This is a genomic window from Geodermatophilus sp. SYSU D00965 (genome assembly GCF_054050075.1).
On record NZ_JBJGYQ010000011.1, the window covers coordinates 1 to 57059 of the forward strand.

Sequence of the window (57059 nt, forward strand, 5' to 3'; positions counted from 1 at the left end):
CCCCACGGGGGGCCCCCGAGCCGCCCCCCGCCCGGCCCGGGGCGGGGGGGGGTCTGGAACTGCGGGGGGGGGGGGGCCGGGGCGGCCCCCCCTCGCCGGCGAGGCGCCGGTCCCAGGTGGCCAGCACGTGCGGGGCCGTTGGGGGCGAGACGAGGCTGCCGACGACGTAGCCGACCAGGCCGGCGGCGAGCCCGAGGTAGACGGGCTCGTTGGCGTAGATGTCCCCGACGACGACCATGGTGGCGAGCGTGGCGACGGTCCCCGCCGCCATCGAGACCAGCGCGCCGACGTTGGTCCCGCGCCGCCAGACCAGCCCGCCGAGGATCGCGACGAGCAGGCCGCCGACCAGGATGTCGTAGGCGATGGTCAGCGCGGCGACGACGTCCTGCAGCGCGCAGGCGATCACGATCATCAGGACGCCGAAGCCGGCCACGTAGAGCCGGTTGCTGCGGACGTGGTCGTGCTCGCTGCCCGCCTCGGGGTCACGGCCCCGCAGCCGCGCGACGATGTCCTGGCTGAACACGGTCGCCGTGGCGATCAGCGCGCCGCTGGAGGTCGACATCACCGCTGCCAGGGCGGCGGCGAGCACGAGCCCGGCCAGCAGCGGGTGCATGGTGGCCTCGACCACGGCGGCGAACGCGTCGTCCCGGGCGTCGAGCGTGGGCAGCACGACGCGGGCGGCCATGCCGATGACCGCGCCCGCCACCCCGTAGAGCAGGCAGTAGACGCCGGACGCCGCGCCGGCCCACTTCGCGACACCCGGGCTGCGGGCGGTGAACACCCGCTGCCAGATGTCCTGCCCGATCAGCAGACCGAACGTGTAGACCACGAAGTAGGTGACGATCGTCCCGCCGCCGATGCTGGTGAGCGAGAGCGCGTCCACGGGCAGGCGCTCGGCCAGGCCGTCGACGCCGCCCGCCCGCCACAGCGTGACCGGCAGCAGGATGAAGAAGATGCCGATGGTCTTGATCACGAACTGGACGAAGTCGGTCAGGGTGATCGACCACATGCCGCCCAGCGTCGAGTAGATGACGACGACGCTGCCGCCGAGGATGATCGCCGGGACCTTCGACAGGTCGAGCAGGGCGCCGAAGATCGTCGCGTAGGCGATGGTCGAGGTGACCGACAGCATCAGGGTGTAGCCGAACATCACCAGCCCGGACAGCACGCTGGAGCCGGGCCCGTAGCGGAGTTCCAGCATCTGGCTCACGGTGTAGACGCCCAGCCGCTGGATCCGGCCGGCGAACAGCAGCGACAGCGCGAGGATGCCGGTGCCGATCGCCACGACCAGCCACATGCCGGACAGCCCGTACTCGTAGCCCAGGCCGACGCCGCCGATGGTGGAGGCGCCCCCGAGCACGATGGCGGCCATCGTCCCGGAGTAGAGCAGGGGGCCCAGTCGCCGTCCGGCCACCAGGAAGTCCGACTGGGTGGTGGCGCGGCGCTTGCCCCAGAAGCCGAAGCCGATCATGGCGACCAGGTAGACGCAGACGACGGCGGTGTCCCAGTGGCTGTCCATGTCACTCCTCCTCGAGTGTGCGGGTCACGGGCGGGCGTCCAGGTGGACGAGGGTCGGGCGGTCGGCCGACAGGGCGTCGGCGACGAGGGCGGGAAGTGCCGCGGGGTCGGCGGTGCGCACCCCGTGCGCGCCCATCGCGGTGGCGATCGCAGCGAGGTCGGGCGTGGTCAGGTCGACCGCTGTCGGCGGGATCCCGCGGGCGACCTCCTGGTCACGGATCTCGCGGTAGCCGCCGTTGTCGACCACGACCACCGGCACCGGCAGCCGCAGCTCGGCGAGGGTGACCAGCTCCTGCACAGCGAACATCAGGGCGCCGTCCCCGAGCAGCGCGGCCACCGGGCGGCCGGGTCGGGCGAGCGCGGCGCCGATGGTGGCCGGCAAGCCGTAGCCGAGGGTGGCGAAGCCGGGCGTGTAGCAGAACCGGCGCGGCGCGGGCACGTCGAAGAAGTGCACCGAGCCCCGGTAGGTGACCTGGGAGCTGTCCCCGGCCAGGACGGCGTCGGCGGGCAGCGCCGCCCGGACCGCGGCGTTGACCTCCTCGTGGGTCCCGCCGTCGGACCGGGCCTCCGCGCGGCAGGCCGCGCGCAGCTCCGCGGCGCGGCGGGCGCCGTCCGCGGTCCCATCGGGGAGCAGCGCGCGGAGCGCCCGCAGGGCGGGAGCCGCGTCGGCGTGCAGTCCCACGGTGGCGGGGCAGTTCTTGTGCAGCTGGCCGGCGTCGACGTCGACGCGCACCACGACGGGGGCGGCGATCCGCCCCTCCCACAGGTCGGAGTCGCCGAGCTCGCTGCCGACGACCAGCAGCGCGTCGCACGCCGCGGCCTCGCGCTGCAGCGCCCGCAGCCGGACCGAGGCACCGACCGACAGCCGGTGGTGCTCGTCGAGGACGCCCTTGCCGTTCACGGTCGTGGCGACCGGCGCGCCGAGCGCCTCGGCCAGGCCGGTCACCTCCGCGGCGGCGTCGACGGCGCCGCCGCCGGCGACGACCAGCGGCCGCCGGGCGGCGGCGAGCAGCCCGGCGGCTCGGCGGACGGCGTCGGGGTCCGGGGCGGGTGCGGGGACGGGGTCGGCGGTGCGCGGCGTGCCGGCCCAGTCCTGCTCGAGGACGTCGACCGGGATCTCGACGTGGACCGGGCGGGGGCGTCCGCCGGTGAACGACGCGAAGGCCTCGGTGACCGCCTCGGCGGCCTCGTCGGCACTGCGGACCCGGCGACTCCACCGCACCAGCCGGTCCATCGCGCCGCTGGAGTCCTTGCACTCGTGGAGGAGGCCGAGGTCGGCGCCCTCGGTCCCGGTCGGCACGCCGGGGGAGACGACGAGCACCGGCTGGGACTCGGCGTAGGCGGTGGCCGCGGCGGTCATCGCGTTGGTCAGCCCCGGGCCGCTGGTGGTGACCACGACGCCCGGCCGGCCGGAGACCCGCGCGTAGGCCTCGGCGGCGTAGCCGGCGCCCTGCTCGTGGCGGGGGGTGACCGGGCGGATCCCGGCGGCGGCGAGGTGCCGGTAGAGCTCGAGGTTGTGCGTGCCCGGGATGCCGAACACGGTGTCGACGCCGTGCGCGGCGAGCGTCTCGACGACGGCCGCCCCGCCGTTGCGGTGCGTGCTCACCGGTTGGCGGCGAGCACGGCGAGCAGCTCGTAACCCACGTGCGCCGCGGCGATGCCGGTGATCTCCGCGTGGTCGTAGGCGGGGGCGACCTCCACGATGTCGGCTCCGACGACGTTGGCGCCGACCAGGCCGCGCAGGGTGTGCAGCAGCTCGCGGCTGGTCAGCCCGCCCGCCTCGGGCGTGCCCGTGCCGGGCGCGTGCGCGGGGTCGAGGACGTCGATGTCGATCGAGACGTAGACCGGGACGTCGCCGAGCCGCGCCCGCACCCGCTCCACGACGGTGGCCACGCCGTCGGTCTGGTAGTCGTCGGACCCGATGACCTGGAAGCCGAGGACGCCGTCCTCGGCGAGGTCCTTGACCGAGTACAGCGGCCCGCGGATGCCGACGTGCAGGCAGTGCTCCGGGTCGAGCAGGCCCTCCTCGGCGGCCCGCCGGAACGGGGTCCCGTGGGTGTAGGGCGCGCCGAAGTAGGTGTCCCACGTGTCGAGGTGCGCGTCGAAGTGCAGGACGGCCACCCGCCCGTGCCGCCGGTGCAGCGAGCGCAGCAGCGGTAGCGCGATGGTGTGGTCGCCGCCGATGGACAGCAGCGTGGCGGCTCGGTCGAGCAGCTCGTCGGCGCCGCGCTCGATACCGCGGATGGCCTCGTCGAGGTCGAAGGGGTTGACCGCGAGGTCCCCGGCGTCGGCGACCTGCTGGGCGGCGAACGGCGAGACGTCCAGCGCCGGGTGGTAGGGGCGCAACAGCTTCGACGACGCGCGGACGTGCGCGGGCCCGAACCGCGCACCAGGGCGGTAGGAGACCCCCGAGTCGAAGGGCATCCCCACCACCGCGACGTCGACGGCGTCGACCTCGTCGAGGCGGGGCAGCCGGGCGAAGGTGGCGGGGCCGGCGTAGCGCGGCACGACGGTGGCGTCGACCGGGCCGACGGGTTCGGGACGGGTCACGGCTGCGGCTCCTGGGACGGCGTTGTGCGGGGTGTGACGAGCGTCGCGTTCCGGGGCCGTCCGCCAGAATGGACGAAGTGGCGAATCGCGGTCCTCCTACTTCGCCACGACGTCCAGGAGGGAGCGCCGGGTGCTGACCGTCGGCGAGCTCGCGTCGGCCCCGTCCCTGCGGCTGGAGGTCGTCGCCGGCCACGGGTCGCTCGACCGCGCGATCGAGGCGGCGGCCGTGTCCGAGCTGGCCGAGCCGGGCCCGTGGCTGCAGGGCGGGGAGTTGCTGCTGACGATCGGGCTGCTGCTGGACGAGTCGGACGCCGGGTGCGCGTCGTACGTCGCCGGGTTGGACGCGGCCGGTGTCCGGGCGCTCGGCCTCGGGCTGGGGGCGCAGCTGCGCTACCAGGCCGCGCCGGCCTGCCTGGTGGCCGCGGCCGAGGCGGTCGGGATGCCGCTGCTGTGCGTGCCGGACGGGGTGCCGTTCGTCGCGGTGACCAAGGCGGTGTTCGCCCACCGGGCCCGGGAGGAGCGCCGGCAGCTGGAGTGGGCGCTGCACACCCAGCGGGCCCTGACGGCGGCCGCCGTGCAGCCGGGCGGCCTGGTCGGGATCCTCGCCGCCCACGCCGAGGCCACGGGGCGGACCGGACTGGTGGTCGACCTGCTCGGGCGGCCGGTCGCGGAGTCCGGCGCGGGGGCGGCCCGGCTGGCGGACGAGCTGCGCGGCCTCGTCGACTCGGTGCGCGACCAGGGGTTGCTCGCCGCGGCCGCCGACTCGACGGCCGCGCGGCGCCGCGAGGTGCTGCCGCTGGGCTCGCGCCGGCTGCGGGCGTGGCTGCTGCTCGACGGGCCGGCCGACGTCCCGCACTCGCACCAGGTGACCGGCGACCTCGCCTCGCTGCTGACCCTGGAGCTGGAGCGCCGGCACGGCCTGGGCGCGGCGCAGCGCCGGGGACGGGCCCAGGTGCTCGCCCGGCTGTCCCGGGCGGCGGTCGACGACCTCGTCGCGGCACGCTGGCTGGTCTCGATCGGGCTGCCCGACGCCGACCTGCGCGCCGCGGTGGTCGAGGCGCCGGGCGACGGCGAGGACGTGGCCGCGGACCTCTCCGCGTCGCTCCCCGACGCGCTGGTCCGGGTCGTCGGCGACGTCGTCGAGCTGGCCGTGCCGCGCACCGTCGACCTGCCCGCGGCGCTCGCGACCCTGGCGGCAGGGCGGCCCGCCGGGATCGGGATCGGGACCCGGCCGGGGGCGCTCGTCGTCTCCCTGCGGCAAGCGTGGTCGGCGCTGCCGGAGAGCCGGGTCAGCGGGCGGCACACCCGGGCCGGTGAGCTGGCCAGCAGCCGGATGCTGCTGTCCGGGGTGCCCGCGCAGCGGCTGGCCGCGCACGCCGACGCCGTGCTCGGCCACCTCGACGCCTCCGACGGTGCGGGCGAGCTGATCCGGGCCCTGACCGCGTTCCTCGAGCACAACGGGCACTGGGCGGCCGCGGCCACCGCGCTGGGGGTGCACCGGCACACGGTGCGGGCCCGCATCGAGGCGGTGGAACGGCTCACCGGGCGGCGAATGGGGTCGGCGCAGGACCGCCAGGAGCTGTGGCTGGCGCTGCGGGCGCGGGACCTGGCGCGGATGACGGCGGAGGACTGACCGCCGGCGCGGTGCCGGGTCGGCGCTCCGCGGCCGCGGGAGTGGACAGACCGGCTCTGGCTCGCGGTGGGCGGCGTCCCGCAGATTCGCCCCGGAGCCCCGCCCCCGTCCCGAGGAGCACGCATGACCACCACCCCGTACTGGGTCGCCGGCCGGCCCGCCACCGGCGACGACGTCCTGGAGGTCACCTCGCCGCACGACGGCGCCGTGGCCGGCCGGACCACCCTCGCCGGCCCGGCCGACGTCGAGGCCGCGGTCGCCGGGGCGGACGGCGCCCGGGCGGCGTGCGCGGCGACCCCCGCGCACGTCCGCGCCGCCGCCCTCGACCACGTCTCCCGGCGGCTGGCCGAGCGCCGCGAGGAGGTCGCCGCGCTGATCACCGCGGAGTCGGGCAAGCCGCGCAAGTGGGCGCGGCTGGAGGTCGACCGCGCGGTGTCGACGTTCCGCTGGGGTGCCGAGGAGGCCCGCCGGTGGTCGGGCACGCTGCAGCGGCTGGACACCGACCCGGCCGCGACCGGCCGGATGGCCCTGGTGCGGCGGGTGCCGCGCGGCCCGGTGCTCGGCATCGCGCCGTTCAACTTCCCGCTCAACCTGGTCGCCCACAAGGTGGCCCCGGCGATCGCCGTCGGCGCGCCCATCGTGCTCAAGCCGGCCCCGGCGACCCCGCTGACCGCGCTGCTGCTCGGCGAGCTGCTGGCCGAGACCGACCTGCCGGCCGGGTCGTGGTCGGTGCTGCCGGTGACCAACGACGTCGCCGCCCAGCTGGTCCGCGACCCGCGGCTGCCGGTCGTCTCGTTCACCGGCTCGGTGCCGGTCGGCTGGTCGATCCGCGAGTCCGCGCCGCGCAAGCACGTGACCCTCGAGCTCGGCGGCAACGCCGCGGTCGTGGTCGGCCCGGACCAGGGCGACGAGGAGTCCCTGGCGTGGGCGGCCTCCCGGATCGCGACCTTCGCCATGTACCAGGCCGGGCAGTCCTGCATCTCGGTGCAGCGGGTGTTCGCCCACCGCGACGTGGCCGCCGCGCTCACCGAGCGCGTGGTGGAGGCCGTGCAGAAGCTGGTCACCGGCGACCCCACGGACGACGCGACCGACGTCGGCCCGCTCATCGACGAGCCGGCCGCCCGCCGGGTCGAGAGCTGGGTCGGCGAGGCGGCCGCAGCCGGCGCGACCGTGCTCACCGGGGGCACCCGGGAGGGCGCGGCGTACGCGCCCACGGTGCTCACCGGGGTGCCCGCCACGGCCAAGGTGTCCTGCGAGGAGGTGTTCGGCCCGGTCGTCGTCCTCGACGCCGTCGACTCGCTGGACGAGGCGTTCGCCCGGGTCAACGACAGCCGGTTCGGGCTGCAGGCCGGGGTGTTCACCCGGGACCTGCAGGTCGCCTTCCGCGCCGCGCAGGAGCTCGAGGTCGGGGGAGTGGTGGTCGGCGACGTGCCCAGCTTCCGCGCCGACCAGATGCCCTACGGCGGGGTGAAGGACTCCGGCACCGGCCGCGAGGGCGTGCACGCGGCGATGGAGGACCTCACCGAGGAGCGCGTGCTCGTCCTCACCGGCATCGCGGTGTAGGACGCCACCTCGTCGTTGATCATGGGGTCGTTGCCGGCCCGCGCGGCGCGTCCGCGCGTGTCGCCGGCAACGACCCCGTGATCGACGCGGAGGGGTGGGGCGGCCGGGGTGGGGGGCCGGGACGAGGACACCTGACGCGACGAGGCCCCGGTCCGCGCTGAACCGGGGCCTCGCCGTCGCCCGGGGCAGGGATGGCTCTCCTGCCCCTCGGGCGTCAGGACTCGATGTTGGCCATCACGTGCTTGATGCGGGTGTAGTCCTCGAACCCGTACATCGACAGGTCCTTGCCGTAGCCGGAGTGCTTGAAGCCCCCGTGCGGCATCTCGGCGACCAGCGGGATGTGGGTGTTGATCCACACGCAGCCGAAGTCGAGCGCCTTGCTCATCCGCATGGCCCGGCCGAAGTCCTTCGTCCAGACGCTGGAGGCCAGGCCGTACTCGACGCCGTTGGCCCAGGCCAGCGCCTGGTCCTCGTCGCTGAACCGCTGGACGGTGATGACGGGGCCGAAGATCTCGTTCTGCACCATCTCGTCGTCCTGCCGCAGCCCGGCGACGACGGTCGGCTCGACGAAGAAGCCGCGGTCGCCCTGCCGCCGCCCGCCCGCCGTGACCTCGGCGTGGTCGGGCGCGCGGTCGAGGAACCCGGTGACGTGGGCCAGCTGGTTGGCGTTGTTGACCGGCGGCACCATCGCGTCGGAGTCGCCCGCGCCGTTGTCGAACGTCGTCCGCGTGTTCTTCGCCTGCTCGGTCAGCGCAGCGACGAAGTCGTCGTGGATGCCCGGCCCGGCCAGCACGCGGGTGGCGGCGGTGCAGTCCTGCCCGGCGTTGAAGTAGCCGGCGACCGCGATCGCCTCGGCGGCGGCCTCGAGGTCGGCGTCGTCGAAGACCACCACGGGCGCCTTGCCGCCGAGCTCGAGGTGCACCCGCTTGACGTCGCGCGCCGCGGTCTCGGCGACCTGCATGCCCGCCCGCACCGACCCGGTGATCGAGACCATCTGCGGAGTGCGGTGCTCGACCAGCGCCCGGCCGGTGTCGCGGTCCCCGCAGATCACGTTGAGCACGCCCGCGGGGAGGAACTCCGCGGCCAGCTCGGCCAGGCGCAGCGTGGTCGCCGGCGTCGTGTCGCTCGGCTTCAGGACGACGGCGTTGCCCGCCGCGATCGCCGGGGCGAACTTCCAGACCGCCATCATCATCGGGTAGTTCCACGGCGTGACCTGGCCGATGACCCCGACCGGCTCGCGGCGGACCCAGGACGTGTGGCCGGCCATGTACTCGGCGGCCGCCTTGCCCTCGAGGTTGCGCGCCGCGCCGGCGAAGAACCGGATCTGGTCGACCATCGGCGGGATCTCCTCGCTCGCGGTCAACCCGAGCGGCTTGCCGGTGTTGCGGCTCTCCAGCGCCACCAGCTCGTCGGCGTGCTCCTCGATCGCGTCGGCGATGCGGAACAGCGCCAGGGAACGCTCCGAGGGCGTGGCGTCCCGCCAGCCCGGGAAGGCGTTCGCCGCGGCGGTGTAGGCGCGGTCGACGTCCTCCGCACCGGCGACCGGCGCGGTGGCGAACACCTCGCCGGTCGCGGGGTCCACCAGGTCCATCCGGCGGCCGTCCGTGGCGTCGACGTGCTCCCCGCCGACGAAGTTGCGCAGCTCGAGCTTCTCGCTCACGGCAGGTCCCTCTCGTTCGTTCCCCGTGCTGATCCCGTCGTCATCCTGCTGCCGGACCGCCGATCGGTCCAGCCGCCGGGGCATCCGGCTGCGGATTCCCCATCTCGGCCTCGACCTCCGCCAGCAGCTCGGACCCGGTGACCACCTTCTCCGCGAAGTGGCGGTGCATCCACGCGAGGTGGTCGTGCCGGCTGCGCATGATCCGCAGCGTGTCCCAGTTGGGGAACACCTGCTGGAGCACGTGCTCCTGCATGAGGCGGGGGTCGACCTCGTAGACGTGCTCGAAGGTCGTCTGCGCCACCTCGCTCACCCGCAGCGGCGCCGGCGGGGTGTGCTGCTCGGCGAACCGGTAGGGCGCGGTCGCCGACGGGCCCGCGGGCTGGTCATCGGTTCTCATCGGTGGTGTCCCTCCCGTAGGCGCGGTCGAGCAGGTACTTGCCCGGGTTCATCACGTTGTTCGGGTCCAGCGCGCGCTTGACCTCGAGCATCACGTCGAAGCCGCGGCCGAGCTCCTGCGGCAGCAGGTCGACCTCGCCCTCGCGGCACGAGCCGTGGCAGGCGCTCATCGACCCGCCGTGGGCGAGGGCGACCGCGGCGATGTCCCGCTTGGCCTGCACCCACGCGGCCCACGCGGCGTCGTCCAGGCGCTGCTCCCAGATGCCGACGTCGATCTCGGTCAGGTAGTCGACGCCGGTGGCGGCCGACGTGTAGGCGAACATCCCCCAGTCGTCGAAGACGTCGGTCTTCCGGCGCAGGTCGGCGAGGATCTCGTGCCACGCCTTGCTCACCGCGGGGACGGCGGAGAAGTTCACCGCGGCGTCCTCGCAGTGCCAGGACATCGGGATGACCTGGCCGTCCTTGGTGCGCCCGTGCAGGGGAGTGGCGTACCGGTCGTGCCGGGCCGCCCAGTCGCCCTCGGAGATCTCGTCACCCAGGTAGCGGGCGCCGTGCTCCTTGGCGATCCGGAACAGCCGCTTGCCGCCGGCCCGCACCTCGTCCTCGTAGCCGTACATCACCGCGCACACCAGGGCGCGGACGTCGGTGGGCTGGGGGATGTAGGCCTCGTCGTCCCGGCGCAGGTAGGCGACCTTGTGCTCGTCGAAGAGCACCGCGCCGGCGAAGGTGGCCACCCCGGCGCGGGCGAGCGCGCCGGTGCACGCGTGCGCGTCGTCGTAGTTGTCGAACGCCCAGAACGGCGAGAGCTCCGCCTCCGGCTTGGGGAAGAGCTTCAGCGTGGCCTTGGTGGCGATGCCGAGGGTGCCCTGGTGCCCCATGAACAGGTGCTTGAGCTGGTAGCCGCTCGAGCTCTTGCTGATCTTCTGCCCGATGCCGTCGCCCACGTGCAGCACCTCGCCGGTCGGCAGCACGTGGTCGAAGCTGAGGACCAGGTCGCGGGTGTGCCCGTAGCGCGACCCGATCAGTGACCAGCCGCTGGTGCCGATCCGCCCGCCGACCAGCGAGCACGGGTAGGACGCCGGGTCGTCCGGGTAGAACAGCCCGTGCTGGGCCAGCCGCTCGTTGAGCTTGAGCATGCTGATGCCGGTGCCCACGGTGACGGTGCGGTTGACCAGGTCCAGCTCGTGGATCTGGTTCATCCGCTTGACGTCGACGACGATGCCGCGCCGCATCGGGACGGCGCCGTCGGTCAGCCCGGTCCCGCCGTCGCGGGGGACGACCGGGATGTGCAGCTCGTTGGCGATCTTCACGACGGCCGCCACCTGCTCGGTGGAGGTGGGCAGCACCACGACGTCGGGCACCCGCTCGGACCACCGGTGCACCGGGAACGGCGCCGGGACGCGGGCGCGGTTGTAGCGGTCGGTCTTCGCCAGCAGGATCTGGTCGTCGGCCAGGATCGGCCGCAGCGCCGCCACCAGGGTGTTGAGCTCGGTCTCGCCCAGGGGCTCCCGGGTGAAGGGAGCCGGTTCGGTGATCGTCATGGTCAGTGCCCCCCGCACCCGCAGCCGCCGGAACCGTTGCCGCACCCGCCGCCGCAGCCCCCGCCGCCGCAGCCGCCGCGACTGCTGCCGTGGGCGCGGCGCGCCCGCCCGGGAACGCCGGTGCGCTCCTGGGCCAGCCGCCGGTCGCCGACGTCCCCACGGGAGCCGCCGACGGTGATGCCGAGCGACTGGGCGAACAGCTCGTGCAGGTCGACGACGTCGATGTCCTCCGCGTCGCCGGCCTCGGACAGCGGCCGCTCCGACCACGGGCAGGCGCTGACCAGGGTGTCGACGTCGAGCTCCGCGGCGCGCTCCAGGCGGGCGGCGCTGATCTTGGCGGTGAGCTCGGGCTTCTCGATCGGCAGGCCGCCGCCGCCACCGGAGCAGTAGGACCACTGGGTGACCCGGTCGACGTCCTCGAAGCGCAGCCCGGGGATGGCGCGCAGCAGCTCCCGCGGCTCGGCCCAGATGCCCTTGCGCTTGTTGAGCCGGCACGGGTCGTGGTACGTGATCGCCCGGTCCACCGGCACGGTCGGGGTCAGCCGGCCCTCGCGCAGCAGCTGGGCCAGCACCTCGATGACGAGCACGACCTCGATGTCGAACTCCTCGCCGAAGTACTTCGGGTAGTCCTCGGTGAAGCTGATGTAGTCGTGCGGGTCGAGCACCAGCACCCGCTTGGTGCCGGTCGACCGCCAGTTGTCGAGGTTGTGGCGGGCGAAGCGCTGCGCCTGCTCGGCGTAGCCCATCTCCGCGGCCGGCCCGCCGCAGCACCACTGCTCGCCCATGAGGCCGAACTCGTAGCCGGCCATCTGCAGCATCTGGGCGACCGCCCGCGGCACCGACGTCCGGTAGAACGCGGCCTCGCAGTCGACGAACAGGATCGTCTCGCCGCCGATCGGGATGTCGAGGCCCTCGGCCCAGTCGCGCACCTTCTCCTGGCTGACCGGCGTCTCGCCGAGCACCGGCTCGTGCGTGCGCAGGTCGGTGCGCTCGTTCCAGATCTGCCAGCTCGGCTGGTGCACGCCGCTCTCCACGGCGAGGGACCGCACCGCCTTGACGACGTCGACCGTGCGCGTGCGGAACCGGTAGAAGTCGCCGGTGAACAGCGTGTTCGGACACCGCAGCTCGCAGGCACCGCACTGCGTGCAGTTGACGTAGTCGGCGGCGATGTCGGCGATGTCGAGCTCGCCGCGCTCCATGGCCACGACGTTGGCGTGGAAGGCCGTGGGGGTCCACGACTCGTTGCGCTCGACCTGGGTGACCGGGCAGACCTCGCGGCAGAACTTGTGCCCCGAGGAGAAGCAGTTGTACGAGGTGTTGCGCCACTGCTCGACGAACGCGGCCGTCTTCGGGTCGGTGTGCGGCGGGGGGACGGGGCCGGCGAGCGTCTCCGGGAAGTCCGCCAGCTCCGGTGAGTTGGACGGGGCACCGGGGGTGAACGGCTCGGAGAGGGCGTCGACCCGGGGTGTCCCCTCGGACGCCCGGTCGGGCTGGACCTGTGTCACTGCGTGCTCCTCGTCACAGGGGCGGGTGGGGCGTGCGTCACGCTAACGAGGAAAACCTATGGAATCAACGGTTAAGCCGGTGGTTCCGAGGTGTAACACTTCTGGTCACCCGGTGACAGGAGGCGAGCGTGCAACTGCTCAGCGGTGACGCCCGGCGCGCCGTCTTCGCACCCCTGGACGACGGCGCCCTGCGCAGCGAGGCCGTCGTCCGGCGGGTGGGCAGCGCCATCGCGCTGGGCCTCCTCGCCGACGGCGAGCAGCTGCCCACGGAGGCCGACCTCGCCACGATGCTCAACGTCTCCACGGTGACGCTGCGCGAGGCGCTGGCCGAGCTGCGCAAGCTCGGGCTGGTCGACACCCGCCGGGGCCGGGGCGGTGGCAGCTTCGTGCGGTCGCGGGAGGACGTCCTCTCCGAGCTCGCCGACGCCCGCCTGGCCGAGCTGGGCACCACGGACCTGCGCGAGCTCGGCGACGTGCACAGCGCGGTCGCGGCGGCGGCGGCACGCCTGGCGGCCTCCCGGGCGTCGCGGACGGAGATCGCCCGGCTGCGGGACATCGTCGACCGGCTGGCCTCGGCCGGGTCGGTCACCGGCCAGCGCCGCACCGACGGCCGGTACTACATCGAGCTGGCGGCCTGCGCGCAGTCGGTGCGGCTGACGATGCAGGAGATGGACCTGCACCTGGAGCTCGGCCAGCTGCCCTGGCCACCGGCGCACGCGCCCGGGCTGCTCGACGTGATCGTCGCCGGCCACCGGGCGGTCATCGACGCGGTCGAGGACCGGGACGCCGCCCGGGCCCGGGCCCTCACCGAGGCCCACATCGAGACGCGGACGCTCTGGGCGATCGAGCTGCGGCTGCAGCGCCTCGGTGACCTGGGCGCACCGCAGCGGGAGGTGTCGTGACCCCTGGCATTGACGAGGCCGCGCGGGTCGCCGCAGCGGTGTCCGACCTCGTGGAGCAGGTGTTCGTGACCGTCGCCCGGGTGCGCGGCGCGGTGCTGCGCTCGGTCGAGCGCGACGGGCTGCGGGCCCGGAGGCGGGTCCTGCCGGACGGCGTCCAGGAGCTGCTGCGCGAGCCCGGGCAGCTCGCCGTCGGACTCGGACTGGTCGTCGCACCGCGGCCCGAGGAGGGCCTGCTCCAGCGGCTGGAGTGGTGGCAGGTCGACCCGGACGACGGGGAGCTGCACACCCTCGAGCCGGACCTGCGGCCGACGAGCCTGGGCTACTACGACTACACGACCACCGAGTGGTACGACGTCCCGCGCCGGACCGGACGGCGGCACGCCTTCGGCCCCCACGTCGACGTCCACGGCACCGGGCGCTACGTGCTGACCTTCACCGAGCCGGTCGTGGCGGGCAGCGGGTTCGTCGGCGTGGCTGGCGCCGACGTCCCCGTGCGCCGGTTCGAGTCCCACCTCCTGCAGGCGCTCAGCCCGCTGCGCACGCCGTTCGTGCTGCTCAACGACGAGGGGCGGGTCGTCCTCTCGACGGCGCCGCGGCTCGTGGTGGGCAGCCTGCTGCCCGCGGGCGCGCGTGAGGCGGAGGGCGGCGCGGCCCTGCCCGGACTGCCCTGGCGGCTGTTCCTGGTCGAGGACGGGCGGCGGCTCGCCGGGTGACCTGCGCCGGGGGAGCGGCGATCGACACGCAACCCCGGCGAAACACGCGGGACTTGTCCTGTGAACTATGGCTCTATAGGTTTTCCGCCGACCTTGTGGCCTGGGGCACACCGACGTCCGTCGGCGGGGCCTGGCCACCGAGCCGAGGAGACCCGGTGACACCACCCGGAGCACAGGCCGGCGGGACCGCCGACGACGCACAACTCGCCGCGCTGGGGTACACCGGCGAGTTCCACCGCAGCATGGGCCTGTGGGCCAACATGGCCCTCGGCTTCACGTACCTCTCGCCGCTCGTGGGCGTGTACTCGCTGTTCGCCTACAGCCTCTCCATCGGCGGCCCGCCGGCGATCTGGTGGATCGTGATCGTCGGCGTCGGCCAGCTGCTGGTGTCGCTGGTGTTCGGCGAGGTCGTCTCGCAGTACCCGCTGGCCGGCGGCATCTACCCGTGGACCCGGCGGCTGTGGAACCGGCGCTACGCCTGGATCGTCTCGTGGGTCTACATCTGGGCGATCATCGTCACCGTCACCTCGGTGGCCGAGTTCGGCGGCGGCTTCGTCGCGGCGCTGTTCAGCATCGACGCCACCCCCGGCGTCGCGCTGGCCACCGCCGTCGCCCTGCTGGTGCTCGCCTTCGCCATCAACTACAGCGGCACCCGCAACCTGGCGCGCATCGCCAAGATCGGGCTGGCCGCCGAGCTGATCGGCGTCATCGCGCTCGGGCTGTTCCTGCTGCTGTTCCGCCGCGAGCAGCCGTTCACGATCTTCTTCGACACCCTGGGCGCCGGCGGGGGCAGCGGCTACCTGGGCACCTTCCTCGCCGCGGCGCTGTCCGGCCTGTTCCTCTTCTACGGCTTCGAGGCCTGCGGTGACGTCGCCGAGGAGGTCGCCGACCCGACCCGGCGGATCCCGAAGGCGATGATCCTGACGATCCTCGTCGGCGGTGTCTCGGGCTTCCTGTCCTACGCCGGCTACGTGCTGGCCGCCCCGGACGCCCAGCTGCAGGCGATCATGGCCGGTGAGGACGTCGACCCGATCCCGACCATCCTCGAGGGCGCGCTCGGCACGGCAGGCTCGAAGGTGTTCCTCGTCGTCACGGTGACCGCCTTCATCTCCTGCGTCCTCTCGCTGCAGGCCGCCGGCAGCCGCCTGCTCTACGCCTTCGCCCGCGACCGCATGCTCCCGGCCAGCGGCTGGCTGTCCCACGTCTCGGAGCGGCACGCCGTCCCCACCAACGCGCTGCTGGTCGTCTGCGTCGTGCCCGTGCTCATCTGCCTGTTCGTGTTCTGGCGGCCGGACTCCCTGGCCCGTGTCACCGCCTTCGCCGTCCTCGGCATCTACATCGCCTTCCAGGCGGTCGTGCTCGCCGCGCTGCGGCAGCGGCTCAAGGGCTGGCGCCCGGCGGGGCTGTGGAACCTGGGCTCGGCCGGCCTGGTGGTCAACGTGCTCGCGCTGGCCTACGGGATCTTCGCGATCGTCCTGCTGATCAAGCCGGCCCCCGGCACGGAGACCTTCCTCGACCGCTGGATCGTGGCGATCGGCCTGGTCATCGTCGCCGGCACCGGGCTGCTGTACCTGTTCCTCGCCCGGCCGGACCGGCACTCTGCGCACATCCCCGAGGGCGACGCCCGCGAGGTGGCCGCCCAACTCCAGCAGATCCGTCGGGACGCCGGTGTCCCGGTGAGGGAGGAGATCCGATGAGGTTCAGCTACGCGATGCTCCCGGACTACCCGCTCGAGGAGTCGATGCGGGCCATCAAGCTCGCCGACGAGCTCGGCTTCCACGCCGTCTACGCCGCCGACGAGACCTGGCACAAGGACCTCTGGCTGTTGTTCGCGGCCGCGTCCCAGCAGACGTCGCGGATCCGCATGGGCCCGAGCCTGTCCGGGGTCGTCCTGCGGGAGCCCTCGCTCATCGCGCAGGCCGCCGCGACGCTCGACGAGCTGACCGGGGGCCGGGCCGAGGTGGTCCTCGGCAGCGGCAACTTCGGCCTGCTCGCCGAGTACAAGATCGACTGGTCGCAGACCAAGCCGCTGTCGCGGGTGGTCGAGGGCGTGCACGTCGTCCGCACGCTGCTCGACGAGGGCGCGATCACCTTCGACGGCGAGTTCTTCCGCTACGACGGGCTGTTCACCTTCGCCCGGCCGGTGCAGGAACGGGTGCCGGTGAAGATGGGCGCGATGCGGGGTCCGCGCTCGTTCGTCGCCGCGGCGGAGCACTCCGACGGCTGCCACCACGCGCTGAGCTACACCCGGGAGGCCTACGACTACGCGGCCGAGCACCTGCGGGCCGGCGCGGAGAAGGCGGGCAAGGACTGGACCACGCTCGACTTCGGTGCGTGGGTGGTCGTCTCGGTCGGGCGCGACTCCGCGGCCGCGAAGGACGCCGCCCGCAGCATGGTCGGCATCTACGCCTCCTCGATGCCCGCCGAGCAGCTCGAGCGCAACGGCGTGGACCCGGCCGACCTCAAGCCGATCATCGACGCGATCGCCGGCGGCGACCTGGCGCGGGGCATCGAGCTGACCACCCCGGAGATCGCGGACAAGCTGTCGTTCTCCGGCACGCCGGAGGAGGTGACCGCGAAGATCAAGGAGATCGAGCCGGCCGGGGTCAACCACCTCATCGCGGCCATCACCGACGCCTCGCTGGTGAAGGCGTTCACGGGTCGCGAGCTGCCCGGCGTGGCCAGCGTGGAGGAGCAGCTGCGGCTGCTCCACGACGAGGTCATGCCCGCCTTCGCCTGAGCCCCGTCCCGCTGCCGCCCGTGACAGGGCGCGGCGGCGGGGTGCACCTCGGCGGGCCGCGGCTGCTCCGTGGCCGGCCCGCCGAGGTGCCCGGGTCCGACAACACGTCCGTGTGAGGAGCTGCCTGTTGTACGGCCCGGAGGCCTCGACGTCCCCTCTGGCGGGCGTGTCCCGCCCTCGTCCGAGCACGGGCCGCCGGCTGCTGCCGGTCCGGGCAGCCGACGCCCCGGCCGGGGAGCGGGGGACGGCGCCCCTGAGCACGGACCTGGACCGGTCGTACGACGGCTGGCCGCCGGTGGTGCAGGGCTGGGACGACGTCGTCTCGGCAGTCGCGACGGAGCTCCTCGTCGAGGTCCCGCGACTGACCCGCGAACTGGTCGGCGAGTTGCTCGTGAGGTTCCGCGACGACCTCGTCCGCGACCGTCAGGAGACGGCGGCTCTCGAGGCGAGTGTCAGCGACAACCTGCACACAATGTTCCGGATGCTCGCCCACCGGGTGTCCAGTGCGAGCCTGACGGTGCCACCGAGCGCCCTCGCGTGGCCGCGGCGACTGGCTCACGACCGGGTGTCCCCCCACTCGTTGCAGCGCATCTACTACGTCGGACACCAGCTCATCTGGCGGCGGTGGGTGTTCCCCCGCCTGGCAGCGGCGGGTCTGCCCGCGTCGGAACTGGCCCGGGCGGCCGAGCACGCGGAGGCCGAGCTGTTCGAGTACCTCGACCGAGCAGCGCAGCAGGTGCTCGCCGAGTACGAGGACGAGTTGCTCGTCCGAGGGCCGTGGGGACCGCACGTCCGGGAGCAGACGGTCCTGGAGCTCCTCGCCGGCCGGGTGCCCACCGACCAGCAGGTCGCGGAACTGGGCTACCCCCTCTCGTCGGTCCACCAGGCGGTGATCGTCTGGCGGGACTCCCGCGCTCCTCTGGGCGTCGCCGCGCTCCACCCGACCAACGTCGCGGAGCGGGTGTGCCGGGCGCTGGGTCGGCGCTACCTGCTGATGGACCGGGGCCCGAACGAGACGTGGGGATGGGTCGAGGTCACCACGGGGGACGGCGCCCAGCCGGCGACAGCCCCCGGGCCCGTGCTCGGGCTCGGGGACCTCGGGGACGTCCACGTCGCGATCGGTCAGGCCGCGACGGGTGTACCGGGGTTCCGCGTCACCCACGAGGACGCCGGGCGGGTGCAGGTGGCCGTCGCGCAGGCCCGGCGTCCCGCCCCGTCGATCACGCACTACGCCGAGATCGCCCTCGTCACGCTGTTGACCGCGGACCGGGACGCCGCCGCGGACTACGTCCGTCGGCAGCTGGGAGAGCTCGGCGGCGACAGCCCGGAGACGGGACGACTGCGCCGGACGATCCGGGTGTTCCTGGACACCGGACGCAGTCATGCCCGGACCGCCGAGGAGCTCGGCATCCACCGCAACACCGTGCGGTACCGCGTGCAGCGGGCCGAACAGCTCCTCGGACGCTCGGTGCACCACGCCGGTTCGGAACTGCACAACGCGCTGCTGATCACCGAGTGGCTGGGGCAGCCGTCCGGCTCCTGACCGCTGTGTGCGCTGCGCACAAGTCGGCGCGGCAGGTCGTGCAGTGGGGCCGATGTGGCACAGCGCACCCGTTCCTAGCCTTTCCACATCCCTCCTCGACGCCCGCGCGCCCCTGCGGCGGCGCCGGGCGATCCCCTGTCCCGGAGGGAGTGAGGAGAAGCGATGGCCCTGTCCGATCCCACGACGACGCGGGACAAGTCCGAGGACTGGATGGAGGAGTTCCGCCGGCGCCGGGTCGAGGCCCTCCGGCCACTGGTCACGCCGGAACTCGTCGAGGCCCACCGGGCCAACCCGCGCGGACCGCACAGCCACGAGTTGAACCTCGTGCTCAACTTCGTCCGCGGTCCCGCGTACCCGATGGACGCCAAGCCCTTCGTACACCTGCGGCACCCCTACGACGACTACGGGCTGGCGCTGATGACGGCTCGCGGGGAACCGGCGACCCTGCTGTCGGACACCCGCTACACGAGCGAGACGGAGGCCGTCCACGCCGTCTTCCTGCAGCGTCTGGCGGCGCACGGCCTCGACGGCGCGCTCGGTCAGGGGGACGGGGATGTCTGAGCTGTTCATCCGGGGCTACTGCGACCGACCGAGCGTCGCGCCCGGCGAGGTCGTCCGCTTCTACGTCAGCACCGACGAGCCGGCCCAGTACGCCGCACGGCTGGTGCGCCTCGGCTGCGCCGACCAGCCCACCGCGGACGGCGGGCAGACCCGCGTCACCGACGGCGACCACGTCGACCACCTGACCTCCACCCCGGTCGGTTCGGACGTCGACGGCGAGCACGCCGGTCGCCCGCAGCGGACGCAGATCGGCGGCCACGTCGTCGTCCCCGACGGAGGCGGCTCGCTCACCGGCGCGAACGGGCTCACCGTGCACGCCTTCGTGTGGGCCACGACCCCGCAGAAGGACCAGGGCGTGGTGAGCCGCTGGGACGACGCGACGGGCAGCGGCTGGGCGCTCACGCTCGAGGACGGCTTCCCGACGCTCACCGTCGCCGACGGCACCGGGACCCGCGCGGTGGTGCGCAGCGAGCGGCGGCTGTTCCCGGAGGTCTTCTACTCCCTCGTCGCCGGCTTCGACCCCGGCTCGGGGGAACTCTTCCTCGAGCAGCGGGTCAGCCTGACCCGGACCAACAGCCGGCTCGGCCACGTGGTGCCCCTGGACTCCGACGCCGCCGCGACGGCCACCGGCACCGTGCCGGTCGCCGACCCACAGGTACCTGTCGTGCTCGCCGGGGTCACCGAGGAGGTGGCCGACGGTCGCACCTGGGTGAGCCGGCTGTTCAACGGCAAGATCGATGCCCCCAAGGTGCTGCGCGGCGCGCTGCCGCGCGAGCAGCGGGACGCCCTGCACACCGGCGGTGTGCCCGAGGGCGCCGAGCTGATCGCCCACTGGGACTTCACGCGGCAGGTGCACGCCGGCGGTGTGGCCTCCGACGACGTCACCGACGTGTCCGGCAACGGCCTGGACGGGCGCTGCGTCAACCAGCCCGACCGGGCGATGACCGGCTGGAACTGGGACGGGCACGAGGAGAACTACCTGCACTGCCCCGAGCAGTACGGGGCCATCTGGTTCCACGACGACTCGCTCGACGACTGCTCGTGGGTCGACCCGTTGGAGCTGCGGGTGCCCGACGGCCTGCGCAGCGGGGCCTACGCGCTGGTGGTCACCTCCGGCGAGCACGAGGACCAGATCCCGTTCTTCGTGCTGCCGCCACGCGGCACCGCGACTGCCCGGATCGCCGTCCTGATCCCGACCCTGAGCTACCTGGCCTACGCCAACAGCCAGGACATGCAGAACGCGCCGACAGCCCAGGCGATCATGGGCGTCTTCACCAGCATCGAGGACCGCGACCTCGAGCTGCACCGCGATCCGCGGTACGGGCTGTCGACCTACGACTACCACGCGGACGGCCGGGGCGTGCAGTACAGCTCGTGGCGCCGACCCCTGCTGAGCATGCGGCCCCGCTACCGCCACGAGTTCGGCTCGCTGTGGCAGTTCCCGGCGGACATGCAGCTGCTCGGCTGGCTGGAGACCTCCGGCTTCGAGTACGACGTGATCACCGATCACGACCTGCACGCCGAGGGCCTGGAGCTGCTCCGCCGCTACAACGTGGTGCTGACCGGCACGCACCCGGAGTACTACAGCGGCCCGATGATGGACGCCTGGGAGGACTACCTGGCCACCGGCGGCCGGGGCATGTACCTGGCCGGCAACGGCTTCATCTGGGTCACCTCCGTGCACCCGGACAAGCCGTGGATGATCGAGGTCCGCAAGGGCGAGACGGGCACCCAGGCGTGGCGGGCCCGGCCCGGCGAGTACCACCACGAGTTCAGCCCCGAGCGGGGCGGCATCTGGCGGATGCGCGGCCGGGCGCCGCAGAAGACCTGGGGCACCGGGATGAGCTCGCACGGGCTGGACGTCTCGACCGGTTACGTGCAGCTGCCCGACGCCCGCGACCCGGCGGTGGCCTGGATCTTCGACGGGATCGGGCCGGACGAGGTGATCGGCGACTTCGGACTGGTCAACGGTGGTGCTGCGGGTCTGGAGATGGACATCTACGACCTCGGTCTCGGCACGCCGCCGCACGCGCTCCTGCTGGGCAGCTCGCACGGGCACAGCGTGAACGCCGTGCTGGTCCCCGAGGAGCAGTTCTTCCCGCACGCGGGGATGAACGGCATCGAGCACCCCCGGATCCGGGCCGACCTGGTGTACTTCACGACCCCGCAGGGCGGCGCCGTCTTCAGCGCCTCGTCGATGACGTGGTGCGGGAGCCTCCCGGTCCGCAACGGGGACAACAACGTCTCCCGGATGACCGCCAACGTCCTGCGGAAGTTCGCTGCGGACGAGCCGGTGGAGGAACTCGTCTGACCGGGCGGGTGGCGTCCCGCGCCGCCGGGACGCCACCCGTGCCGGGCCGCGTGCGTGCTCAGCCGGTGGGCGGGTGCAGGGCCAGCCACAGCTCGGCGCGGACGCCGGGGGAGTCCAGGTCGCGGCCGAGCAGCTCCTGCACCCGGTGGATGCGCTTGCGCAGCGTGTGCCGGTGGACGCCGAGGTGGGCGGCGGCGGGCTCCCACTGGCCGTGGGCGGCCAGCCACGCCCGCAGCGACTCGACGAGCTCGCCGGGTCCGGCCCGGTCGGCGGCGACCAGGGGCGCCAGCGCGGCCTCGGCGAACGCGGTGGTGGCCTCGCGGTCGAGGAGCGCGGCCAGGCCCCGGCCGGCGAGGTCGGCGAAGGCGGTGACCGGCCGGCCCGTCGCCCGCCCGTGCTCGGCGGCCTGCCGCGCCTGCCGCACGCCCTCGGCCAGCCGGCCCCACGGGGCGGGCGGCGCGGTCCCGACGACGGCTCCCGGCACCCGTTCGGGCAGCACGGCCAGCCGCCGGTCCAGCGGCCCGTCGGCGGCGACCAGGACGACGAGGGCGTCGTCCAGTTCCGCGGAGAACACCGGCTCCCGGTCCTGCGCCGCGGCGTCGGCGGCCACGTCGACGGCGGCGGCCCGCTGCTCGGCGCTGCCGAGGACGGCGAGCGGGCGCACCGGCTCGGTCGGCAGCCGGTCGCCGAGCGCGGCGACGGCCGGGGCGACCGCCGCCTCCTCCCCGGCGAGCAGCAGCCGCAGCAGCGCGGCCCGCAGCGCGGCGGTGGCGCTGTCGAGCGCCCGGGACTGCTCCAGCCGCAGGGTCAGCAGCAGCGCGGCGGCGTTGACGACGTGCCGGTCGGCGGCGGGGAACGGCCCGGGGCGCCCGACGGCGAGGAACCCGCGGGTGCGCGTGCCGGTGCCCAGCGACTGCAGCAGCACCGTCTCGTCGGGGCGGGTGAGCGCCGCGCCGGCCGGGGGACGGGTCCCGCGCAGCCGGTCGAGGGCCGGGGCGAGCGCGCCGGCGCGGGACCGGGCGGCGGGCGGCGCCGCCTCCAGCGGCGTCCCGACGGCGTCGACGAGCAGCGCCCAGCCGCCGAGGTGCCGGGCGAGCCGGTCGACGACGGTGGCCGGCGCACCGGGGGCGACCGCGGCGCGGGTGAGCTCCTGCTGGACCGCCGAGGTCCGCGTGACCGCCGCGTACTCCTCCGCCGCCAGCGCGCTGGAGACCGCGCGCGACAGCGCGATGAACGGCGTCTGCCGGGGCACCTCCAGGACGGCGAGACCGTGCGCGTCGGCCGCGGTGACCAGCTCCTCCGGCACCGCGGGCAGGCTCAGGCCGGTGCCCAGCCCGAGGGCGACCACGCCAGCTCCGGCCAGCCGCCGCACGTAGTCCCGCTGACCCGCCGCGTCGGCCGGGAGTGCCAGGCCGGTGCTGAGCAGCAGCTCGCCGCCCTCGAGGAACGGCGTGGGGTCGACCAGCTCGCTGACGTGCACCCAGGCGAGGGGCCGGTCCACCGCGGCGGCGCGGGTGTGCAGCGTCAGCTCCAGGGAGGCGGTGCCCAGCAGCGTCGCGACGGTGACCGGCACGGCAGACCTCTCGACGGTGTGGACACCAGGACGCCTTCGGGACGCCGCAGTGGATGGTACCGACGGCGCGCCCGAGAGCCCACGCTGGACGCCGGATGCCGCCCCGACGGGGTGGCCGGGCTGCGAGGAGCTGGAGATGACCGACGTGCTCACCGGAACCGATCCCGTCGCGCAGGAGCGGCGGCTGGTCACCGAGGTGCCCGGCCCCCGGTCACGGGAGCTGGCCGCCCGCCGGGCGGACGCGGTCACCTCAGCCGTGGGCAGCGTCCTGCCGGTCTACGTCGAGCGCGCCGGCGGCGGCGTGGTCGTCGACGTCGACGGCAACTCCCTCATCGACCTCGGCTCGGGGATCGCCGTCACCAGCGTCGGGCACGCCTCCCCGGAGGTCGTCGCCGCGGTGCAGGCCCAGGTCGCCGCCTTCACCCACACCTGCTTCATGGTCGGGCCGTACGAGGGCTACGTCGCCGTCTGCGAGGAGCTGGCCCGGCTCACCCCCGGCGACCACGAGAAGCGCTCGGCGCTGTTCAACTCCGGTGCCGAGGCCGTGGAGAACGCGGTGAAGGTGGCCCGGGTGGCCACCCGCCGCTCGGCCGTCGTCGTGTTCGACCACGCCTACCACGGCCGCACCAACCTCACGATGGCGCTGACCGCCAAGAACATGCCCTACAAGCACGGGTTCGGGCCGTTCGCCGGCGAGGTGTACCGGGTGCCGATGTCCTACCCGTTCCGCGACGAGCCGGGCATGACCGGGGAGCAGGCCGCCGCCCGTGCGATCTCGCTGATCGAGTCGCAGGTCGGCGCGGACAACGTCGCCGCCGTGCTGATCGAGCCGATCCAGGGCGAGGGCGGCTTCGTCGTCCCGGCGGCGGGCTTCCTGCCGGCCCTGGCCGACTGGTGTGCCCGCTCGGGCGCGGTGTTCATCGCCGACGAGGTGCAGACCGGCTTCTGCCGCACCGGCGCCTGGTTCGCCTCCGAGCACGAGGGCGTCGTCCCGGACCTGGTCACCACGGCCAAGGGCATCGCCGGCGGGATGCCGCTGGCCGGGCTGACCGGCCGGGCCGAGCTGCTCGACGCGGTCCACACCGGCGGCCTCGGCGGCACCTACGGCGGCAACCCGGTCGCCTGCGCCGCCGCGCTGGCCACCATCCGGACCATGCGCGAGCAGGACCTCGCCGGCGCCGCGCGCGCCATCGAGGCCACCATGCTGCCCCGGCTGCGGTCCCTGCAGGAGCGCACCGGCGTCATCGGCGACGTGCGCGGCCGCGGCGCGATGATCGCCGTCGAGCTGGTGGAGCCCGGCACGACCACGCCCGATGCTGCGCTGACCACCGCGATCTCCCGGGCCTGCCACGCGCAGGGGGTCATCACCCTGACCGCCGGCACCTTCGGCAACGTGCTGCGCTTCCTGCCCCCGCTGGTCATCGGGCAGGACCTGCTGACCGAGGCGCTCGACGTCCTCGACGCGGTGTTCGACGAGCACGTCCCGGGCCGGTGAGCGCCCCGGTGGCCGGCCGCCGGATGACAGACCCGGGAGCATCGCAGCGAGCGACCGAGCCGACAGCGAGTGAGCATCGCAGCGAGCGCCAGCGAGCGAGGAGCGGAGCGAGCGCGGAGGCGAGTGATCGCAGAGCGAGCGAGGAGCGGACCGGGTCGCGGAAGCCGGCCGAGGGACACCGCCGGCGGCTGACCCTGCGGCCGGAGCCGGGCCGGTCCGGCGACCGCGTCCGGGGCCTGGTCACCTGGCCCGGCGAGCGTCCGCTGCTGGCCGACGTCGTGCCGGTCCTCGACCGGCTCGGGGTGCGGGTGGCCGACGCCGTCGCCGTCGCGGGGGACGACGGCGCCCCGGCGTCCCGGCTGGAGCTGCTGCTCCCGCCCGGCAGCGCGGCCGCGGCGGCGCTGCCCCGGCTGGAGCAGGCGCTGGCCGCGGCCTGGGCGGGGGAGACCGAGCTGGACGGGCTGTCCCGGCTCACCGTGGGGGCGGGGCTGCCGGTCGGGGACGTCGCCGTGCTCCGCGCGGCCTGCCGCTACCTGGCGCAGGTCGGCCTGGGGCTGTCCCGCGGCTACGTCGAGGAGACGGTGCTCGCCGCCCCGGACTTCGCCCGCGCGCTGCTGGCGCACTTCGCCGCCCGCCACGACCCTGACGCCGTCGACCCCGCGGCCGCCGCGTCGGCCGCCGCGCACCTCGCCGAGCTGCTCACCCGCACCACCAGCCTCGACCAGGACCGCATCCTGCGGGGCCTGCGCGACGTGCTCGCCGCCGTGGTGCGCACCAACCGCTACCAGGTGGACGCCGACGGCGCGCCCCGGCCGGCGCTGGCGCTGAAGATCGCCTCCCGCGACCTGGACCTGCTGCCCGCGCCGCGGCCGGAGGTGGAGACCTTCGTGTGCGCGCCGACGATGGAGGGGCTGCACCTGCGCGGCGCCCGGGTCGCCCGCGGCGGGCTGCGCTGGTCGGAGCGGCCCGAGGACTTCCGCACCGAGGTGCTCGGCCTGGTCAAGGCCCAGATGGTGAAGAACGCGGTCATCGTGCCGGCGGGGGCCAAGGGCGCGTTCGTCGTCCGCGGCGACCTGCGCGGGCTGGACCGCGCGCAGGTGCAGGACCGCGTGGCCGAGGCCTATCGCACCTTCGTCGGCGCTCTGCTCGACGTCACCGACGACCGGGACGGCGACCGGGTGGTGCACCCGGCCCGCACCGTGGTGCACGACGGGCCCGACGCCTACCTGGTCGTGGCCGCCGACAAGGGGACGGCGAGCTTCTCCGACCTGGCCAACGAGGTGGCCGAGCGCCGCGGCTTCTGGCTGGGCGACGCGTTCGCCTCCGGCGGCTCGACCGGCTACGACCACAAGGCCATGGGCATCACCGCCCGCGGCGCGTGGGTGTCGGTGCGCCGCCACCTGCGCGAGCTCGGCGTCGACCCGGACGGGGAGCTGACCGTCGTCGGGATCGGCGACATGTCCGGCGACGTGTTCGGCAACGGCATGCTGTTGTCCGACCGGCTGCGGGTGGTGGCCGCCTTCGACCACCGGCACGTGTTCCTCGACCCGGACCCCGACCCGGCCCGGTCCGCGGCCGAGCGCCGCCGGTTGTTCGGCCTGGCCGGCTCGTCGTGGGACGACTACGACCGCGCCGTCCTCTCCCCGGGTGGGGGCGTGTTCCGGCGGGACGCCAAGACCGTGCCGCTGTCCCCGCAGGTGCGGGCGCGGCTCGGCGTGGACGCGGCGGAGCTGTCCCCGGCCGAGGTGGTCCGGGCGGTGCTGCGGGCGCCGGTCGACCTGCTGTGGAACGGCGGCATCGGCACCTACGTCCGGGCCGACGACGAGACCGACGCGCAGGTCGGCGACCGCGCCAACGACGCGGTGCGGGTGACCGCCGGGGAGCTGCGCTGCCGGGTCGTCGGCGAGGGCGGCAACCTGGGCCTGACCCAGCGCGCCCGGGTGGCCGCGGCGCGGCGCGGGGTCGCGCTGAACACCGACTTCATCGACAACTCCGCCGGGGTCGACACCTCCGACCGCGAGGTCAACCTCAAGATCCTGCTGGCGGGGGTGCCGCGCGCCGACCGGGACGCGGCGCTGCGCGAGGTGGCGGACGAGGTGGCCGCCGCGGTGCTGGCCGACAACGCGCTGCAGGCCCGGGCGCTGTCGGTCTGCGCGGCGCAGGCCCCCTTCCTGCTCGACCGGCACGCCCGGCTGATCAGCGACCTGGAGCGGCAGGCCGGCCTCGACCGCGGCCTCGAGCAGCTGCCGGGCGAGGCCGAGATCGAGCGGCTGCGCCGGTCCGGGTCCGGGCTGACCCGCCCGGAGGCGGCGGTGCTGCTGGCGCACTCGAAGAACCTGGTGCGCGAGGAGCTGCTGGCCGGCGACCTGCCCGACGACCCGTCGCTGGCCGGGGTGCTGTCGGCCTACTTCCCCCGGGCGGTGCGCGAGCGCTGGCCCGACCGGGTGGCCGGCCATCCGCTGGCGCGGGAGATCACCGCGACCCAGCTGGCCAACGACCTGGTCAACCGGGTGGGCCCGGGCTTCCTGCTGCGGCTGGAGGAGCGGCACGGCGTCCCGACCGCGGTCGCCGCGCGCGCCTACACGGTGGCCACGCGGGTGCTGGCGCTCGACCCGGTGTGGGCCCTCGTCGACGGCCTCGTCGGGGGTGAGGTGCCGCTGGCGGTGGAGCGGCTGGCGCTGCCCGAGCTGCAGGCGGCGACCGAGCGCACCGCCGACCGGCTGTTGCGGGCGCACCCCGACCCGGCGCGGCTGACCGCGTCGGCACCCGCGCTGGCCGCCGTCGTCGCCGAGCTCCCGCCGGCCACCTGGCTGGACCGGCCCGGCGTCGAGGGCGACCGCGCCCGCGCGCTGCGGGCGGAGCTGGCCGCGGCCGGGGCGCCGCCGGAGCTCGCCGAGCGGGTCGCCGTCCTGGGCGCCCAGGCCGAGTTGGTCGACCTCGCCGCGCTCGCCCGCGACACGGGGTCGGGGATCGGCGAGGTGGTGGCGGCGCACGCGGCGGTGGGCGAGCTGCTCGAGCTGCCGCGGCTGCGCGGCTGGACGGCGGAGCAGCCGGGGGACTCGCACTGGGTGGTCGCCGCCCGGGCCGCGCTGCGCGACGAGCTCGACCGGCACCGGGTCGCGCTGGCCGGTGCGCTGCTGCGCGACGCGGACGGTGACGTCCAGCGGTTCGCCGAGCGGCACGCCCCCGCGCTGGCCCGGTTCCGGGCCGTGTGCGAGCAGGCCGCCGCGGCGCGGGACGACGTCGTGGCCCGCGGCTGCGTGGTCACCGCGGAGCTGCGCCGGCTGGTCGAGACGGTCGACTGACGAGCTGACCGGCCGGGAGTGGCCCCCTTGCGGGGTCCCGTCGCGAGCTTGCGAGCGGCGGGGGGCAAGGGGGTCCTTTCTCAGCCTCCCTCGCGCATCCCCCAGGGGGACCCGTAGGCGACGAGCAGGTCGAGGAAGGGCACCGCGTCGAAGGCCTCCGGGCCCAGCACCCCGCGCCCCTGCCACAGCCCGGTCGCCAGCAGCTCCAGGGCGATCACGGGGTTGACCGCGGTCTGCCAGACCACCGCCTGGGAGCCGTACTCGGCCATCGACCAGGCGTTGTCGACGACGTGGTACAGGTACACCTGCCGCGGGCTGCCGTCGGTGCCGGTGCCGCTGACCCACAGGCCGGCGCAGGTCTTGCCGGTCATCAGGTCGCCGAGCCCCGCGGGGTCGGGCAGCGCGGCGGCGACCAGGTCGCGGGGGGAGACCTCGACGTCCCGGACCCGCACCGGCGTCGTGGAGTCCAGGCCCAGCTTGTGCAGCGTCTTGAGGACGTCGATGAACTCCGACCCGAGCCCGTACTTGAAGGTGACCCGTCTCGCGTCGACCCACCGCGGCATGAGGAGCACCTCCTCGTGCTCCACGTTGACGCACTCCACCGGGCCGATGCCCTCGGGGAAGTCGAACACCTCCGGCTCGCTGAACGGCTCGGTGGTGAACCAGCCGCGGTCGCGCTCCCACACCACGGGCGGGTTGAGGCACTCCTCGATCGTGGTCCAGATGCTGAACGACGGCGCGAACGTGTAGCCGCGCACCGTGAGGTCCGAGCCGTCCCGGACGCCGAGCTCGTCGATCTCGCGGAACAGGTGGTCGGCGGCGTAGCGGGCGAAGACGTCGGAGAGCCCCGGCTCCACCCCGATGCCGACCAGGGCCAGCCGGCCGGCCGCCTCCCACTCGCCGGCGAGGGCGAACTGCTCGTCGCCGAGCTTCACCCCGGTCTGCTCGTAGGGCCGTTCCGGGTGCGGGCGGGACAGCGACATGGCCATGTCCAGGTAGTGCACGCCGGCGGCCAGCGCGGCGCGGAACAGCGGCATGACGAAGCGCGGGTCGGTCGCGTTGAGCAGCGCGTCGCAGCGGTGCTCGGCCAGCAGCGCGCGGACGCCGTCCTCGTCGCTCGCGTCCACCCGGGCCGCCACGAACCGCGGGTCGCCGGTCGCGACGACCGCCTTCTCCGCGCGGGCGAGGTCGTAGTCGCCGACGACCAGCCGCTCCACGAACCCCCGGCGGGCCGCGATCGCGGCGACCGCGCTGCCGACCCCGCCGGCGCCGACGAGCAGGATGCGCATCTCCCACCTCCACAGGTGGCGGCCACCCTAGCCACTACTTCCGTGGTCGTCCCAGGGTTGAGACCGGCAAACCCTTGCCGACACGCCGTTGTGCTGCGATAACCGTCGCATGAGCGCGGAGCCCGCGAATCCCGCCGTCCGCCCGGACACGGAGGCGACCCTCCGCCCGGGCGCGATCGGCTTCGTCGACGCCCTCGTCATCGGGCTGGCGTCCACCTCGCCGGCGTACTCGCTGGCGGCCATCATCGGCGCGCTCGTCGCGCTCACCGGGGTCAACACGCCCGGCGTGCTGCTGGCCTCGTTCGTGCCGATGCTGCTGATCGCCTCTGCCTTCGCCGCGCTCAACCGGGTCGACCCCGACTGCGGGACGACGTTCTCCTGGGTGACGCGGGCGATGGGGCCGTGGGCCGGCTGGATCGGCGGCTGGGCGATCACCATGACCGGCGTCCTGATCATCGGGTCGCTGGCCAACGTGGGCGTCGTCTTCACGCTGCGGACGCTGAACCTGGACTCGCTCGCGGAGAACACCGTGGTCGTCCTCGTGCTCACCGTCGCGCTCATCCTGCTGATGACCTGGATCTGCGTGCTGGGCACCGAGCTGTCGGCGCGCCTGCAGAACGGGCTGATCATCGCCCAGACCCTCGCCCTGCTGGTGTTCGCGGCGGTGGCGATCGTCCGCGGCGTCACCGGGAACAGCCCGCTCGGCGGCCTGGACCCGAGCTGGAGCTGGCTCAACCCGTTCGGCGCCGGCGGGGCGGCGCTGTCCGGCGGCCTGCTGCTCGGCGTGTTCGCCTACTGGGGCTGGGAGTCGGCGGTCAACCTCACCGAGGAGACCCGCGACTCGACGTCCACGCCGGGCCGGGCCGCGATCGCCTCCACGATCGTCCTGCTGGTCACCTACGTCGGCGTCGCCATCGCCGTCCTCGCCTTCGCGGGCACCGACTACCTCGCGGAGAACGCGGACGAGGAGGAGGCGATCTTCGCGCTGCTGTCCACCGAGGTGATGGGCGGCTGGGACTGGGTGGTCCTGCTGGCCGTGGCCACGGCGGCGATCGCCTCGACCCAGACGACGATCCTGCCCGCCTCGCGCACCGGGCTGTCGATGGCGCGGCGGCACGCGTTCCCGCGCCGCTTCGGCCACATCTCGCCGCGGCACCGCACGCCGGACGTCTCGACCTGGTGGGTGGGCGGCATCGCCAGCGTGTGGTTCGTGGCGGTCAGCCTGCTCAGCGAGAACGCGCTGTTCGACTCGATCACCGCCCTGTCGCTGCTGATCGCCTTCTACTACGCGCTGACCGGCATCGCCTGCGCGGTCTACCACCGCCGGCAGCTGACCCGCAGCGTGTCGTCGTTCCTGCTCATCGGTGTGGGCCCGCTCGTCGGTGCCGGGCTGCTGATCTGGCTGCTGGTGCTGGCGATCCGCGACATCTCCGACCCGGCGAACTCCTACACCGGGCAGGCGTGGCTGGGGGTCGGGCCACCGCTGGTCATCGGCGTCGGCATCTTCCTCGTCGGCGTCGTGCTGATGTTCGTCTGGCGGACGAAGGACGGCCGGTACTGGCAGGAGCGGCCCGGGATCGCCGGGGACCGCATCGAGGTCGACGAGGACCTCCGGTGAGCACCGCGAGGACGACGGGCGAGCGAGCATCGCGAGCGCCGGCGAGCGAGGAGCGGAACGAGCCCGGAGTCGAGCAGTGAGCATCGTCCTCGGGTACGACGAGTCGCCGGGGTCGCGGCCGGCCCTGCGCATGGCGATCTCGCTGGCCGCCCGGTTCGACGAGCCGCTGGTCCTGGTCTACGGCGTCGAGCCGCCGGGTGGGATGGGGGAGGAGTTCCAGGCCCACCAGCGGGCGATCACCGAGCTGGGCCGGACGGCGGTGTCGCACGCGGTGGAGGAGGCCGAGGCGGCCGGCGTCGCGACGGTGGTCGAGGTGCTCTCGGAGAAGCCCGCCCAGGCGCTGGTCGACGCCGCGCACCGGCACGACGGCCGGGTGATCGTCGTCGGCACGCGGGGCGAGAGCCCGCTGCGCGGCGCGTTCCTCGGGTCGGTGTCACACAAGCTGCTGCACCTGTCCGACCGCCCCGTCCTGTGCGTGCCCGCGACGACCGACGAGGGATGAGGCCGCCGCGCTCGCTGTCCCTCTGGCACGACACGCTGCCCGCCGGGGAGCTCGAGCGCCGGCGGCCGGCACTGACCGGGCCGACCGAGGCCGACGTCGCCGTCGTCGGCGCCGGGTTCACCGGCCTGTGGACCGCCTACTCCCTCGCCCGGCGGGATCCGGGCCTGCGGATCGTCGTGCTGGAGCGGGAGTTCGCCGGGTTCGGCGCCTCCGGCCGCAACGGCGGCTGGCTGTCGGGCCTGCTGCCGGTCGAGGAGGACGCCGTGGCCGCCGCGTCGTCCCCGGCCGCGGCCGCCGCCTGGCGGCGCGCCGCCGAGGACACCGTCGACGACGTGCTGCGGGTGGCCGACGCGGAGGGGATCGACGCGCGGGCCGACAAGGGCGGCTACCTGTGCCTGGCCACCTCGGAGCTGCAGGCCCGGCGGCTGCGCGCGGAGGTGGCGGCGGCACGGCACCGGGGTCGCGGCGAGGAGGACCTGGGCTGGCTCCCCCGCGCGGAGGCCCGGGCACGGGTGGCCGCCGACGGGGTCTTCGGCGCCACGTTCACCCCGCACTGCGCCGCCCTCGACCCGGCCCGGCTGGTCCGCGGGCTGGCCGACGCGGTGGAGCGGCGGGGTGTCGTCGTCCACGAGGGGACGCCGGTGACCGGGATCGCCCCGCACCGGGTCCGCACCGCCGCGGGGGAGGTGCGGGCCCGCGTGGTGGTCCGGGCGCTCGAGGGGTACACGCCCGGGCTGCCCGGCCACCGCCGCACGCTGCTGCCGGTGCACTCGCTGGTGCTGGCCACCGAGCCGCTGCCGGCCGAGGTCCGGGCGGAGATCGGCTGGACCGGCCGGGAGACGCTGGGCGACGCCCGCCGGCTGCTCGTCTACGCCCAGTGCACCCGGGACGGCCGGATCGTGTTCGGCGGTCGCGGCGCGCCCTACCGCTTCGGGTCGCGGACCTCGCCGTCCACCGAGCGGGCCCGCGGCGTGCACGACGCGCTGCGGCGCTCGCTGGTCGAGTTGTTCCCGGCGCTCGCCGGCGTCGCGGTGACGCACCGGTGGGGCGGCGTGCTCGGCGTGCCGCGGGACCGGTGGCCGTCGGTCGGCTACGACCCCGGCACCGGGCTGGCCCACGCCGGCGGCTACAGCGGGGACGGCGTGGCGCTGGCCGCGCTCGCCGGTCGGACGCTCGCCGACCTGGTCACCGGGCGGGACAGCGAGCTGGTCCGGCTGCCCTGGGTCGGGCACCGCTCACCCCGGTTCGAGCCCGAGCCCGTGCGCTGGCTCGGCGTCAACGCCGGGATCGGCCTGGCCGGGCTCGTCGACGACCGCGAGCGGCGCACCGGCCGCCCGGCCCGCCTGCTCGACCGGGCGATGACCGCCCTCACGGGTCACTGAGTTCGCACGAGACGCCCGGTCGCCGCTCGGTCTCGATCCGGACACGGGTCCCCCGCTGCACCCCGCGACAGGGCGGATGGCGGAGACTGCGGCGGTCGGGACCACGCCGACCGAGGAGGAGCCGTGCGCCGGACGTGGTCGGCCATCGCCCAGGTCCGGCTCGCCCCCGTCCGGCTCGCCCCCGTCCGGCTCGCCCCGGCCCTGCTCGCCCCTGTCCTGCTCGCCCCTGTCCTGCTCGCCTCGGCGTGCGGCCACGGTGCCACGGCCGGCGGTGCTGCCTCCTGCGTCGGTCCCCAGCTCGTCGGCCTCTCCCCGGATCGAGGTGCCGCGCTGACGTCGACCGAGCTGACCGTCGAGTGGCTGCGCGAGGGCTGCAACGACCACGGCGGCGCCGACGAGGAACGCGCCCGGCGCGACGTGCCGGTCTACTTCGTCCGGGAGCGGACCAACACGCGGGTCGGCACCGTGACCGGTTCCGGGGACCGCTACCGCGCCACCCTGCGCTTCCAGGTCCCCGACACCGCGACGCCCGGCCCCGCGCTCCTGTACCTCGGGGACCCGAGCACCGGGTCGGTCCTGGGCACGTTCACCGTCGAGTGAGTACGGCTGATGAGGGTGGTGGATGGGTCATCACCGGTGGTGTTCCGCCGGAGTCGCTCTGCGCGCCGCTTCCGCAGCCAGTTGCCGAACAGTCCTCCGGTCACGCCACTCATCAGATCTCCGAGGAGGTCGAACGTTCAGCTGATCCCGGCCTCGGCGCAGGCGACCTCACGGAGGCGGTCGCGGTCCACGCCGAGGGCAGCGAGGGCCCGGGCCGTGGTCCCGTGCTGCAGACGGGCGGTCGCCGCGACGACGTGCGCGCCCTTCAGCCCAGACGGCTTCGTCGACTTCGACAGCGCGACGGCCTCCTGGAAGACCTGCTGCGCCTGGGGCGTCGAGCGGAAAGCGCCGGTGGCCGGGCTGTGCAGTCCGGCGGCTCCGCCAGAGCGGTCCTCGATCCCCACTGCGGCCAGCGCGCCCTCGTGCGCCTCCTCGATCGCGGTGCGCAACCGCTGCGGGTCGACGCCGAGGCGTTCCAGGGCACGGGCCGCGCTGCCGTCGGGCAGGGCCGTGGCGGCAAGCAGCAGGTGCTCCGGTCCGGGCGTCTGCTCCCCGCCGCTGCGCGCCTCGGCTTCGGCCTGGGTGAGCAGCCGCTTGATCGTGCGCATGTCCCGCACCGCGTTGACGATCCCCATCGGTCATCCCTCCTGATCAGCGGCCGCGCCGGGCGCGGACCTCGGATGCGAACTTCTTGTGCGCGGCCTGGGCGCTGATGCCCAGTGCCTCGCCGACCTGGGCCCACGTCCAGCCCTGAGCGATCGCCTCGACCACCGCGGCGACCTCCAGCCGGGCCGCCAGCCGGCGCAGGGCGACCACTGCGGCCAGCGCGGCCTCCGGGTGCTCCGGCGCAGGCAGGGCATCCAGTTCGGCCATGCACATCAACCTACGTTGATGGGACCCGCCCGTCAACCATCGTTGATGGTGCACCACGGGAAGCGCGACACCCGTGATCCGGCCCGGGCGTGACCGTGTGGCCGTGACCCCACTCCTCCGGCCGCCCGAGTCAGTGCTCGCAGTGGAAATGGACCCATGCCATCACCCTCGTCAGCCGTACTCACCGTCGAGTGAGCCGAGCGACGGTCACGAGGGGGCCGGTGCGCTGGTGGCCGGCCGGGGTGTCGTACCGGCATCATCTACTGCTCCCGCGGCGTGTCCGCGCAGCACCTGCACAGCAGACCGACCCCCTCGTCACGGGCTGGACGCCCCACGGATCGACAGGAGACTGGGATGACCCAGACGGCGGCGACCCGGACGACGGCGGCCGAGGTGATGGCCGAGCTGGCCGAGCTCGAGGAGCCCCGGATCCGCCAGGTCAACGCCCGGCACGGTGACGACCACGGCGTGAACCTCACCCAGCTGCGCGCGCTCGCCAAGCGGCTCAAGACCCAGCAGGACCTCGCCCGCGAGCTGTGGGCGACCGACGACAGCGCGGCGCGGCTGCTGGCTCTCCTGATCTGCCGGCCCAAGGCGTTCGAGCGCGACGAGCTGGACACCATGCTGCGCCAGGCCCGCACGCCCAAGGTGCACGACTGGCTCGTGAACTACGTGGTCGAGAAGAGCCCGCACGCCGAGGAGCTGCGCCTGGCCTGGTTCGCCGACGCGGACCCGGTGGTCGCCAGCGCCGGCTGGGCGCTGACCACCGAGCGGGTGGCGAAGGCCCCCGAGGGCCTCGACCTGCCCGGGCTCCTCGACACCATCGAGGCGGAGATGAGCGGCGCGCCGGACCGCCTGCAGTGGGCGATGAACCACTGCCTGGCCCAGATCGGGATCGAGCACGCCGAGCACCGCGCCCGGGCCATCGACATCGGCGAGCGCCTGGAGGTGCTGAAGGACTACCCGACGCCACCGAACTGCACGTCACCGTTCGCGCCGACCTGGATCACCGAGATGGTGCGCCGGCAGCACGGCGAGTAGGAGGCGGACTCGGCGAGCGTGCGGGCACTGGGCACCGGTGCGGCTCTCCTACCGACCGACGCCGGCCATGTCCTGGGTCTCCGGGGCCACGTCCGCTCCCTCCGCCCGCAACTGGGCGAGCATCGCGTCCAGGTCGCGGACGCGGAAGTCGAGCATGGTCTGCTGGGTGCGGGCGCCGAAGTACCCGGTGTCGGCCTCGAAGGTCGCGAACACCGTCCCCCCGGCGTCCTGACGCCCCAGGCCGTGCTCGTCGGCGTCCAGGCCCAGGCAGTCCCGGTACCACGCACCCAGGGACGCCGGATCGGTGGCGCGCAGGAAGTGGCCGCCGATGCCGAGCACGCGTTCCGTGTCGCGATCCTGCCGCGCCGGGGTCGCCCCGGCCCGGCTACGAGACCAACCGCTCGCCTGGGTCGCGACCCGATCGTGCGGGTTCGACGCCACCGCTGGACTGGTTGACCTGCGCCCACAGCGCATCGAGGGAGAGGCCCAGCACGTCGGCGATCGCGGCCACGGTCGGGAAGGCCGGGGTGGCGACGCGACCGGACTCGATCTTGCGGAGGGTCTCCGGTGAGACCCCTGCCTCCAGCGCGGTGGTGAGCATCGAGCGTTCCCCCCGGGCACGGCGCAGGAGGGCGCCGAGACGCTGGCCGCGTTCGACCTCGGCCGGGGTGAGCGGCAACCGGACCACGGCGCCGATTCTAATACCGGGATACTGTTACCGGGATAGTTGTACGGCCCGCGGGGGAGGAAACCGATGATCGAGATTTTGGACGCGACGGAGCTGCCCCGGGCCCGCGAGGCAGGCGCCCTGGTCGCCGGCATCCTGCAGACGCTCAAGAGCCGCTGTCAGGTGGGCACCAACCTGCTGGACGTCGACCGGTGGGCCCGGGAGATGATCACCGAGGCCGGTGCGCAGTCCTGCTACGTCGACTACGCGCCGTCCTTCGGGCGCGGGCCGTTCGGTCACCACATCTGCACGTCGGTCAACGACGCGGTGCTCCACGGGCTGCCCTCCGACCACGCGCTGGCCGACGGCGACCTGCTCTCGCTCGACCTCGCCGTCTCTGTCGGCGGGGTCGTCGCGGACTCCGCGATCAGCTTCATCGTGGGGGACTCGCGCCCGGCGGAGAGCGTGGCGCTGATCCGGGCGACCGAGCGCGCGCTGAGCGCGGGGATCGCCGCGGCCCGCCCCGGCGCTCGCGTCGGCGACATCTCGGCCGCCATCGGCGCGGTCCTCGGCGAGGCGGGGTACCGGGTCAACACCGAGTTCGGCGGCCACGGCGTCGGCTCGACGATGCACCAGGACCCGCACGTCCCGAACGCGGGCCGGCCCGGACGTGGCTACCGGCTGCGGCCCGGACTCCTGCTGGCGCTGGAGCCGTGGGTCATGGCCGACACCGCCGATCTCGTCACCGACGCCGACGGCTGGACACTGCGCAGCGCGACGGGCTGCCGGACGGCGCACAGCGAGCACACGATCGCCATCACCGCCGACGGAGCCGAGGTCCTCACCCTGCCCCCGAAGGCGTAGCCGTGAGGGACCCCGTCGCCCCGCCCGGTCAGAGCCTCGCCCAGGCCTCCGTCAGCACCGCGCGCAGGACCTGCTCCATCTCGTCGAACTCGGCCTGCCCGCAGATCAGCGGCGGGGCCAGCTGGACGACGGGGTCACCGCGGTCGTCGGCCCGGCAGTACAGGCCGGCCTCGAACAGCGCGCCGGAGAGGAACCCGCGCAGCAGCCGCTCGGACTCCTCGGCGTCGAAGGTCTCCTTGGTCGCCTCGTCCTTGACCAGCTCGATCCCGTAGAAGTACCCGTCGCCGCGGACGTCGCCGACGATCGGCAGGTCCAGCAGCTGCTCCAGCGTGGCGCGCAGGGCCCCCTCGTTGTCCAGCACCCGCTCGTTGAGACCTTCCTCCTCGAACAGGTCGAGGTTGGCCAGGGCGACCGCGCAGCTGACCGGGTGGCCGCCGAAGGTGTAGCCGTGCGGGAAGGACGCCCGCGAGCGCAGGAACGGCTCGACGACCCGGTCGGAGGCGATCATCGCGCCGATGGGGGAGTAGCCGGAGGTCATCCCCTTGGCGCAGGTGATCATGTCGGGCACGTAGCCGAATTTGTCGCAGGCGAAGGTCGCGCCCAGCCGGCCGAAGGCGCAGATCACCTCGTCGCTGACCAGCAGCACGTCGTGCCGGTCGCAGATCTCGCGCACCCGGGTGAAGTAGCCCGGCGGCGGGGGGAAGCAGCCGCCGGCGTTCTGCACCGGCTCGAGGAAGACCGCCGCCACCGTGTCCGGCCCCTCGAACAGGATCGCCTGCTCGATCTGGTCGGCGGCCCACCGGCCGAACGCCTCCGGGTCGTCGCCGAACACCGGCGCCCGGTAGATGTTGGTGTTGGGCACCCGGAAGGTGCCGGGCACCAGTGGCTCGAAGGCCTCCTTGAGCGCCGGGACGCCGGTGATCGACAGCGCGCCCTGCGTCGTCCCGTGATAGGCGACGGCCCGGCTGACCACCTTGGTCTTGCCCGGCTTCCCGGTCAGCTTGAAGTACTGCTTGGCCGCCTTCCACGCCGTCTCCACCGCCTCGCTGCCGCCGGTGGTGAAGAAGACGCGGTTCAGGTCGCCGGGCGCAGCCTCGGCCAGCCGCTGGGAGAGCTCGATCGCCGTGGGATGCGCGTAGGACCACAGCGGGAAGAACGCCAGGTCCTCCGCCTGCCGCGCGGCCGCCTCCGCCAGTCGCCGGCGCCCGTGCCCCGCCTGGACGACGAACAGCCCGGACAACCCGTCGAGGTAGCGCCGGCCGCGGTCGTCCCAGATCTCCGCCCCGCGGCCGCGCACGATGACCGGCGGCGGGGTGTCGCGGTACGCGCCCATCCGCGAGAAGTGCAGCCACAGGTTGGCGGCGGCGTCCGCGCCGACCGGCTGCCCAGTAGGAGTGACGTCCTGCTCGGTGGTGGTCATGACTGCGGATCCCGTCGTCGGGGGAGGGGCCGAGGTGGCGGAATCGTAGCGAGGAGCCACCCGTACAGAGGACCCCGTCTGCGCCCGACCCCGGATACGATCCGCAGAGCCCGGAGCCGCCGGGACGACGGACCGCTGGCGGGGAGGCGGGGCAGTGAGCATCCGGGGACAGTTCGTGCTGGACGACGTCTCGCGCGCGATCATCGAGCAGCTCCAGGAGGACGGCCGCCGTCCCTACGCCCGCATCGCCACCGCCGTCGGGTTGTCCGAGGCCGCGGTGCGCCAGCGCGTGCAGCGGCTGCTCGACGCCGGCGTCATGCAGATCGTCGCGGTCACCGACCCGCTGCAGGTCGGCTTTTCCCGGCAGGCCATGGTCGGCGTGCGGACCGGGGGCGACGCCCGCCTGGTCGCCGACCGGATCGCCGAGTTCACCGAGGTCGACTACGTGGTCATCACCGCCGGGTCGGTCGACCTGCTCGTCGAGGTGGTCTGCGAGGACGACGACCAACTGCTCGACCTGGTCACCCGCATCCGCGCCGTGGACGGCGTGGAGGCCACCGAGACCCACCTCTACCTCGGGCTGCGCAAGCAGACCTACGCCTGGGGCACCCGGCGCTCCCCAGTGCTGGCGAGCGAGCCGGAGGCCTGAGCGCGGCCCCCTACTGCCCCCACCCCCGCGTCGCCCCCACCCCTCCCTTCGACTTGATCATGGGGTTGCTGCCGGCGACACGGTCGGACACGCCGGCCGGCCGAGCAACAACCCCATGATCAACGCCGAGGCGTGAGGACGGGGTCCTCTCTCAGTGGCAGCGCGAGGCGGCGGGCGGGACGTCGAGGGCCGGGTTGCGGTCGAAGAAGCCGACCGGCTTGAGCGAGAACGACACGACGTCCACCGGCATGACCGGCCAGTCCTCGGGCCGGGTGATGTGGTGGATGCCGAACACGTGCCACAGCACGATGTCGGTGTCGGCGATCGGCCGGTCGGCCTTGGTCCACTCCGGCAGCCCGGCGTCCTGGCGGCTCTGGTTGCAGAACTCGCCCGAGGGCCAGCGCTCGTCCTCGGCGTACCGGGTGACCCACAGCGTGTGGTCGATGGCCTGCGCCCGCTGGCGGAACGGCGCGTTCGGGTCGGCCAGCGCCGGGAGCGCGCCCGAGGGGACGAGCTTGTAGCCGGTCGGCGTGCCCAGCCGGTTGACCCGGTTGCGGTTGACCACCTTCCAGCTGCGCTGGCTGGCGAAGTCGACGTCCTGCCGGCCCTCGGCCTCGGTGAGCAGCGGCCGGGTGCGCTGGACCAGGGCCAGCCCGTGCGGGTTGCCCTCCGAGACGGGCAGCGCCTCGCTCTCGGAGACGACGACGGTGTTCTCGGGCCCGTCGACCTCCATGTCCAGCCGCGCCACGATGAAGTGCTGGTGGAACGGCGCGTAGGTGCGCTCGTCGACGACCGTGCCGTAGGGCGGGGGAGCGCCGTCGAACGCGCTGGTGACCATGATCCCGGTGGCGCGGACCTCGCACTCGACCGTGCCGTCCTGGTAGAAGCGCCAGTAGGTCAGGTACTCGTAGTTGGCCACGGTGGCGTGGAAGGAGACGACCATCCGCCGCGACCGGCGCACCTCGGCCCCGGACTGCTCGTCGACGTGCTTCCACAGCACGCCGTCGTCCTCCTCGTGCAGGCAGATGGCGTTCGTGATCGTGTACGGCTCGCCGCGGCTGTCGTGCAGGACGGCGTCGACGTAGGTGATCTCGCCGAGGCAGTCGCAGCCGAGCTCCAGCGAGGTGGTCATGAAGCCCAGGCCCCACTCGCCGATGTCGAAGGCGGTCCGCCGGTGGTGGTCGGGGCTCGGGTCGCGGTAGGGGACGACCATCTCGGCGAAGGACATCCGGTGCGCGACGGGCCGGCCGTCGTAGGCCACCCGGTGGATCACCAGGCCCTCGCGGTGGTTGAAGCCCAGCCGCATCGTCCAGTTCTGCCAGCGCAGCTCGTTGCCGTCGAGGGTGAACGAGACACCCTCGGGCTGGGTGATCTCCAGTGCCTTGACGTCGGTGCGCTGCTGCAGCCCGGGCACCAGGGACGGGACGTACTCGCCCATGACGTCGGGCCGGGCCGGCGGCGGGGTGTCCTCGACCTGGAGCAGCTCCATGGTGTTGAGGTCGACGACGAAGTGCAGGCCCATCACGGGGTTGGCGTAGGGGTTGGCGCCGGGGGCCCTGCGCAGCCAGACGTCGGTCCAGCCGACCCGGCGGTCCTGCAGGCCCTGCGGGATCAGCGAGTGCCCGTAGGCCCAGGTGTCGATGAGCACCAGGTCGAGGTCGGTGATGCCCCGCTTGGCCAGCGCCGCGACGACGTCGGGGTGCTCGATCAGCACCTCGTGGGCCTCGTGCCACTCGTCGAGGGTCATGTTGGCCTGCTGGCCGGGCACCGCCTCCCACGAGAGGACGGCGTCGTCGGTCAGCGAGACCACCGCCTTGTGCGGCGTCCCCTCGTCGCGGCTCCAGCAGGTGACCCGGGCCTCGCGGCGGATCGGGTCGCCGGGGCGGAAGGCGCGGACGACGTCCTTGGCCGGCTCGCGCAGCTCGATCGACGCGAACCGCCAGCGCTCGTCGACGCCGCGGTCGCGGCGCAGGATCCCTGCCGCGGCGCGGAACTCGTCGGCGGTCAGCGGGTCGAGCGGGTGCGCGGTCATCGGGGGTCCTCCGGGGTCGGGCGGTCGGCGAGCAGGGGCAGGGACGGGTCCCAGGGGGTGCCGGTGCGGCGGCGGGCGATCGCCGAGAGCGCCTCCAGGACGACCCGGTTGGCCAGGGCGGCGGTGATGTCGGCGTGGTCGTACGGCGGGCTGACCTCGACGACGTCGACGCCGACGACCGGCAGCTCCAGGCAGATCCGGCGCACCGAGTCCAGCAACTGACGGGCGGTGAGGCCGCCGGGCTCGGGAGTGCCGGTGCCCGGCGCGTGCCCGGGGTCGCAGACGTCGATGTCGACGGAGAGGAACACGCCCTCGCACTCGTCGGTGGCGATGCCGAAGGCCTCGGTGAGGCACTCGTCGAGGCCGCGGTGCCCGATCTCGGTCATCTCGTAGGACCGCATCCGCTGCGCGGCCATCCAGTCCAGCGTCTCCGGCGGCGGCCAGTAGCCGCGCAGCCCGATCTGGAGGAAGCGGTCGCCGCGCAGCGCGCCGGACTCGATCAGCCGCCGCATCGGCTGCCCGTGCCCCCACAGCGAGCCGAACTCGATGTCGCCGGTGTCGGCGTGCGCGTCGAAGTGGATCATCGACACCCGCCCGTGGCCGAGGACGTTGGCCACGCCCTTGGCGTCGGCGAAGGCGATCGAGTGGTCCCCGCCGAGCACGACCGGGATGGCGCCGGCGCGGGCCACCGTCTCGACGGCGGCCTCGAGCGCGGGCAGCGCCGTCTCGATGTCGCCGGAGTACATCTCGACGTCGCCGGCGTCGAGCACCCGCAGGTCGCGCAGCCCGTCGGTGCGCAGCGCCAGGCTGGGTCGCGAGCCGTCGTGGGCGAGGTAGTCGGTCATCCGGATGGCCTGCGGGCCGAACCGGGTGCCCGGGCGGTGCGAGGTCCCGCCGTCGAAGGGCGCGCCGAGGACGACCACGTCGGCGCCGGCGAGGGACGCCGGGTCGTCGAGGTCGCACCGGTCGATGCCGAGGAAGGTGATGTCCGGCCCGTACTGGGCGCCGTAGCGGGGCATGTGCGTCGTCCTGAGGGGTCGGGGGTGGTGCGGGGACGGCGCGCCGTCCCCCCGGAAGCTCATCACCGGGGGCGTGGACGGTCAACGGAAACAGAAGCCGTGTCGCCGGAACACACCTGAAACAGTCGTCGGGCACAGTCTGCACACCGGGATCCGTTCGCGATATCGTGCCGGTCTGTCGTGCCCCTCGTCGTCGGGTGTACACGACGGCCTCTACCGGACCGGCCCGCCACGTGGCTGGCTCCCGGTGTGAGCCCGGGCACACGGCCGGGGCTGGGCGCGCCGCGCGGGCGGCGCCGACGAGGAGGACCGCATGACGGTGGACCAGCGGCCGGCGACCGGCCACGCCGACCTCCGGGCCAAGGGCCTGTCCAAGAACTCGGTGGGCCTGCTGGCCAGCGTCGTCCTGGGCGTGTCCAGCATCGCGCCGGTCTACGCGCTCACCGCGACGCTGGGGCCGACGGTGGCCGAGGTCGGGCTGCAGATGCCGGCGGTGTTCCTCGCCGGCTTCCTGCCGATGCTGCTGGTGGCCTACGCCTACCGGGAGCTCAACCGGGAGGCGCCGGACTGCGGCACGTCCTTCACCTGGACGACCAAGGCGTTCAACCCCTACGTCGGCTGGCTGTGCGGCTGGGGTGCCCTGCTGGCCACGATCATCGTGCTGTCCAACCTCGCCGGCGTCGCGGTCTCGTTCTTCTACCTGCTGCTCGGCGAGATCACCGGCTCGGAGTCCGTCGCGTCGCTGGGCGACGACAAGCTGGTCAACGTGGTCACCTGCGTGGCCTTCGTTGCGCTGGCCACCTGGATCACCTACCGCGGCGTCGAGGTCACCAAGCGGCTGCAGTACGTGCTGGTCGGCTTCCAGATGGCCGTCCTGGCGCTGTTCGCCGTCCTCGCCGTGGTCAAGGCCGGCGACGCGCCCGGCCACACGCCCTTCGAGCTCTCCTGGCTGGACCCCACGGCGATCACCTCGTTCAGCGCCTTCACCGCCGGCCTGTCGCTGTCGCTGTTCATCTACTGGGGCTGGGACACCTGCCTGACGGTCAACGAGGAGACCGCCGGCAGCGCCCGGACGCCGGGTCGCGCGGCGCTGCTGACGATGCTGGTCATCATCGTCACCTACCTCGGCGTGGCGATCGTGGTGCAGGTGTACGCCGGCGTCGGGACCGAGGGCACGGGTCTGGGCAACCCGGACACCAGCGACAACGTCTTCGCCGCGCTGGCCGGGCCGGTCATGGGCCCGGGGCTGGCCTTCCTGCTGTTCCTCGCCGTCGTCGCGAGCTCGGCGTCCTCGCTCCAGACGACGTTCCTGCCGCCGACCCGCACCATGCTGGCCATGGCCACCTACGGCGCGCTGCCCCGGCGGCTGGCCGAGGTGCACCCCCGGTTCCTCACCCCGTCGGCCGCCACGCTGGTCGCCGGCGCCGGGACGGCGGTCTTCTACGTGGGGATGACGCTGATCAGCGAGAACGTCCTCATCGACACGATCTACGCACTCGGCCTGATGATCTGCTTCTACTACGGGCTCACCGCCTTCGCCTGCGTCTGGTACTTCCGCCGGGACCTGCTCCGCAGCGGCCGCGACCTGGTGTTCAAGGGGGTCCTCCCGCTGCTGGGCGGGCTGGCGCTGGCGGCGGTGTTCGTGCAGACCGCCGTCGACACCCTCGACCCGGCCTACGGCAGCGGCTCGTCGGTGTTCGGGCTGGGCAGCGTGTTCGTCATCGGGGTGGGCCTGCTGCTCGCCGGGGCGGTGCTCATGCTGCTGTGGCGCGCCCGGCACCCGGAGTTCTTCCGGGGGCAGACCCTGCGCCACGACACCCCGGCGCTCGTGTTCGACGAGTGAGGGTCGGGGGCGGGCGGTCCGCCGGTGGCCCCGGGACCCCGCGGCCGGCCGTGCACCCGGGGTCATCGGCGGTGCGCGGAGACGGACGGCGAACAGCGTGTCGTCCCGTTGCGGCCCGGCCGTGCACGGGCGTGTTGACCCGGGGCGGACAGGCGTCCAGCGTTCGTCGCGGACGGCTCCGGTCGAGCCGACACCCCACCCCCGTGCAGCTGTGGCGCAGAAGCCGCCAGTCCCTCCACCGGACCGGTGGACCGAGCCGTTCCGGGACGGGGCGGCGATGACCGATCCCTCGGCCACCTGCCTGCCCTGCCGCGGCCGACCGTGCCCGGCTCTCCGCCGGGGGAGGAGGACCACCCGCGCGGTCGGGGTGACGCCCCGCCCGCCTGGTCGGGCGACCAGGTGCGGCGGTCCACCCGTCCGAGACACTCCCAGGAAGGTGAGGGCCATGGCTGCTCACCGCGCCCTCCACGGGACCGCGCTCACCGCGGCCGCCTGTGTCGGTCTGACCTCGCTCACCAGCTGCGCTGTCCAGCCCGCGCAGTCCAGCACGCTGTCCGACGACGGCACCTTCTCCAGCCCCTCCCAGGAGCTGGGGGACGGCAGCGTCGCGACCTACGTCGTGCTGGATGACGGCGCACCGACCGAGGTGGGTGTCCGCATGACGCCCACTGCGCTGGAGGGGCTCCCCGAACAGGGCGTCACGCTGATGGTCGACTTCCCCGACGAGGCGGCGGACACCGCGTTCGACCACGTGATGCTCAACTGGAACCCGCAGGGACACGAGCCGTTCGTGCTGTTCGGCCGGCCGCACTTCGACTACCACTTCAACATGGTCGACATGGCGACGATCGAGGCCATCACCCCGACCGACCCGCAGTACGCGGCCAAGGCCGAGCACTTCCCCGAGCCGCAGTACGTGCCGCAGGACTACGTCCTCCCGCCGGCCGGGCCCGCCGCCCTGCAGGCCGTCCCGGGCATGGGCGTGCACCTGGTCGATTCCACCGACACCAGCCTCGTCCCCGGCCAGTACGACTTCACCCAGATCATCATCAACGGGGTCTGGGACGGCCGGTACACGTTCGTGGAGCCGATGATCACCCGCGACTGGCTGTTGACCGGGCCCGACCTCGAGGCGCCGCTCAAGCTGCCCGAGGCCTACCAGGAGACCGCCTACTACCCGACCAGCTACAGCATCTCCGTGGACGAGGAGACCGACGACTACGTCGTCTCGCTCACAAGCCTGACGTCGCGCACGGCGTCGTAGCCCGGTTCAGCCCTCGCGGTTGCTGTAGACCCGCACCGGCTCGACGAGGACGGCGGTGCGCCGCTGCTCGACCATGACGCGGTCGTACCCGGCCCAGTCGTCGTGCCGGCCCCCGGCGGCGGTGAAGACCTCGCGCAGCAGCAGGCGCAGCCGGTCGGGGTCGGTCAGCCACGGCTGGAGGTCGTCGGGCCCGGCCAGCTGCGCGCGGCCCTCGACCGTCGCCCACTGCCAGCCGTGCCGGACGGTGAGGGTGACCTGGGGCCGGGCGCGCAGGTTGGCCAGCTTCACCGGCCCGTAGGTGACGAAGCCCAGGACCGGCGCGCCGGTCGCCGGATGGGGGAGCACCCCGGCGTTCACCACCGAGGCCTGCACGGTGGAGTCGGCGCGCACGGTGGACACGACCGCGAGGTGGGACTCCTGCGCGGCGAGGGCGGAGACGTCGTCGAGGGTGGTCATGCCCGGACCCTGGCACCGGTCCGGTCCCGGCGGTCGGGCCCGCGCCGCGGCGTCACCGGTGCAGCGCGGCCGAGCGGTACTCGAGCAGTGCGTTGAGGTCGGCCTCGGCGCGTTCCCGGCGCGCGAGGTCCTCCCGGCTGTTCGACCTCGCGCAGGCCCGCCGCGCCAGCCGCAGGTCGGCGAGGGCGCGGACGATGAGCCCGTCCAGGACGGCGAAGCGGTCCGATGGGGGAGCAAGGGTCGTCATGGCGGGCCTCCCACCGCTGGTCACGGCTGGCGTGCACCGGGTGCGGGCGGGACGTCGGCCTGCGTCCCTGCCCCGCCCGAGACTGGCCCGTCGACGAGGGCCCCGTCGTCGTCCGCCGCGGGTGACCGCGGCTCGGGGGCCGGCGCGCGGGCGGCGGACCGCCGGCGGCCCCGGCCGGACCCCGCCGGCCTCTCGGGGGAGCCGGCGCCCGACGCCCCCGCGAGCAGGATCTGCGCCCAGCGCCGGTCGGGGTCCTGACCCACCAGCACGGCGACCAGGAGGAGGGTCAGGGGGATCGCCAGGACGGCGCCGGTGGGCCCGAGCACCACCGTCCAGACGAGGACGGACACGAAGGTCAGCGTCACCGACAGGCCGACGGTGTCGCCCACGACGACCGGCTGGATCACCGACTGCAGCACGAAGTTCGCCGCGCAGTAGACGACCACGACGAGCAGCGCCGTCCGCGGGCCGCCGTCGAGGAGGGCCAGCAGGGTGGGCGGCGCCAGGCCCAGGAAGAACCCGATGTTGGGGACGTAGTTGGTCAGGAACGACAGCAGGCCCCACAGCATGGCCAGCGGGACCCCGAGCAGGACCAGCGCGATCGTGTCCACGACGGCGACGGCGAAGCCGAAGACGGTGGTCACCACCAGGTAGCGCCGGGTGTTGCGGGCGAAGTCGCCGAGGGCGGCGCGCATCCGCCAGGTGCCGGGCACCGCGGCCAGCCGCTCAGGCATCCCGTTGGCGTCGGCCGTCATGAACAGCACCGTCGCGAGCACGAGCACCAGCGCGCCGACCGCGCCCGCCACACCGGCCAGCAGCCCACCGATAGCGGAGACGATCCCGGACAGGTCCAGTGAGCCCACGATCTGTTCCACCTGGTCCCGGCCGATGCCGGCTGCGGTCAGCGCGCCGCGGACGTCGTCCACCATCTGCTGCCACTGGTCGGAGTACTGCGGCAGGACGGTCGCGAGCTGGCCCACCGAGACGACCAGGGCGACGGCGAACGCGATCAGCCCGCCGTCCACGAGCACCACGGCTGCCGCGACCGCGAACCCCCGCCGCACGCCCCGCCGGACCAGCGCGCCCACCATCGGGTGGACGGTGAGGGTCAGCACCAACGCCAGGAGGACGGGGGCGAGCAGCCCCGAGTAGGTGGAGATGCCCCAGAGCGCGGCGGCCGCGCCGCCGATCCCCAGGACGACGGTGAGCCACAACGGCAGGGCCCGTCGGACCTCGGTCTCCGGCATGCCGCCCACCGTGGCCGCGGTCGCCGGCCCCGGCGTCCCCTCGGGAGGGTGATCCGGCCGGTCAGTCGTAGCGGACCGAGGTGCGCAGCAGCAGGTCCTGCACCGAGCGGTTCTCCCGGCTCACCAGCACCCAGAGCAGGCCGACCGGGAAGAGCGTGCAGAGCACCGCCCGCACCGCGGAGCGGCCCCAGCCCAGCCGGGCGCCCCGGCCGCCGGTCACCCGCAGGCCCAGGAGCCGGTCGCCGTACGTGCGCCCGACCTCGGCCCAGGTGACGGCGAAGTAGGCCGCCTGCACGCACAGGCCGAGCAGGAGCAGCGTGGTCGCCGGCAGCACCGGGAACGCGAAGGTGGTCGGGCTCAGCAGAAAGCGCCCCACCGCGACGCCCGCGTACCCGCCGGCCACCAGCAGCGCCACGACGACCAGGTCGACGACGTTGGCCAGTGACCGCGTGACCAGGCCGGCGCGGGCCCCGCGGATGCCGGCGCGGGCCGCTGGGACGGCGACCGGCGGAGAGGCGTCGTGCCAGGGACGGCCGGAGCCGGGAGCGGACCGCTCCTCGGCCGTGGTCACCGCTCCGCCCCCGGCCCGTCGGGATCGGTCGTCCGGTCCGCCGTGCCCGCGCGGCGGCCGTGCCGGTGCAGCAGCCGGTCGACGACCCGTTCCACCGCCCGGTCGGCGTCCGCGCCCTGGACGCGCACGGTGCGCACCATGTCGGACGTGAGCGAGTCGCTCGAGGCGCGCAGCAGCCCGGGCAGGTCGATCACCGCGACGACGTAGCGGGCCAGGCCGGCGATGTCCGTGCGGGCGATGACCCGGTCGACGTCGGCGCGGTCGACGACGGCGTCCACGTCCACGCGGTCGAGGACGCGGGCGATGTCGACCCGGTCCACCGCGGCGTCCAGGTCCACCCGGGCGACGACGGCGTCGAGGTCCACCCGGTCGAGCACCCGGCCGATGTCGGCGCGGTCGACGACGGCGTCGACGTCCACGCGGTCGACGATCGCGTCGAGGTCCACCCGGGCCACGACGGCGTCGACGTCCACGCGGTCGATGATCGCGTCGAGGTCCACCCGGGCCACGACGGCGTCGAGGTCGACGCGGTCGAGGACGCGGTCGATGTCGACCCGGTCGATGACGGCGTCGAGGTCCACCCGCGCCACGACGGCGTCGAGGTCGACGCGGTCGAGGACGCGGTCGATGTCGACCCGGTCGATGACGGCGTCGAGGTCCACCCGCGCCACGACGGCGTCGAGGTCGACCCGGTCGAGGACGCGGGCGATGTCCACCCGGTCGACCGCGCCGTCCAGGTCTGCCCGCGCCACGACCGCGTCCACGTCCAGCAGCGCCGCCAGTCGGTCGAGGTCCACGTACTCACGGACGAGCGCCGGGACGTCGAGGCGGGCGAGCACGGCACGGGTCACACCGGGGACGAGGCGGTCGGCCAGCCCCGCCAGCGCACGCCCGGCCGCCGACGCCGGGTGCGCGAGGGCGGGCAGGTGGCGGGCCATCGGCAGGCGGGAGACGAGGACGTGCCCGGCGGAGGCGGTCGCGTCCAGGACGTGGCGGCGCAGCGCCGCGGCGACCGCGAGGACGGCGATGGCACCGTCGACCGCGTCCCGTACCGCGTCACCGCCCGGAGCCGCATCCGGCGTCGGCTCGGGGAAGGGCGACGGCGCAACGGGCAGGTCGGGCGGCTGCACCGGCCGGAGGTTCCGGACCGGCGGGTCCACCGGGTTCACGGCCACCGGAGGCCGTCGTCCACTGTCGGGATCATGAGGCCTCCCCGGCCGTCGGAACGCCCAGCATCTGTCCAGGACGGCGGGTCCCTCCTCATCCCGAACGGGTGAGCCCGCTCCGCGTGCGGCGCGGCATGCTGCGGGTCGTCTGCGCCGCGTTGCGAGACGGGGCGTTTCACTGGGACCTTCGGCTCTGATTGGTTGCGCGCGACCGGACGACGCTGGGTCGCGGATCGGTCGCACGTCCGGCTGGGTCGCCGGGGAAGGGGCGCGAGCTCGGGGGACGGTCCGGATGACTTCTAGAGGGGACGTGCCATGGTGAGGCTGTCGTCGGCTTCCGCAGATGCTCTGCACACTGCGGCGTCGGCTGCCACGCAGCACAGCGTCCCGCTGCTCGCGTCCAAGCTCGCCCCACCCCAGCCCGCGCACGCGACCGTGCTGCGGCGGCGCCTGGTCAGCCAGCTCTCCCGGGCCGTCCAGCGGTCGCCGCTGACCCTGCTCAGCGGGCCGGCGGGCTCCGGCAAGACCGTGCTCGCGTCCACCTGGCGGCAGACCCAGGACGACGGCAGGCCCGTGGCCTGGCTCACCCTGGACGACTACGACGACGATCCCGCCACCTTCTGGAACTACGTCGTGGGAGCGATGACCGCCGCCGGGGTCCCGTGCCCCGGCCTCCCGGCGCTCGTTCCCGGGGAGTCGCCGCCGACCTCGTTCGTCCCGCAACTGGCCGCGCACGTGGCCGCGTTGCCCCGTCCGGTGGTGCTCGTGGTGGATGACGCCGACCACGTGACCGACCGGACCATCACCACCGGTCTCGACCTGCTCGTCCGCCACGGGGGGAGCCGGCTGCGGCTGGTGCTGTGCGCTCGCGCCGACCCGCTGCTGCCCCTCCACCAGTACCGGTTGGCGGGGACCGTGTCCGAGATCCGCGGCGACGAGCTGGCGTTCACGCCGGACGAGACCCGCGACCTGCTCAGCGCCATGGGCGTCCCGGTGTCGCCGGAGGTCGCCGGGGCGCTGTGCGCCGAGGCGCAGGGCTGGGCGGTCGGCCTGCGGCTGGCCGCCGCCCCGCTCAAGCAGGGGGCGTCACCGGAGCACCTGGTGACCTGGCTGTCCCGCGACGACGGGAGCGTGGCCCAGTACCTATTCGCGGAGGTCCTGCAGCGGCAGCCGGCCAGCGTCCGCCGGTTCCTCCTGCGGGTCAGCGTCACCGCGGAGTGCTGGCCGGACCTGGTGGACCGGCTCTGCGGTCGGCCGATCGGCCGGCGGGTCCTCGCCGGACTCGCGCGGGCCAACGCCTTCGTCGAGGAGTCACCCGGGGCACCCGGCGGGTTCCGGATCCACCCGCTGTTCCGCGAGATGCTGCAGGCCCAGCTGGCCTACGACCACCCGGGCGAGGTCGCCGGCCTGCACCGCACCTGCGCGGCCTGGTACGCCGAGGCGGGCCGGTCGCCAGAGGCGGTGGGCCACGCCGTCGCCGCGGAGGACTGGGGGTTCGTCAGCCGGTTGCTCATCGACGACCTGCTGGTGATGCGGCTGCTGGCGCACGGGTCCGACCCCGCGCTCCGGGGGATCCAGGCCCTCCCGGCGACGTTCCCCGGCCCCGAGGCCGCTGTCATCCGCTGCGCCGCCGCCCTGGCCGGCGGCTCCGCGCCCACCCCGGCCGACCGCGCCGTCGCGGCGACCGCTCGGGGCGAGGGGCATCGGACGACTCTGCGCGTCTCGGCGGCGCTGACCTGTCTCGTGGCCGACGCCGAAGCGGCCACCGATCCCGCCGCCCTGCTGGCCCAGGCCGACGACGCCGCCGCCCTGGTGGCCGCGCTCCCCGACGAGGGCCGGCGCGAGCACCGGGAGTGCGTGGCGGTGCTGACCACCCTGCGCGCGCTCGCCTGCCTGGGCACCGATGCACCGACCGGGCGGTTGCTCGCCGGGATGCGCGCTGCGGCGGCTGCCGCCCAGACGGCGGCCTCCCGCCGTCTGCGCAGCCGCGCCGTCGCCCACCTCGCGGTCCTGGAGGCACTGGAGGGTCACCTGACCCGAGCCGCCCACCTGGCCGAGGAGGGCGAGGGGCTCGCGGCCGAGGCGGGCAGGGACGAGGCCGATCGGGAGCCGGCTGCGGCGGTCGCCCTCGCGTGGGTCCACCTGCGCCGCTACGCCCTCAGCGAGGCGCGCGAGTGGCTGGCCCGGGCACGGGCCCGCACGCGGGACCGGGGCTGTGGGACGCCCGCGGCCTCGACGATCCCGGCGCTGCTGGCGGTTCTGCAGAGCCAGTTGTCCCGGCTGCGGCACGAGTACGACTCGGCCGAACAGGCCCTGAACCCGCACCTGCGGGGGCCGCGCCTGCCCCGGTGGGTGGCCGAGCAGGTGGTGACCGAGGTGGTCCGGCTCGCGGTGGCGCGAGGGCACGTCGAGGAGGGTCTGGCGATCCTCCAGGACACCAGCGGCGACGAGCCGTGGAGCCGGCGGCTGCGCGCGACGGTCGGGCTGCTCTCCGGCGACCCGGCCGCGACGCCGCCGGCCGAGGCCGGTCCGCCCGCGGTCCCGGCAGCGGCCGTGGAGGCCGCCGTGATCCGGGCATGCCAGCTCCTGGAGGCCGGCAACCTGCCCGCCGCGGCCGAGCAGCTCGGCGAGGCGCTGGAGCTCGCTCGACCCGAGCTGCTGCGCTGGCCCTTCATCGACACCCCGCCCCAGGCACGCCGGCTGCTCCGCACCCACCCCCGGCTGCAGGAGCCCGCCGCGTGGCTGAGCCCGTCGTCGACCGCCCAGCCGCGCCCGGACGGGCACCGCAGCCCGGCGGGTCCCGAGGCGTCGCAGGTGATCCAGGACCTCAGCGACCGGGAGATGGAGGTCCTCCAGCACCTGGCCCAGATGCTGTCCACGGCGGAGATCGCGGCGACCATGTTCATCTCCGTGAACACCGTCCGCACGCACATCCGGAGCATCCTGCGCAAGCTCGCCGTCAGCAGGCGCAACCAGGCCGTCCGCCGGGCCCGGGAGCGCGGCCTCCTCTGAGCTCACGCCGGCGGGACGAGGCGGGCGAGTGGCAGCCACGCCATCCTCAAGGACGCGGCAGGTGGCCGGCGGTGCCGGCCGGGAGGGAGCGATGGCCATGGCGACGGCGCGCAACCGGTTCGAGCTGCGCATCGGGACACTCCTGAGCCCGGCGGCGCTGGCGACGTTCCGGGTGCCCGTCAGACCGTCCCGCGTGCCGCGGAACACCGTCCACCGGCTGCGCATCCCGGCCGACCGCGACCTCGCCGACGTCGTGCACCGGCTGATCGAGCGGCACGTGGAACTGCTGGAGATCCGCCGGGGCCCGGAGCCGCCGCGCGGCCGCCGCCGGCCGGCCGACGACGAGTGCGACCTGACCGGTCCTGCCGACACCGGAGCCGACGTCGTCGTCCCTCTGCGGCCGGCCCGCCGCCCCCGGCCCTCGGCGCCCGGCCAGGACGCTCGCGCCCTGTCCGACCGGACTCCGCACGACCCAGCGGGGTGAGCGGTCCCGCCGTCGCGGCCACCGCAGCGCCGGCAGCGGGACGCCGTTCATGCGGTGCGGACGATGCCGGGCCGCCCGCAGCGGTCGCACGCTTCTGAGGCACCACCACCCGAGGACCTCGCCCGCCCGTTCCCCCTGCTCGGGGCGGCCCGGAACCGAGGCCGGACCAAGGAGGACAGGCACATGACGGACACCTCGAACCGCCGCTCGCCGGTGACCGACGAGGGCTACGAACGCGGACCCACCGCCTGGGCAGGCTGGGTGGTCTTCGGCGGCGTCATGCTGATCATGCTGGGGACGTTCCAGGCGATCGAGGGGCTCATCGCCTTGTTCGACGACGGCTTCTACCTGGTCCGCGAGAGCGGCCTCGTGGTCAACGTCGACTACAGCGCGTGGGGATGGGCCCACCTCATCATCGGCATCGTGGGCGTCCTGGCCGGGGTCGGACTGCTGGCCGGCAACATGGCGGCCCGGGTCGTCGGTGTCGGGATCGCGTTCCTGAGCGCCCTGGTGAACCTGGCGTTCATCTCGGCCTACCCCGTGTGGTCGGTCATCCTGATCGCGCTCGACGTCATCGTGATCTACGCGATCATCGTCCACGGGCGCGAGCTCAAGAGCGACTACCGCTGAGCCACTGGAGGTGCGGGTGCCCGTCCCCCGGGGGGACGGGCACCCGCGCTGCGTTCCCGCCGGGCCGGGTGGCGACGCCGGTCCCGACCCCTCTCACCGGCGGAGCAGATCGTCCGCGCCGGGTGACGCAGGGGACCGGCGGCCCCGGGCACCGTGGGTGCACCGACCACCGTTCCTCGTTCCGTGGGGGAGACATGACCGCTGATCTCGCGCAGGGCTCCGACCTCGACCAGATGGGACCGGTCGACTACCTGGTCGTGGCCTTCCCGGTCGAACGCATGACGGGGGAGGCGTTCCCGCTGCTGATCGACCTCGTGGAGCGCGGCGTCATCCGCATCCTCGACCTGGAGTTCATCCGCAAGGACGAGGACGGCACCGTCACGACGCTCAGCCAGGTCGACCTGGAGCGCATGCAGGTCCTGGAGGCGGCGCTGTTCGACGGCGCGGACTCCGGTCTCCTCCGCCCGGACGACCTCGCCGAGGCCGCGGCCGCACTGGACCCCGGCACCGCCGCGGGTGTGCTGGTGTACGAGAACGTCTGGGCGGCTCCGTTCGCCGCCGCGCTGCGCCGGTCCGGTGGACAGCTGGTGGCGTCCGGCCACATCCCGCTGCAGGAGCTGGCGGCGACGCTCGACGAGATCGAGGCCGAGGAGCAGGACACCACCGCGGCGCCGGAGCCGGCCCGGCCGGTGGACTGACCGTCCGGACGGCGGGTGACCCGGCGGCCTCAGAGCAGCCGGGTCACCCACTCCGGTTCCACCGCCGCCCAGCCCCGCGCCCACCGGCGGTCCCGCTGGGCGTCGAGGGCGGCGCAGAGGAGTGCGTAGAGGACCCACGTCACGAGCGGGATCCCGAGGAACAGGCCCACCCCGGTCGTCAGGGCCGAGCCGTCGATGCGGTTGCGGTCGAGGGGGGCGCGCGTGATGTGCCCGTCGCGGTGGACCCACACGGGGACGGTCGTCCCGGCGGCCGTGCCGGGGTGGACCAGCACGATCCCCTGGCGCTCCGCCCCGCCCGGGACCGGCCAGACGGCACGGGCCGGCACGGTCACCCGCTCCTCGTCGCCGTGGCCGGCGCCGGCCTCCGCCGGCGCGTCCTCGAGCAGGACGGCGTCCACGTGGCTCCGCTCGGCCGCCTCCTCCGCGGCCAGCGCCTCGAGCTGGCGCGTGGTGGCTGCCGTGGCCGCCACGGCCAGCGGAGGAGCGACCAGCAGGGAGAGGACGACGACGAGCCGGCCGGCCACCTGCACACGGTCGGAGCCGCGCTTGAGCGGCCCGGACCCCAGGGTGAACCACCGCAGCGAGCGGCGGAGCGCGCCGTCCGTCGGAGTGCTCATGCCACGGCCCTCCGTTCCTGCCGTCCGCTTGGGGGAGCGTGCTCAGACCAGCACGCGCCGCTTGAGCTGCTCGAACTCCTCCTGGCTGATCGCGCCGCGGTCGAGCAGTTCCTTGCCGCGGGCGATCTCGTCGACCCCGCGGTAGCCCGGGGCGGCCACGGAGCGGATGTGCTCGTCGGTCCGCTGCTTGAGCGCGGCCGCCTGCTGCACGTCGCGGTCGGCCATCGCGCGCCCCTGGCTGATCAGGTACGCCAGCGAGCCGATGAGGGGGAGGACGAGGACGAAGACCGTCCAGCCGGCCTTGCCCCAACCGGAGACGTCCCGGCGCCGGAACAGGTCGCCGAAGACGGTGATGAGCAGCCAGAAGAAGGCCATCAGGGCGAAGAACAGGACGAACGTCCACAACAGGTCGGCGAGCGGGTAGCCGTCTGCGGCCGCGGTCATGGTGCACCTCCGGGAGCGGGTGTCCCGCCCAGGATGGGGATCGGGGGAGTGGGGTCCCATCGCCCCGCGCGGATGACTCCCCGCGGCCGTCATCCGGGACAGCGACACCCGGTGGAGCTCGCTCCGGACTCGATCCGGCCACCGGGGGCCGCCTCATCCACGGAGGGGGAGGCCATCGGCTGGGCGACCGGCGAGGCTCCGGGGATCGGATCGGATCTCACGCGTCCCGGGTCCCCGGCGGCGGCGGTCGTCCGGCTCGTCGAGCGGCTCCGGCAGCGGCGTCCCGCCGCCCCGGCACCCGCCTCGAGCGAAGGAGCAGCGCAGATGGGACGTCAGGTGTACGAGCTCCGTGTGCGCGGACCGATCCCCGCCGACCTCCTCGAGGAGATCGGCGCGGAGGACCTCGGCGAAGAGCCGCCGCTGACCATCCTGCGGACCGGACCCACGGACCAGCCCGGTCTGCACGGCATGCTGCAGCGCCTGCGCAGTCTGGGCCTGGACCTCATGGAGGTCCGCACGACCGGACCGGAGCAGTACGTCGACGACTCGACGTGAGCACTCCCGGCCGCGTGCCCCGACTCGTCCCCGACCGGCTCGTGCGCGAGGGAGCGTGATGCCCGATGTCTGCCGTCCTGGTGGTGCTGGGCGCCGTCGTCCTGGTGGGGACGACGGTCGTCGTCCTGGCGGTGTGGGGCCGGGTCCACTACGCCCGCGAGCTGTCCTCCTTCCTCGTCAAGGTCGGACCGCCCCCGTCGTCGCGTCGGTACGACGCGCGATGGTGTCGTCGGCGCACGCGCGCGGCGTGGGTCGACGACGTCCTCCTGCTCCGGTCCGGCCTGCTGCGGCTGTGGCTCACACCGCTCGAGGTCGGGGTCGCCCGGGAGGTGACGGTGCAGGCGCTGGAGCCGGGGGAGGTGCGCGGCCTGGGGCGGCGCCCGGTCGTGCTGCGGCTGACCATGCACGACGGCTGTGAGGTGGAGGTGGCCGCGGCGCACGAGGACGCCGGCCGGCTGGTCGGGCCCTTCCTCACCGCGGCCCTGTCCGGGCTCCCCGAGGCCCCCCGCGAGCGGGGCGCCTGACCCGACCCGCGAGCCGGCGCGCTCGACCTGCGGCGGTCATCCGACCGGGGTGATGAGCGCACAGGCCGGCCTCCACGAGGCTTCGCGCGCTCACCCGGACCGCGAGGGAGGACCCCATGCCGCTGCTCGACCTGTTCTGGACGATGTTCCTCTTCTTCTGCTGGGTCCTGTGGTTCTGGTTGCTGTTCCGCGTCTACGCGGACCTCTTCTCGCGCCGCGACATCGGGGGCTGGGCCAAGACCGGCTGGGTGGTGTTCACGATCCTGCTGCCCTTCCTCGGGGTGTTCGTGTACCTGATCTCCCAGGGCCGGTCGATGGCCGAGCGCACCGAGCGCGCGGTCGAGCGGCAGCGTGCCGCCACGGACGCCTACATCCGGTCGGTGGCCGCCGACGCCGACTCGGTCCGGTCGGCGCGGGCCCGCGAACTGTTGGACAGCGGCGCGGTCACCCGTGACGAGTACGACCGCATGGTGCCCAAGGTCCCCAGCTGACCACTGTGCCCTCCGAACAGCGGCACCCCGGCCGGGAACGGCCGGGGTGCCGCTGTGCCGAGGTCAGGCCGTCGGGACCCGCCGGGGTGCGTGGGGGAGCAGGAACGCGGCCACCCAGCCGACGATCGCGAAGCACCCGATCACCACGATCGCGGTGAGGAACGGCGGGTTCCCGACCGTCGTCGCGGCGACCAGGACCGAGCCGGCGATCGCGACGCCCAGCGACGAGCCGAGGTTCGACACGCTGCGGGAGACGCCGGAGATGTCGCCCTGGACCTCCTCCGGCCACGCCGACTGCACGACGTTGACCGACGCGGTGAGCATCGCGCCGACACCGAACCCCATGAGGAACAGGCCGGGCCAGAAGGTCCAGACCGCGGAGTCCACGCGGGCCAGGGCGAGCAGGAGGGCCAGGCCGCCGACGGTCAGCGTGAACCCGGACCGGATCAGCAGCCGCTGCGGGTGCCGGCTGGCCATCCGCTGGGCCAGCCCGGAGGCCAGGAGCACGCCGACCGTGGCCGGCACCAGCATGAGCCCGGTCTGGATCGCCGAGTAGCCGCGCTCCTGCTGCAGGAAGACCGAGATCACGAAGAACGCGCCCTGCATGACCAGCCACTGCACGGTCTGCGTGACGAGCCCGAGGTTCGACGTCCGGTTCCGGAACAGCCGGACCGAGACCAGGGGCGACCGGCCGCCGCGCTCCCGGGCGTGGGCGTAGAGCAGGAACCCGGCCAGGACCACGACCCCCAGGCCGACGAGCAGCCACACCCGCGGGGAACCCCAGCCGACCGTGTTGGTCTGCAGGACCCCGAAGACCACGAGGAACAGGCCGGCCGCCGACAGGACCGCCCCGACGACGTCGAAGCGCGGCCGCTGCGCCGGCAGCGGGGGATCCTCGATCCGCCGTGCCAACAGCGCGATGGCCGCCACGACGACCACCTGGAGCAGGAAGGAGGCCCGCCAGCTGACGTAGCTGGTGATGAGCCCGCCGATCAACGGACCGGCCGCGGCCCCCAGGCCCGCGGCGCCGCTGACGACGCCGAACCACTTGGCGCGGGTCTTGAGGTCGTCGAAGACCACGGTGATGAGGATGTAGATCGGCGGGATCAGCAACGCCGAGCCGACGCCCTCCAGCAGGGAGTAGCCGACGGTGAGCATGCCCAGCCCCTGCGCGAAGGCGGCCAGCAGAGCGCCGGCCCCGTACACGACCAGGCCGAGGATGAAGCAGTACTTCCGGCCCCAGATGTCGGTGAGCTTGCTCCCCGGGATCATCAGCGCCGCCATCGTCAGCGTGAACAGCGTGATGGTGGTCTGGATCCCCGCG

At 74.2% G+C, this 57059-nt stretch carries 51 protein-coding genes (1 of these 51 running past the window's edge); 27 read left to right on the plus strand and 24 right to left on the minus strand.

The window, feature by feature from the left end; all coding sequences use genetic code 11:
- From ACI789_RS11925 to speB (ACI789_RS11935), 3 genes are all read right to left on the minus strand, one after another.
- The coding region (locus ACI789_RS11925; protein WP_457009225.1) for a sodium:solute symporter at positions 1-1519 on the minus strand (1519 nt) is incomplete at its 3' end.
- 24 nt (positions 1520-1543) lie between these two features.
- Positions 1544-3124, minus strand: coding sequence for a thiamine pyrophosphate-binding protein (locus ACI789_RS11930; protein ID WP_457009227.1), 1581 nt, complete (start codon positions 3122-3124; stop codon positions 1544-1546).
- Positions 3121-4068: an agmatinase gene (gene speB / locus ACI789_RS11935; RefSeq protein ID WP_457009229.1), complete on the minus strand. Its 948-nt coding sequence runs from the start codon at positions 4066-4068 to the stop codon at positions 3121-3123. The genes ACI789_RS11930 and speB (ACI789_RS11935) overlap by 4 nt, the downstream gene beginning before the upstream one ends.
- A 130-nt stretch (positions 4069-4198) precedes the next feature.
- On the opposite strand from speB (ACI789_RS11935), the gene ACI789_RS11940 reads away from it, so the two are divergent.
- Positions 4199-5701 (plus strand): PucR family transcriptional regulator ligand-binding domain-containing protein, encoded by a 1503-nt coding sequence (locus ACI789_RS11940; protein WP_457009231.1) that lies wholly within the window; start codon positions 4199-4201, stop codon positions 5699-5701.
- A 123-nt stretch (positions 5702-5824) separates the two neighbouring features.
- The gene (locus ACI789_RS11945) at positions 5825-7264 is read left to right on the plus strand and encodes an aldehyde dehydrogenase family protein (protein ID WP_457009233.1); all 1440 of its coding nucleotides are present in this window, start codon (positions 5825-5827) and stop codon (positions 7262-7264) included.
- A gap of 214 nt (positions 7265-7478) precedes the next feature.
- Here the strand turns inward: ACI789_RS11945 and ACI789_RS11950 are convergent, their stop codons facing one another.
- From ACI789_RS11950 to ACI789_RS11965, 4 genes are read right to left on the minus strand one after another with little or no spacing between them, the layout of a single operon-like run.
- The gene (locus ACI789_RS11950) at positions 7479-8924 is read right to left on the minus strand and encodes a gamma-aminobutyraldehyde dehydrogenase (protein WP_457009235.1); all 1446 of its coding nucleotides are present in this window, start codon (positions 8922-8924) and stop codon (positions 7479-7481) included.
- Between the two features lie 40 nt (positions 8925-8964).
- Positions 8965-9321, minus strand: a complete 357-nt coding sequence (locus tag ACI789_RS11955) for a hypothetical protein (RefSeq protein ID WP_456920949.1) — start codon at positions 9319-9321, stop codon at positions 8965-8967.
- Complete coding sequence (locus ACI789_RS11960; protein WP_457009238.1) at positions 9308-10861, minus strand: FAD-binding oxidoreductase; 1554 nt, start codon at positions 10859-10861, stop codon at positions 9308-9310. The genes ACI789_RS11955 and ACI789_RS11960 overlap by 14 nt, the downstream gene beginning before the upstream one ends.
- Before the next feature lie 2 nt (positions 10862-10863).
- Positions 10864-12366 (minus strand): (Fe-S)-binding protein, encoded by a 1503-nt coding sequence (locus tag ACI789_RS11965; protein WP_456920947.1) that lies wholly within the window; start codon positions 12364-12366, stop codon positions 10864-10866.
- Positions 12367-12494: 128 nt separating this feature from the next.
- Here ACI789_RS11965 and ACI789_RS11970 point away from each other — a divergent pair, with 128 nt between their 5' ends.
- The 7 genes from ACI789_RS11970 to ACI789_RS12000 all read left to right on the plus strand — a co-directional run bounded on the left by ACI789_RS11970 (position 12495) and on the right by ACI789_RS12000 (position 21136).
- Complete coding sequence (locus tag ACI789_RS11970) at positions 12495-13268, plus strand: FadR/GntR family transcriptional regulator (protein WP_457009240.1); 774 nt, start codon at positions 12495-12497, stop codon at positions 13266-13268.
- Positions 13265-13981 carry a cache domain-containing protein gene (locus tag ACI789_RS11975; protein WP_457009242.1) on the plus strand — a complete coding sequence of 239 codons (717 nt, stop codon included), beginning with the start codon at positions 13265-13267 and terminating at the stop codon, positions 13979-13981. The genes ACI789_RS11970 and ACI789_RS11975 overlap by 4 nt, the downstream gene beginning before the upstream one ends.
- 155 nt (positions 13982-14136) lie before the next feature.
- A complete protein-coding gene (locus ACI789_RS11980; RefSeq protein WP_457009244.1) occupies positions 14137-15678 on the plus strand; it encodes an APC family permease in 1542 nt (513 codons plus the stop codon).
- Complete coding sequence (locus tag ACI789_RS11985; RefSeq protein WP_457009246.1) at positions 15675-16721, plus strand: LLM class flavin-dependent oxidoreductase; 1047 nt, start codon at positions 15675-15677, stop codon at positions 16719-16721. Before ACI789_RS11980 ends, ACI789_RS11985 begins: the two co-directional genes overlap by 4 nt.
- 166 nt (positions 16722-16887) lie before the next feature.
- The gene (locus tag ACI789_RS11990; protein ID WP_457009248.1) at positions 16888-18264 is read left to right on the plus strand and encodes a PucR family transcriptional regulator; all 1377 of its coding nucleotides are present in this window, start codon (positions 16888-16890) and stop codon (positions 18262-18264) included.
- 162 nt (positions 18265-18426) lie between these two features.
- Entirely contained in the window at positions 18427-18825 is a 399-nt protein-coding gene (locus ACI789_RS11995; RefSeq protein WP_457009250.1) for a hypothetical protein, read from the plus strand.
- Positions 18818-21136 (plus strand): N,N-dimethylformamidase beta subunit family domain-containing protein, encoded by a 2319-nt coding sequence (locus ACI789_RS12000; RefSeq protein WP_457009252.1) that lies wholly within the window; start codon positions 18818-18820, stop codon positions 21134-21136. The genes ACI789_RS11995 and ACI789_RS12000 overlap by 8 nt, the downstream gene beginning before the upstream one ends.
- Positions 21137-21194: 58 nt before the next feature.
- Here ACI789_RS12000 and ACI789_RS12005 read toward each other — a convergent pair whose 3' ends face one another.
- Positions 21195-22709 (minus strand): PucR family transcriptional regulator, encoded by a 1515-nt coding sequence (locus ACI789_RS12005; RefSeq protein ID WP_456918462.1) that lies wholly within the window; start codon positions 22707-22709, stop codon positions 21195-21197.
- Positions 22710-22845: 136 nt separating this feature from the next.
- Between ACI789_RS12005 and gabT the strand changes: the two genes are divergently transcribed.
- Both gabT and ACI789_RS12015 read left to right on the plus strand, forming a co-directional pair.
- Positions 22846-24204, plus strand: a complete 1359-nt coding sequence (gene gabT, locus ACI789_RS12010; RefSeq protein WP_457009254.1) for a 4-aminobutyrate--2-oxoglutarate transaminase — start codon at positions 22846-22848, stop codon at positions 24202-24204.
- 278 nt (positions 24205-24482) lie between these two features.
- Positions 24483-27509 carry an NAD-glutamate dehydrogenase domain-containing protein gene (locus tag ACI789_RS12015; RefSeq protein WP_457009256.1) on the plus strand — a complete coding sequence of 1009 codons (3027 nt, stop codon included), beginning with the start codon at positions 24483-24485 and terminating at the stop codon, positions 27507-27509.
- A gap of 80 nt (positions 27510-27589) precedes the next feature.
- On the opposite strand, the gene ACI789_RS12020 is transcribed toward ACI789_RS12015, so the two are convergent.
- Complete coding sequence (locus ACI789_RS12020; RefSeq protein WP_457009258.1) at positions 27590-28798, minus strand: saccharopine dehydrogenase family protein; 1209 nt, start codon at positions 28796-28798, stop codon at positions 27590-27592.
- A gap of 109 nt (positions 28799-28907) precedes the next feature.
- Between ACI789_RS12020 and ACI789_RS12025 the strand changes: the two genes are divergently transcribed.
- The 4 genes from ACI789_RS12025 to ACI789_RS12040 all read left to right on the plus strand — a co-directional run bounded on the left by ACI789_RS12025 (position 28908) and on the right by ACI789_RS12040 (position 32900).
- The gene (locus tag ACI789_RS12025; protein WP_456918458.1) at positions 28908-30416 is read left to right on the plus strand and encodes an APC family permease; all 1509 of its coding nucleotides are present in this window, start codon (positions 28908-28910) and stop codon (positions 30414-30416) included.
- 76 nt (positions 30417-30492) lie between these two features.
- Complete coding sequence (locus tag ACI789_RS12030; protein ID WP_456918457.1) at positions 30493-30918, plus strand: universal stress protein; 426 nt, start codon at positions 30493-30495, stop codon at positions 30916-30918.
- Complete coding sequence (locus ACI789_RS12035; RefSeq protein WP_457009261.1) at positions 30915-32300, plus strand: NAD(P)/FAD-dependent oxidoreductase; 1386 nt, start codon at positions 30915-30917, stop codon at positions 32298-32300. Before ACI789_RS12030 ends, ACI789_RS12035 begins: the two co-directional genes overlap by 4 nt.
- A gap of 123 nt (positions 32301-32423) precedes the next feature.
- Positions 32424-32900 carry a hypothetical protein gene (locus tag ACI789_RS12040; protein ID WP_457009263.1) on the plus strand — a complete coding sequence of 159 codons (477 nt, stop codon included), beginning with the start codon at positions 32424-32426 and terminating at the stop codon, positions 32898-32900.
- 137 nt (positions 32901-33037) lie between these two features.
- Here the strand turns inward: ACI789_RS12040 and ACI789_RS12045 are convergent, their stop codons facing one another.
- Together ACI789_RS12045 and ACI789_RS12050 are read right to left on the minus strand one after the other, a co-directional pair.
- Positions 33038-33535 (minus strand): Clp protease N-terminal domain-containing protein, encoded by a 498-nt coding sequence (locus ACI789_RS12045; RefSeq protein ID WP_457009265.1) that lies wholly within the window; start codon positions 33533-33535, stop codon positions 33038-33040.
- A 16-nt stretch (positions 33536-33551) separates the two neighbouring features.
- Positions 33552-33773, minus strand: a complete 222-nt coding sequence (locus ACI789_RS12050) for an RNA polymerase subunit sigma-70 (RefSeq protein WP_456918453.1) — start codon at positions 33771-33773, stop codon at positions 33552-33554.
- A gap of 354 nt (positions 33774-34127) precedes the next feature.
- Between ACI789_RS12050 and ACI789_RS12055 the strand changes: the two genes are divergently transcribed.
- Positions 34128-34814: a DNA alkylation repair protein gene (locus ACI789_RS12055; RefSeq protein WP_457009267.1), complete on the plus strand. Its 687-nt coding sequence runs from the start codon at positions 34128-34130 to the stop codon at positions 34812-34814.
- A gap of 48 nt (positions 34815-34862) precedes the next feature.
- Here the strand turns inward: ACI789_RS12055 and ACI789_RS12060 are convergent, their stop codons facing one another.
- A complete protein-coding gene (locus tag ACI789_RS12060) occupies positions 34863-35153 on the minus strand; it encodes a VOC family protein (RefSeq protein WP_457009269.1) in 291 nt (96 codons plus the stop codon).
- A gap of 46 nt (positions 35154-35199) precedes the next feature.
- Positions 35200-35502, minus strand: coding sequence for a helix-turn-helix transcriptional regulator (locus ACI789_RS12065; RefSeq protein WP_457009271.1), 303 nt, complete (start codon positions 35500-35502; stop codon positions 35200-35202).
- Positions 35503-35568: 66 nt separating this feature from the next.
- On the opposite strand from ACI789_RS12065, the gene map reads away from it, so the two are divergent.
- Complete coding sequence (gene map / locus ACI789_RS12070; protein WP_457009273.1) at positions 35569-36345, plus strand: type I methionyl aminopeptidase; 777 nt, start codon at positions 35569-35571, stop codon at positions 36343-36345.
- Positions 36346-36373: 28 nt separating this feature from the next.
- Here map and ACI789_RS12075 read toward each other — a convergent pair whose 3' ends face one another.
- The gene (locus tag ACI789_RS12075; RefSeq protein WP_457009275.1) at positions 36374-37765 is read right to left on the minus strand and encodes an aspartate aminotransferase family protein; all 1392 of its coding nucleotides are present in this window, start codon (positions 37763-37765) and stop codon (positions 36374-36376) included.
- Between the two features lie 154 nt (positions 37766-37919).
- On the opposite strand from ACI789_RS12075, the gene ACI789_RS12080 reads away from it, so the two are divergent.
- On the plus strand, positions 37920-38414 hold the full coding sequence (locus tag ACI789_RS12080; RefSeq protein ID WP_457009277.1) for an Lrp/AsnC family transcriptional regulator: 495 nt from the start codon (positions 37920-37922) through the stop codon (positions 38412-38414).
- A gap of 151 nt (positions 38415-38565) precedes the next feature.
- On the opposite strand, the gene ACI789_RS12085 is transcribed toward ACI789_RS12080, so the two are convergent.
- On the minus strand, positions 38566-40446 hold the full coding sequence (locus ACI789_RS12085; RefSeq protein WP_456918446.1) for a primary-amine oxidase: 1881 nt from the start codon (positions 40444-40446) through the stop codon (positions 38566-38568).
- Positions 40443-41465, minus strand: a complete 1023-nt coding sequence (gene speB, locus ACI789_RS12090; RefSeq protein ID WP_456918445.1) for an agmatinase — start codon at positions 41463-41465, stop codon at positions 40443-40445. Before speB (ACI789_RS12090) ends, ACI789_RS12085 begins: the two co-directional genes overlap by 4 nt.
- A 313-nt stretch (positions 41466-41778) precedes the next feature.
- Between speB (ACI789_RS12090) and ACI789_RS12095 the strand changes: the two genes are divergently transcribed.
- Positions 41779-43308 carry an APC family permease gene (locus tag ACI789_RS12095; RefSeq protein ID WP_456918444.1) on the plus strand — a complete coding sequence of 510 codons (1530 nt, stop codon included), beginning with the start codon at positions 41779-41781 and terminating at the stop codon, positions 43306-43308.
- A gap of 445 nt (positions 43309-43753) precedes the next feature.
- Positions 43754-44572: a DUF5602 domain-containing protein gene (locus ACI789_RS12100; RefSeq protein WP_456918443.1), complete on the plus strand. Its 819-nt coding sequence runs from the start codon at positions 43754-43756 to the stop codon at positions 44570-44572.
- A 6-nt stretch (positions 44573-44578) separates the two neighbouring features.
- Here ACI789_RS12100 and ACI789_RS12105 read toward each other — a convergent pair whose 3' ends face one another.
- From ACI789_RS12105 to ACI789_RS12125, 5 genes are all read right to left on the minus strand, one after another.
- Positions 44579-45028 (minus strand): TIGR03618 family F420-dependent PPOX class oxidoreductase, encoded by a 450-nt coding sequence (locus tag ACI789_RS12105; protein ID WP_456918442.1) that lies wholly within the window; start codon positions 45026-45028, stop codon positions 44579-44581.
- A gap of 52 nt (positions 45029-45080) precedes the next feature.
- A complete protein-coding gene (locus ACI789_RS12110; RefSeq protein ID WP_456918441.1) occupies positions 45081-45275 on the minus strand; it encodes a hypothetical protein in 195 nt (64 codons plus the stop codon).
- A gap of 20 nt (positions 45276-45295) precedes the next feature.
- The gene (locus tag ACI789_RS12115; RefSeq protein WP_457009281.1) at positions 45296-46522 is read right to left on the minus strand and encodes an AI-2E family transporter; all 1227 of its coding nucleotides are present in this window, start codon (positions 46520-46522) and stop codon (positions 45296-45298) included.
- A 61-nt stretch (positions 46523-46583) separates the two neighbouring features.
- Positions 46584-47093, minus strand: a complete 510-nt coding sequence (locus ACI789_RS12120; RefSeq protein WP_457009283.1) for an RDD family protein — start codon at positions 47091-47093, stop codon at positions 46584-46586.
- On the minus strand, positions 47090-48223 hold the full coding sequence (locus tag ACI789_RS12125; protein WP_457009285.1) for a hypothetical protein: 1134 nt from the start codon (positions 48221-48223) through the stop codon (positions 47090-47092). The genes ACI789_RS12120 and ACI789_RS12125 overlap by 4 nt, the downstream gene beginning before the upstream one ends.
- Positions 48224-48694: 471 nt before the next feature.
- On the opposite strand from ACI789_RS12125, the gene ACI789_RS12130 reads away from it, so the two are divergent.
- From ACI789_RS12130 to ACI789_RS12145, 4 genes are all read left to right on the plus strand, one after another.
- Positions 48695-51271 (plus strand): LuxR C-terminal-related transcriptional regulator, encoded by a 2577-nt coding sequence (locus tag ACI789_RS12130; protein ID WP_457009287.1) that lies wholly within the window; start codon positions 48695-48697, stop codon positions 51269-51271.
- Between the two features lie 91 nt (positions 51272-51362).
- A complete protein-coding gene (locus tag ACI789_RS12135; protein ID WP_457009289.1) occupies positions 51363-51755 on the plus strand; it encodes a hypothetical protein in 393 nt (130 codons plus the stop codon).
- A gap of 183 nt (positions 51756-51938) precedes the next feature.
- Entirely contained in the window at positions 51939-52385 is a 447-nt protein-coding gene (locus ACI789_RS12140; RefSeq protein ID WP_456918435.1) for a DUF7144 family membrane protein, read from the plus strand.
- A gap of 194 nt (positions 52386-52579) precedes the next feature.
- The gene (locus tag ACI789_RS12145) at positions 52580-53083 is read left to right on the plus strand and encodes a DUF6325 family protein (RefSeq protein WP_457009291.1); all 504 of its coding nucleotides are present in this window, start codon (positions 52580-52582) and stop codon (positions 53081-53083) included.
- Between the two features lie 29 nt (positions 53084-53112).
- On the opposite strand, the gene ACI789_RS12150 is transcribed toward ACI789_RS12145, so the two are convergent.
- Both ACI789_RS12150 and ACI789_RS12155 read right to left on the minus strand, forming a co-directional pair.
- A complete protein-coding gene (locus tag ACI789_RS12150) occupies positions 53113-53721 on the minus strand; it encodes an Rv1733c family protein (RefSeq protein WP_456918432.1) in 609 nt (202 codons plus the stop codon).
- A gap of 42 nt (positions 53722-53763) precedes the next feature.
- A complete protein-coding gene (locus tag ACI789_RS12155; RefSeq protein WP_457009295.1) occupies positions 53764-54165 on the minus strand; it encodes an SHOCT domain-containing protein in 402 nt (133 codons plus the stop codon).
- Between the two features lie 324 nt (positions 54166-54489).
- Here ACI789_RS12155 and ACI789_RS12160 point away from each other — a divergent pair, with 324 nt between their 5' ends.
- From ACI789_RS12160 to ACI789_RS12170, 3 genes are all read left to right on the plus strand, one after another.
- Complete coding sequence (locus ACI789_RS12160) at positions 54490-54720, plus strand: hypothetical protein (protein WP_457009297.1); 231 nt, start codon at positions 54490-54492, stop codon at positions 54718-54720.
- 65 nt (positions 54721-54785) lie between these two features.
- On the plus strand, positions 54786-55244 hold the full coding sequence (locus tag ACI789_RS12165) for a hypothetical protein (protein ID WP_457009299.1): 459 nt from the start codon (positions 54786-54788) through the stop codon (positions 55242-55244).
- Positions 55245-55360: 116 nt separating this feature from the next.
- Positions 55361-55735, plus strand: a complete 375-nt coding sequence (locus ACI789_RS12170; protein WP_457009301.1) for a PLD nuclease N-terminal domain-containing protein — start codon at positions 55361-55363, stop codon at positions 55733-55735.
- 63 nt (positions 55736-55798) lie between these two features.
- Here the strand turns inward: ACI789_RS12170 and ACI789_RS12175 are convergent, their stop codons facing one another.
- On the minus strand, positions 55799-57059 hold the 3' portion of the coding sequence (locus ACI789_RS12175) for an MFS transporter (RefSeq protein ID WP_457009303.1). It continues 149 nt past the right edge of the window; the window shows 1261 of its 1410 coding nt (coding positions 150-1410); its start codon lies beyond the right edge, outside the window; it ends in the stop codon at positions 55799-55801.

What these genes read in the sequence shown, in the direction of transcription:
- ACI789_RS11945 (WP_457009233.1), top strand. Translation starts at nt 5,825, where the DNA reads ATGACCACCACCCCGTACTGGGTCGCCGGCCGGCCCGCCACCGGCGAC.
- ACI789_RS11955 (WP_456920949.1), bottom strand. Translation starts at nt 9,321, where the DNA reads ATGAGAACCGATGACCAGCCCGCGGGCCCGTCGGCGACCGCGCCCTAC.
- ACI789_RS11960 (WP_457009238.1), bottom strand. Translation starts at nt 10,861, where the DNA reads ATGACGATCACCGAACCGGCTCCCTTCACCCGGGAGCCCCTGGGCGAG.
- ACI789_RS11985 (WP_457009246.1), top strand. Translation starts at nt 15,675, where the DNA reads ATGAGGTTCAGCTACGCGATGCTCCCGGACTACCCGCTCGAGGAGTCG.
- ACI789_RS11995 (WP_457009250.1), top strand. Translation starts at nt 18,427, where the DNA reads ATGGCCCTGTCCGATCCCACGACGACGCGGGACAAGTCCGAGGACTGG.
- ACI789_RS12000 (WP_457009252.1), top strand. Translation starts at nt 18,818, where the DNA reads ATGTCTGAGCTGTTCATCCGGGGCTACTGCGACCGACCGAGCGTCGCG.
- gabT (WP_457009254.1), top strand. Translation starts at nt 22,846, where the DNA reads ATGACCGACGTGCTCACCGGAACCGATCCCGTCGCGCAGGAGCGGCGG.
- ACI789_RS12020 (WP_457009258.1), bottom strand. Translation starts at nt 28,798, where the DNA reads ATGCGCATCCTGCTCGTCGGCGCCGGCGGGGTCGGCAGCGCGGTCGCC.
- ACI789_RS12025 (WP_456918458.1), top strand. Translation starts at nt 28,908, where the DNA reads ATGAGCGCGGAGCCCGCGAATCCCGCCGTCCGCCCGGACACGGAGGCG.
- ACI789_RS12035 (WP_457009261.1), top strand. Translation starts at nt 30,915, where the DNA reads ATGAGGCCGCCGCGCTCGCTGTCCCTCTGGCACGACACGCTGCCCGCC.
- ACI789_RS12045 (WP_457009265.1), bottom strand. Translation starts at nt 33,535, where the DNA reads ATGGGGATCGTCAACGCGGTGCGGGACATGCGCACGATCAAGCGGCTG.
- ACI789_RS12050 (WP_456918453.1), bottom strand. Translation starts at nt 33,773, where the DNA reads ATGGCCGAACTGGATGCCCTGCCTGCGCCGGAGCACCCGGAGGCCGCG.
- ACI789_RS12055 (WP_457009267.1), top strand. Translation starts at nt 34,128, where the DNA reads ATGACCCAGACGGCGGCGACCCGGACGACGGCGGCCGAGGTGATGGCC.
- map (WP_457009273.1), top strand. Translation starts at nt 35,569, where the DNA reads ATGATCGAGATTTTGGACGCGACGGAGCTGCCCCGGGCCCGCGAGGCA.
- ACI789_RS12075 (WP_457009275.1), bottom strand. Translation starts at nt 37,765, where the DNA reads ATGACCACCACCGAGCAGGACGTCACTCCTACTGGGCAGCCGGTCGGC.
- ACI789_RS12085 (WP_456918446.1), bottom strand. Translation starts at nt 40,446, where the DNA reads ATGACCGCGCACCCGCTCGACCCGCTGACCGCCGACGAGTTCCGCGCC.
- speB (WP_456918445.1), bottom strand. Translation starts at nt 41,465, where the DNA reads ATGCCCCGCTACGGCGCCCAGTACGGGCCGGACATCACCTTCCTCGGC.
- ACI789_RS12095 (WP_456918444.1), top strand. Translation starts at nt 41,779, where the DNA reads ATGACGGTGGACCAGCGGCCGGCGACCGGCCACGCCGACCTCCGGGCC.
- ACI789_RS12100 (WP_456918443.1), top strand. Translation starts at nt 43,754, where the DNA reads ATGGCTGCTCACCGCGCCCTCCACGGGACCGCGCTCACCGCGGCCGCC.
- ACI789_RS12105 (WP_456918442.1), bottom strand. Translation starts at nt 45,028, where the DNA reads ATGACCACCCTCGACGACGTCTCCGCCCTCGCCGCGCAGGAGTCCCAC.
- ACI789_RS12110 (WP_456918441.1), bottom strand. Translation starts at nt 45,275, where the DNA reads ATGACGACCCTTGCTCCCCCATCGGACCGCTTCGCCGTCCTGGACGGG.
- ACI789_RS12115 (WP_457009281.1), bottom strand. Translation starts at nt 46,522, where the DNA reads ATGCCGGAGACCGAGGTCCGACGGGCCCTGCCGTTGTGGCTCACCGTC.
- ACI789_RS12135 (WP_457009289.1), top strand. Translation starts at nt 51,363, where the DNA reads ATGGCCATGGCGACGGCGCGCAACCGGTTCGAGCTGCGCATCGGGACA.
- ACI789_RS12140 (WP_456918435.1), top strand. Translation starts at nt 51,939, where the DNA reads ATGACGGACACCTCGAACCGCCGCTCGCCGGTGACCGACGAGGGCTAC.
- ACI789_RS12145 (WP_457009291.1), top strand. Translation starts at nt 52,580, where the DNA reads ATGACCGCTGATCTCGCGCAGGGCTCCGACCTCGACCAGATGGGACCG.
- ACI789_RS12150 (WP_456918432.1), bottom strand. Translation starts at nt 53,721, where the DNA reads ATGAGCACTCCGACGGACGGCGCGCTCCGCCGCTCGCTGCGGTGGTTC.
- ACI789_RS12155 (WP_457009295.1), bottom strand. Translation starts at nt 54,165, where the DNA reads ATGACCGCGGCCGCAGACGGCTACCCGCTCGCCGACCTGTTGTGGACG.
- ACI789_RS12160 (WP_457009297.1), top strand. Translation starts at nt 54,490, where the DNA reads ATGGGACGTCAGGTGTACGAGCTCCGTGTGCGCGGACCGATCCCCGCC.
- ACI789_RS12165 (WP_457009299.1), top strand. Translation starts at nt 54,786, where the DNA reads ATGTCTGCCGTCCTGGTGGTGCTGGGCGCCGTCGTCCTGGTGGGGACG.
- ACI789_RS12170 (WP_457009301.1), top strand. Translation starts at nt 55,361, where the DNA reads ATGCCGCTGCTCGACCTGTTCTGGACGATGTTCCTCTTCTTCTGCTGG.